The sequence below is a fragment of the Thermomicrobium sp. CFH 73360 genome (genome assembly GCF_023806465.1).
Taxonomy (GTDB): domain Bacteria; phylum Chloroflexota; class Chloroflexia; order Thermomicrobiales; family Thermomicrobiaceae; genus Thermomicrobium.
On the sequence record NZ_JAMSLS010000002.1, the window covers coordinates 346,030 to 403,700 of the forward strand.

Annotated in this window: 45 protein-coding genes (1 of these 45 running past the window's edge); 17 read left to right on the plus strand and 28 right to left on the minus strand. The window is 62.1% G+C overall.

Features of this window, described 5'->3' with window-relative positions:
- Window positions 1-50: 50 nt before the first annotated feature.
- From NET03_RS04905 to NET03_RS04950, 10 genes are all read right to left on the minus strand, one after another.
- Window positions 51-1,883 carry a DUF4815 domain-containing protein gene (locus tag NET03_RS04905; RefSeq protein ID WP_252127779.1) on the minus strand — a complete coding sequence of 611 codons (1,833 nt, stop codon included), beginning with the start codon at window positions 1,881-1,883 and terminating at the stop codon, window positions 51-53.
- Window positions 1,884-2,943: 1,060 nt separating this feature from the next.
- Window positions 2,944-3,537: a methylmalonyl-CoA mutase family protein gene (locus NET03_RS04910; RefSeq protein ID WP_252127780.1), complete on the minus strand. Its 594-nt coding sequence runs from the start codon at window positions 3,535-3,537 to the stop codon at window positions 2,944-2,946.
- Window positions 3,538-3,837: 300 nt separating this feature from the next.
- On the minus strand, window positions 3,838-4,227 hold the full coding sequence (locus tag NET03_RS04915; protein WP_252127781.1) for a hypothetical protein: 390 nt from the start codon (window positions 4,225-4,227) through the stop codon (window positions 3,838-3,840).
- Between the two features lie 200 nt (window positions 4,228-4,427).
- On the minus strand, window positions 4,428-4,844 hold the full coding sequence (locus tag NET03_RS04920; RefSeq protein ID WP_252127782.1) for a VOC family protein: 417 nt from the start codon (window positions 4,842-4,844) through the stop codon (window positions 4,428-4,430).
- A gap of 94 nt (window positions 4,845-4,938) precedes the next feature.
- Entirely contained in the window at window positions 4,939-5,217 is a 279-nt protein-coding gene (locus NET03_RS04925) for a cell division topological specificity factor MinE (protein ID WP_252127783.1), read from the minus strand.
- A 20-nt stretch (window positions 5,218-5,237) separates the two neighbouring features.
- Window positions 5,238-6,062 (minus strand): septum site-determining protein MinD, encoded by an 825-nt coding sequence (minD, locus tag NET03_RS04930; RefSeq protein ID WP_252127784.1) that lies wholly within the window; start codon window positions 6,060-6,062, stop codon window positions 5,238-5,240.
- A 27-nt stretch (window positions 6,063-6,089) separates the two neighbouring features.
- A complete protein-coding gene (gene minC, locus NET03_RS04935; protein ID WP_252127785.1) occupies window positions 6,090-6,797 on the minus strand; it encodes a septum site-determining protein MinC in 708 nt (235 codons plus the stop codon).
- A 24-nt stretch (window positions 6,798-6,821) separates the two neighbouring features.
- Window positions 6,822-9,074: a penicillin-binding protein 2 gene (mrdA, locus tag NET03_RS04940; protein ID WP_252127786.1), complete on the minus strand. Its 2,253-nt coding sequence runs from the start codon at window positions 9,072-9,074 to the stop codon at window positions 6,822-6,824.
- Window positions 9,064-9,552: a rod shape-determining protein MreD gene (mreD, locus tag NET03_RS04945; protein ID WP_252127787.1), complete on the minus strand. Its 489-nt coding sequence runs from the start codon at window positions 9,550-9,552 to the stop codon at window positions 9,064-9,066. The genes mrdA and mreD overlap by 11 nt, the downstream gene beginning before the upstream one ends.
- A gap of 55 nt (window positions 9,553-9,607) precedes the next feature.
- Window positions 9,608-10,363, minus strand: a complete 756-nt coding sequence (locus NET03_RS04950) for a metallophosphoesterase family protein (RefSeq protein WP_252127788.1) — start codon at window positions 10,361-10,363, stop codon at window positions 9,608-9,610.
- 158 nt (window positions 10,364-10,521) lie between these two features.
- Between NET03_RS04950 and NET03_RS04955 the strand changes: the two genes are divergently transcribed.
- Genes NET03_RS04955 through NET03_RS04975 form a run of 5 tightly spaced genes read left to right on the plus strand, consistent with a single transcriptional unit; the run spans window position 10,522 to window position 22,337 of the window.
- Entirely contained in the window at window positions 10,522-12,501 is a 1,980-nt protein-coding gene (locus NET03_RS04955) for an alpha-1,4-glucan--maltose-1-phosphate maltosyltransferase (RefSeq protein WP_286207210.1), read from the plus strand.
- Between the two features lie 9 nt (window positions 12,502-12,510).
- Entirely contained in the window at window positions 12,511-15,879 is a 3,369-nt protein-coding gene (gene treS / locus NET03_RS04960; RefSeq protein ID WP_252127790.1) for a maltose alpha-D-glucosyltransferase, read from the plus strand.
- Window positions 15,876-17,948, plus strand: a complete 2,073-nt coding sequence (locus NET03_RS04965; RefSeq protein ID WP_252127791.1) for a 4-alpha-glucanotransferase — start codon at window positions 15,876-15,878, stop codon at window positions 17,946-17,948. The genes treS and NET03_RS04965 overlap by 4 nt, the downstream gene beginning before the upstream one ends.
- A 4-nt stretch (window positions 17,949-17,952) precedes the next feature.
- A complete protein-coding gene (gene glgB, locus NET03_RS04970; RefSeq protein ID WP_252127792.1) occupies window positions 17,953-19,896 on the plus strand; it encodes a 1,4-alpha-glucan branching protein GlgB in 1,944 nt (647 codons plus the stop codon).
- Window positions 19,893-22,337, plus strand: coding sequence for a DUF3536 domain-containing protein (locus tag NET03_RS04975; protein ID WP_252127793.1), 2,445 nt, complete (start codon window positions 19,893-19,895; stop codon window positions 22,335-22,337). The genes glgB and NET03_RS04975 overlap by 4 nt, the downstream gene beginning before the upstream one ends.
- On the opposite strand, the gene NET03_RS04980 is transcribed toward NET03_RS04975, so the two are convergent.
- From NET03_RS04980 to NET03_RS05000, 5 genes are read right to left on the minus strand one after another with little or no spacing between them, the layout of a single operon-like run.
- Window positions 22,324-23,088 carry a type 1 glutamine amidotransferase gene (locus tag NET03_RS04980; RefSeq protein WP_252127794.1) on the minus strand — a complete coding sequence of 255 codons (765 nt, stop codon included), beginning with the start codon at window positions 23,086-23,088 and terminating at the stop codon, window positions 22,324-22,326. The two genes, NET03_RS04975 and NET03_RS04980, sit on opposite strands and share 14 nt — an antisense overlap.
- A 12-nt stretch (window positions 23,089-23,100) precedes the next feature.
- Complete coding sequence (locus NET03_RS04985; protein ID WP_252127795.1) at window positions 23,101-24,474, minus strand: Mur ligase family protein; 1,374 nt, start codon at window positions 24,472-24,474, stop codon at window positions 23,101-23,103.
- 10 nt (window positions 24,475-24,484) lie between these two features.
- On the minus strand, window positions 24,485-25,300 hold the full coding sequence (gene mreC / locus NET03_RS04990; RefSeq protein ID WP_252127796.1) for a rod shape-determining protein MreC: 816 nt from the start codon (window positions 25,298-25,300) through the stop codon (window positions 24,485-24,487).
- 18 nt (window positions 25,301-25,318) lie between these two features.
- Window positions 25,319-26,395: a rod shape-determining protein gene (locus tag NET03_RS04995; RefSeq protein ID WP_252127797.1), complete on the minus strand. Its 1,077-nt coding sequence runs from the start codon at window positions 26,393-26,395 to the stop codon at window positions 25,319-25,321.
- Window positions 26,396-26,421: 26 nt separating this feature from the next.
- The gene (locus tag NET03_RS05000) at window positions 26,422-28,152 is read right to left on the minus strand and encodes a LysM peptidoglycan-binding domain-containing protein (RefSeq protein ID WP_252127798.1); all 1,731 of its coding nucleotides are present in this window, start codon (window positions 28,150-28,152) and stop codon (window positions 26,422-26,424) included.
- Window positions 28,153-28,481: 329 nt separating this feature from the next.
- Between NET03_RS05000 and NET03_RS05005 the strand changes: the two genes are divergently transcribed.
- The gene (locus NET03_RS05005) at window positions 28,482-29,480 is read left to right on the plus strand and encodes a diacylglycerol/lipid kinase family protein (RefSeq protein WP_252127799.1); all 999 of its coding nucleotides are present in this window, start codon (window positions 28,482-28,484) and stop codon (window positions 29,478-29,480) included.
- 88 nt (window positions 29,481-29,568) lie between these two features.
- Window positions 29,569-30,735 (plus strand): class II aldolase/adducin family protein, encoded by a 1,167-nt coding sequence (locus NET03_RS05010; protein ID WP_252127800.1) that lies wholly within the window; start codon window positions 29,569-29,571, stop codon window positions 30,733-30,735.
- A gap of 48 nt (window positions 30,736-30,783) precedes the next feature.
- Here NET03_RS05010 and NET03_RS05015 read toward each other — a convergent pair whose 3' ends face one another.
- From NET03_RS05015 to NET03_RS05030, 4 genes are all read right to left on the minus strand, one after another.
- Entirely contained in the window at window positions 30,784-32,034 is a 1,251-nt protein-coding gene (locus tag NET03_RS05015; RefSeq protein ID WP_252127801.1) for a zinc-dependent alcohol dehydrogenase, read from the minus strand.
- A gap of 11 nt (window positions 32,035-32,045) precedes the next feature.
- Window positions 32,046-33,701, minus strand: coding sequence for an N-acyl-D-amino-acid deacylase family protein (locus NET03_RS05020; protein ID WP_252127802.1), 1,656 nt, complete (start codon window positions 33,699-33,701; stop codon window positions 32,046-32,048).
- A gap of 412 nt (window positions 33,702-34,113) precedes the next feature.
- Window positions 34,114-34,866 (minus strand): ribonuclease activity regulator RraA, encoded by a 753-nt coding sequence (locus NET03_RS05025; RefSeq protein WP_252127803.1) that lies wholly within the window; start codon window positions 34,864-34,866, stop codon window positions 34,114-34,116.
- A gap of 25 nt (window positions 34,867-34,891) precedes the next feature.
- The gene (locus NET03_RS05030; protein ID WP_252127804.1) at window positions 34,892-36,088 is read right to left on the minus strand and encodes a mandelate racemase/muconate lactonizing enzyme family protein; all 1,197 of its coding nucleotides are present in this window, start codon (window positions 36,086-36,088) and stop codon (window positions 34,892-34,894) included.
- A 1,183-nt stretch (window positions 36,089-37,271) separates the two neighbouring features.
- On the opposite strand from NET03_RS05030, the gene NET03_RS05035 reads away from it, so the two are divergent.
- The 3 genes from NET03_RS05035 (at window position 37,272) to NET03_RS05045 (ending at window position 39,045) form a co-directional block, all read left to right on the plus strand.
- Complete coding sequence (locus tag NET03_RS05035) at window positions 37,272-38,183, plus strand: cation diffusion facilitator family transporter (RefSeq protein ID WP_252127805.1); 912 nt, start codon at window positions 37,272-37,274, stop codon at window positions 38,181-38,183.
- 447 nt (window positions 38,184-38,630) lie between these two features.
- Window positions 38,631-38,804: a hypothetical protein gene (locus tag NET03_RS05040; RefSeq protein ID WP_252127806.1), complete on the plus strand. Its 174-nt coding sequence runs from the start codon at window positions 38,631-38,633 to the stop codon at window positions 38,802-38,804.
- A gap of 22 nt (window positions 38,805-38,826) precedes the next feature.
- Complete coding sequence (locus NET03_RS05045; RefSeq protein WP_252127807.1) at window positions 38,827-39,045, plus strand: hypothetical protein; 219 nt, start codon at window positions 38,827-38,829, stop codon at window positions 39,043-39,045.
- 10 nt (window positions 39,046-39,055) lie between these two features.
- On the opposite strand, the gene NET03_RS05050 is transcribed toward NET03_RS05045, so the two are convergent.
- A complete protein-coding gene (locus tag NET03_RS05050) occupies window positions 39,056-40,507 on the minus strand; it encodes an NCS2 family permease (protein ID WP_252127808.1) in 1,452 nt (483 codons plus the stop codon).
- Between the two features lie 1,165 nt (window positions 40,508-41,672).
- On the opposite strand from NET03_RS05050, the gene NET03_RS05055 reads away from it, so the two are divergent.
- From NET03_RS05055 to NET03_RS05065, 3 genes are read left to right on the plus strand one after another with little or no spacing between them, the layout of a single operon-like run.
- A complete protein-coding gene (locus tag NET03_RS05055) occupies window positions 41,673-42,467 on the plus strand; it encodes an ABC transporter ATP-binding protein (protein WP_252127809.1) in 795 nt (264 codons plus the stop codon).
- Window positions 42,464-43,534, plus strand: a complete 1,071-nt coding sequence (locus NET03_RS05060; protein WP_252127810.1) for an ABC transporter permease — start codon at window positions 42,464-42,466, stop codon at window positions 43,532-43,534. The genes NET03_RS05055 and NET03_RS05060 overlap by 4 nt, the downstream gene beginning before the upstream one ends.
- Before the next feature lie 3 nt (window positions 43,535-43,537).
- The gene (locus tag NET03_RS05065; protein WP_252127811.1) at window positions 43,538-44,116 is read left to right on the plus strand and encodes a DUF84 family protein; all 579 of its coding nucleotides are present in this window, start codon (window positions 43,538-43,540) and stop codon (window positions 44,114-44,116) included.
- Here NET03_RS05065 and NET03_RS05070 read toward each other — a convergent pair.
- From NET03_RS05070 to NET03_RS05105, 8 genes are all read right to left on the minus strand, one after another.
- Window positions 44,077-45,711 carry a DUF5671 domain-containing protein gene (locus NET03_RS05070; RefSeq protein ID WP_252127812.1) on the minus strand — a complete coding sequence of 545 codons (1,635 nt, stop codon included), beginning with the start codon at window positions 45,709-45,711 and terminating at the stop codon, window positions 44,077-44,079. The two genes, NET03_RS05065 and NET03_RS05070, sit on opposite strands and share 40 nt — an antisense overlap.
- A 30-nt stretch (window positions 45,712-45,741) precedes the next feature.
- Window positions 45,742-46,236, minus strand: a complete 495-nt coding sequence (locus NET03_RS05075; protein ID WP_252127813.1) for an Rv0361 family membrane protein — start codon at window positions 46,234-46,236, stop codon at window positions 45,742-45,744.
- 90 nt (window positions 46,237-46,326) lie between these two features.
- Complete coding sequence (locus NET03_RS05080; protein WP_252127814.1) at window positions 46,327-47,661, minus strand: hemolysin family protein; 1,335 nt, start codon at window positions 47,659-47,661, stop codon at window positions 46,327-46,329.
- 55 nt (window positions 47,662-47,716) lie between these two features.
- Window positions 47,717-48,349, minus strand: coding sequence for an HD domain-containing protein (locus NET03_RS05085; RefSeq protein WP_252127815.1), 633 nt, complete (start codon window positions 48,347-48,349; stop codon window positions 47,717-47,719).
- 11 nt (window positions 48,350-48,360) lie between these two features.
- Window positions 48,361-49,140, minus strand: a complete 780-nt coding sequence (locus NET03_RS05090) for a fumarylacetoacetate hydrolase family protein (protein WP_252127816.1) — start codon at window positions 49,138-49,140, stop codon at window positions 48,361-48,363.
- A gap of 59 nt (window positions 49,141-49,199) precedes the next feature.
- Window positions 49,200-49,850 (minus strand): potassium channel family protein, encoded by a 651-nt coding sequence (locus NET03_RS05095; protein WP_252127817.1) that lies wholly within the window; start codon window positions 49,848-49,850, stop codon window positions 49,200-49,202.
- A 10-nt stretch (window positions 49,851-49,860) separates the two neighbouring features.
- Window positions 49,861-51,315, minus strand: a complete 1,455-nt coding sequence (locus NET03_RS05100; RefSeq protein ID WP_252127818.1) for a potassium transporter TrkG — start codon at window positions 51,313-51,315, stop codon at window positions 49,861-49,863.
- Window positions 51,316-51,461: 146 nt separating this feature from the next.
- A complete protein-coding gene (locus NET03_RS05105; RefSeq protein ID WP_252127819.1) occupies window positions 51,462-52,907 on the minus strand; it encodes a TrkH family potassium uptake protein in 1,446 nt (481 codons plus the stop codon).
- A 170-nt stretch (window positions 52,908-53,077) separates the two neighbouring features.
- On the opposite strand from NET03_RS05105, the gene NET03_RS05110 reads away from it, so the two are divergent.
- The 4 genes from NET03_RS05110 to NET03_RS05125 all read left to right on the plus strand — a co-directional run.
- Window positions 53,078-54,103 carry an NAD(P)/FAD-dependent oxidoreductase gene (locus tag NET03_RS05110; RefSeq protein WP_252127820.1) on the plus strand — a complete coding sequence of 342 codons (1,026 nt, stop codon included), beginning with the start codon at window positions 53,078-53,080 and terminating at the stop codon, window positions 54,101-54,103.
- A gap of 324 nt (window positions 54,104-54,427) precedes the next feature.
- The gene (locus NET03_RS05115; RefSeq protein ID WP_252127821.1) at window positions 54,428-55,360 is read left to right on the plus strand and encodes an ABC transporter permease; all 933 of its coding nucleotides are present in this window, start codon (window positions 54,428-54,430) and stop codon (window positions 55,358-55,360) included.
- 32 nt (window positions 55,361-55,392) lie between these two features.
- A complete protein-coding gene (locus NET03_RS05120; protein WP_252127822.1) occupies window positions 55,393-56,319 on the plus strand; it encodes an ABC transporter permease in 927 nt (308 codons plus the stop codon).
- Between the two features lie 92 nt (window positions 56,320-56,411).
- A protein-coding gene (locus NET03_RS05125; RefSeq protein ID WP_252127823.1) for a peptide ABC transporter substrate-binding protein crosses the window boundary here: on the plus strand, window positions 56,412-57,671 show its 5' portion. The gene runs 585 nt beyond the window's last position; 1,260 of the gene's 1,845 nt are visible here — the first part of the coding sequence; the start codon lies at window positions 56,412-56,414; the stop codon falls past the right edge of the window.

The window sequence follows — 57,671 nt, forward strand, 5'->3', positions numbered from 1 at the left end:
AGTGGACCCGGGCGAGAGCCCGGGCCCACTACCATCACGAAAGATCGACGTCAGTCAAGAACCGCCAAATTGAACGCAGCGGCACCATCATAGGACGGGCCCGCAGCCGCATTTGGCGCGTCACGGTAGGCCACATTATTCGAAACAGCCACTACGGTGTCGTAGGCGTCAATAACAATGTTTCCAGTAAAGCCGCCCGGCAACTCCGGTAGGTCGATGGTCGGATAAAGGATGGCAGCACCACGTGGGCTGATCGAGAACTGGATGTCCGCGTACAGGTTACCCACGCGGTTATACACTTCCACTGTCACGTCCGTGATCGTCTCCTCCGGATTGAAGATGGCCACGCCGCTCAGGTCGTTGGAGCTACCGGCGTTCTGGAACAGCGGTAGCGCCAGGTCAGTTCCGCCATCCTGAGCGTTGTAGCTGAGCGCATGCCCAGTATCCTGGTCATCACCAACATACTTCACCGAATCGACTGCGACTGCAATGGGCTCGTCGGCTGTAATGATCGCCTGCGCATGGGCACGCAGCCCCAGGTTGGACAAGCTCGGCCGGTAGACCCACTCGACCGCTCGCGGGCGGAGACGCATCGTCGCGCTACCAGCCGGGGCACCGGCCAGATTGAAGAACTGAATCGTGACATTCGCATCGTATTCAGCGCTCAGGTTGACCACCGCGAACCCAGTATTCCACCCGTTATAGCGGTCAAACACCAATGGCGCGTAGACTTCTTCGGCGGCTTCCTCGAACGGCTGCCCCACATTGGAGATGGCCATGTTGACGGGGTCACCCCACGGCTGCTCCGCCTTGATGCGATCACTGCTCACGCCGATCTGGCAGTCCGCATCGATGAAGGCTGAGCCTGCCCAATTCTGCCGCCACCCGGTCAGATCGAGGATCCACGTCTCTCCACGATTCAGCGTCTCCGAGAAGATTCCCGGGGCCGGATCCCCAAGCCCAAAGGGCGACTGATACAGCGTGACATCAACGGCGCAGTTGTTCACATCGTCAAAATTGGTGATATAGATGACCGAGTTCCAACCGCTCCACCCTGACTGCACAATCGGCAAAGCCCACTGAACGCCCTCATCGAGAGCGGCTAGGGCATCAATCGCTTCGAATGGAAGGGCGCTGTAACCGGTCACCATCTCGGTGCGGCCACTGGTCCGCGCATCGGAGCTCAACGCCACCGGAGCCGCGGACTTCATCAGGCCAGCAATGAGGGCATCTTCGTCTAAGGGTCTCTGCTGTTGGTCCACGTCACCACACGCGTTGTTATTGTTGCCATCGACGCAGGCCCGGACCCATACTCCACCGCCGGCACCACAACCAGGCCCAGAGGCGGTCACTTGATAGGTCGATCCTGCGGCCGGTTCATTGCCACCGGGTGCCCAGTTGATCGTCAGAACTCCACCGGAGAAGCTCCAGGTGTAGTCTGCCGGTGAGCTAAATGCGGTGTTACCCTGCCGAACTGAGATCGACACAGGGCTGCAGGCTCCGGTCCGAATAGTGTCCGCGGTATCAGCCGGTGCCCCTCGAACAGGGGAGAACGTCGTTGCCCCGGCCGTCCCGAAAATATCGCGGGCAGTGAATGTCCGGGAACCGTTCTCGTTCACCCGAGCCCAGGCCGTGCGCGTGTTGCTGCCTGCCGGAAATACCTCGATGATCACCTGGCCATTTTCCAAGTTTTGCACGGTGATCGTCCCGAACCAGGGACCGGTTCCGGCAAGCTCCTCGCCATTCGGCACAAACGGGAAGAAGATACTCGTATCTGGCCACTCCGGACCCGTCTGTGCCCCAGCCGGCGCGACGGTCAACCCGGCAAAGGCGCTGACCGCCAGCGCAAGTGCTAAGAGCAAACTCACCAATCGCTTACCCATACGTCTCCAAACCTCCTTGCGTCATCGGCGTAGGACACGTCGACGACACTCGACCGCGGGCAAGACGTCCTCGCCCGCTGCCGCATCTTCGCCTGTCCGGGCGCGGGGGCGGCACCCCGCTCAACCGCTTGCCGCTCCTGCGGCTCACCTCCCCTTCCCTCGGCGCCTTCCCTCCTTTCCCCAGTCCGTTCCCATCCCTTGACGCGCAGTCTTCTCCGTTCCCCCAACCGGAACCGGCGGGTGCGCCCGCCCGCTCGGCCCCAGGCGCAGTCTACCAGCGTTCTCGCCGGGTGTCTAGTCCCAACGCGCGGAAGCGACCACTCGGGCAGCCCCCGCTCGACTGCACCCACTATCTCTAACGTACGAAGCGGACTCATGGTTGCGCAGCTGTGACCGTCCCGCCCTCTCCCGTCTGCTCCCCTCACCCCCAACTCCGCTCCCCGCGGCTCCTCTCACCCTAACCCCTCTCCCGCCTTTGTTTCCCTCACCCCCCAACCCCCCTCTCCCGCACGTTACGGGAGAGGGGGTTGGGGGGTGAGGGTGGCAACCCCCCTCTCCTGCGTGTTGCGGGAGAGGGGGTGAAGGGGCGGTGGGGGTGGTGCCTGCGGGAGAGAGAGCAACGGGGTGAGGGTGGTCACCGCAGCAGAGGGCGCCAGGGGGTGAGGGTGGCACCCCCTCTCCCACACGTGGTGAGAGAGGGGGCACGGGGGTGAGGGCGGTCACTGCGAGAGGGGCAAGGGACACAGCCGCATCGCCCCTCCAGGAGTCAGACCCCTCGCGCACCGGGCCGCACTCACCCTGCCCCCGGTGACTCGAGTGACGAGCTCCTCCCCTGCGATCGTCTCATCGGCCGAGCGATGTTCGTGCCGCCAGATCACGACGAGCGGCGCTCCTCGCCCTTCGAGGCCGGTGACACACCCAGGCGTCGTCGCCATGCGCTAGTCACCGATGCCCCGTCAGGCCGTGCCGCCAGACGCGACGGGCCATTGCCACGTCGCGCTGACGACGATGGATCCGCCGCGGGCTCGTGTTCTGGACTGACGGCGTGTCTGGTGCACGCTTAGAACCGCGGCCGGTACTCCCCCCACACCTGCCGCAGCCGCCCACAAATCTGCCCCAGCGTCGCTCCCGCCAACAGCGCTTCCCGCAGCACCGGCAGCAGGTTCTCTCTCCCCCGCGCCGCCTCCTCCACCCAGGCAAGCGCTCGGGCCACGTGCTCACCATCTTGCCGCGCTCGATACTCCTCGACCCGCCGAATCTGTCGCTCCACCGCCGCCTCATCCAGCCGATGCACCGGCACCTGCACCGGTGTCGTGTCCTGGTAGCGGTTCACCCCAACCACGATCCGCTCACCACGCGCCACCGCTTGCTCCCACGCATAGGCGCTCTCCGCAATCTGCGCCTGAATCCAGCCCCGCTCAATCGCCGTCACCGCACCACCAAGCGCCTCAATCGCCTCAATGAGCTCCCAGGCCCGCCGCTCCACCTCGTCCGTCAGCGCCTCAACGAAGAAGGAGCCACCCAGCGGATCGGCGGTGTCCGCGACGCCTGTTTCTTCCGCGAGGGTTTGCTGTGTCCGCGACGCCTGTTTCTTCCGCGAGGGTTTGCTGTGTCCGCAACGCGAGTGTTTCTGATTCTTCGGTCGGAAGCCCAATGAATCGGCCCCCTCCATCGCAACCGTGACGATGCCCCTTCACTGATGGGGCGCCAATCACGGCGCCCGCAGTCCCAAGGGGCTGTATCACCTTGCAAGCTCCAGAGACTGACAGGCGTGATGAATCACTGCCCTGCGTGGAGCTGTGCGCAGTCCGCGGCGGCCACCGAGGCCAGGACACCGTTCCTGGTGGCCGCACACCTGGGAGCGCGATCTGCCAGTGGCCACTCCAGGGAGGCGGCCACCGGGGCGGCAGGAAGCAGAAGGCGCAGCGGGCGACGTCCCCACGCACCTGCCCGCCTACCGTGTCTCTGCCCGCCGAACAGCCAGCGCGAGGCCAGCCAGCCTTGTGAGGAAAGACGCCGTACACCGCTGACCAGGGCACCCCTCCGCGACGACTGCGGCCAGAAGCCAGCCATCGTACGTCACACCCGGAAGCCCCGCCGACGCATAGTCAAAACGCTCGGCGGCCATCGTCAGCTGGACCGAGTGGCGGTCGCTGTGCAGCGTAACCAATTGGAGCGCTCCGAGACGAGCAAGGGAAGGGGTCTGAATCGACCAGAGAATCACCGTTCGGACATGGACCTCACCCCCGGTTTGTGCCCAGGAGCTTCCCCTGCCGTTCACGGCCCGCACGCTGCAAGCCTTGACGAGCACAAGAGGGAGATCGGACGAGGCTTGCCCGCCCATTTGTGAGCCGCCCGGACGACGCGCCAAAGCACGCTGGCCCGGGACACGTCAGGGTAGCGCCCCGGGAGCAGCTGCGGGAACAGAGCGGTTCCCGTACATCGAGGAGGCAGCCCGAGGGCATGCGTGCAGGAGGCGACACCGCAAACCACAGGCGCCGGTCGGCACGAAACCACCCGGAGCGCCACACCCGGCAGAGCCGCTCAGTGGCTGCTGCCTTCCGGCACTTCCACGAGCTCGGTCAGCACCCCATGGCAGGACTCGTGATGGATAAAGGCCACTGGGAGTCCATGCAACCCGATCACCGGCTCTCGGTGAATAAGCTGGAATCCCTGCGCCTCCAGCTGTGCTAGTGCCGTACGGATATCCCGGACGGCGTAGGCGACATGGTGAATTCCGCCACGCTTGGCCAGGAACCGCCCCAAGTCTGACTCCGGGTCCGTCGGCTCAAAGAGCTCGACGTGGCTCTCCCCGCCGTGGAAGAGTGCCACCCGCGTGTGTGGGAACTCCTTGACCCCATCGAATGCGAGGCCAAGTTTCTTGTAGTCCTCTATCGCCTCGTCCAGGTTCCCCACCACGATCCCGATATGATGGATTCCGATCACCGGCACCGGTACCATGCGTCAGTTCTCCCCTCGACCGTCCAACCTGTGCGACACCGCCAGGATAGCACGGCTCGCCAGCAATTGGTATAGGGCTCAACCAAAAGGGCGCCTATCGTCGCCCTGTGCCCGCGCGCCGCACGGGGACGTTGGCGATCAGGCGCTCGCCGCCTTCACCGCGGACGATGCTGATCTCGATCCGATCCGCGTCAATGTCGAGGTGACGCGAGAGGATCTGGCACATCTCGGAGCGGATCGCCTCCAGGACGTCTGGTGTCACCTTGACGTGGTCATACACCAACACTTCTACCAGACGTTGTTTCGCGACCTGCGCGCTGCCCCGCGGTGCTCGGCCCGACCCGCGACCGAAGAGCGTGTCCAACCAACCCATCCGCTATCCCTCCTCGCTCCTCAGGCTCGACCACCGAAGCCGAGCGCGCGCAGCATCCGTCGCCACACCCCGTTGGGAATTTCGAGCGGCTGGAACGGGACATCCTCCCCCAGGAGTCGCGCCGCGATGTCGCGGAACGCCTGTCCCGCTCGCGACTGCGGATCAAGCGCCACCGGCTCGCCGCGGTTGGTGGAGGTCACGATCGCCTCGTCGGCCGGGACGACTCCGATGAGTGGGATGGCCAGGATCTCGAGCACGTCCTCCACCGAGAGCATGTCCCCCCGCCGGACGAGCTCCGGGTCAATCCGGTTGACAATCAGTCGCGGTGGTGGGAGCTCCGCTGCCTCCACCAGCCCGACGATCCGGTCGGCATCGCGCACCGCCGAGACTTCCGGATTCGTCACCACCAACACTTCATCGGCTCCGGCGATCGCGTTCCGGAAGCCGCGCTCGATACCGGCTGGAGAGTCAATCAGGACGAAGTCGAACTGTTGACGAAGCTCGGCGCAGAGCTCCCGCATCTGTTCCGGTGAGACCGCTTCCTTGTCCCGCGTCTGGGCTGCTGGGATCAAGGCCAGGTTGGAAAGTCGCTTGTCCCGGATCAGTGCTTGGCGCAGCCGACAGCGCCCCTCCACAACGTCCACAATGTCGTAGACGATCCGGTTCTCCAACCCCAGCACAATGTCCAGGTTCCGGAGGCCGATATCGGCATCGACAAGGACAACCGACTTGCCTTGGGCGGCCAGGGCTGCGCCGACATTGGCGGTCGTCGTCGTCTTGCCCACACCGCCTTTCCCCGACGTGATAGTAATCACCCGACCGTTGCGATCCTGCTGCTCCTCCACCGCACCCCTCCTGCTGGCGCGTCTGTCTCAGCGTCGCTCAATCCGCCACGGTTCGATGACGATCTGCCCATCGGCCACGCGCGCGAGTGCTGGGGCATCGAGGTGCTGCGCACCCCGATCAGGCGCTCGCGCCACCAGGTTGGCGATGCGCAGCTGCATCGGCGCCAGCCGCAGCGCCGCGATGACTGCTTCGGTGTCTCCGTTGCGCCCGGCATGGACCGTGCCACGCACCACGCCCCAGACCAGGACGTCACCGCCAGCAACAACCAGCGCTCCCGGATTGACGTCACCGAGAAGCACAAGGTGTCCCGCTGCCTCCACGGCCATTCCCGAACGAAGTGTCCGCCGCACGTAAGTGGCTTTTCCGTCCGTCTCCTCGTCACTCCCCGGCGCGATCAGCCGCAACCGCCGCACAGGTTCGGCCCCCTCCGTCCGGTATCCCCAGCGAGCCAAGCGCTCACGGTACTCGGCCGTCCCCGCGCTGATCGCCTGCACCCGCACCCCGCGCGCATCGAGCACCTGCTGGAGCGTCACGATCTCGTTGAGTTGCGGTTCCCGCTCGGTAAAGTCCAACGTCAGCGCGGAGCCGTGGAAGAAGGTCGGGCGCGTCTCGAGGAGGTCCTGGACCTGGGCCAGGACCGTTGCGAACGGTACCGTCGGCGGCAGCAGGAGCCGCACGCCGTCTTGCGTTCCGCGCACCCGGACCGCTGCCTCAGCTCGTTGACCGTCCAACATCGCTGCCCCTTTCACCTCCTGCACTCACGCCACGCGTCCGAAGTAGGTGGCGAAGATCTGGTCTGCCACCGGCACCGCGAACGTTGACCCCTCCCCACCATCGCGAATGAGCACCAGGACGAGGATTTCCGGGTCGTCGTACGGGGCAAAGGCGGTGAACCACGCGTGCGCTTTCTTGTACCGCCCCTCCTCTGCTTCGCCATACTCAGCGGTACCGGTCTTCCCTGCGATCGGAATGTCGTCTCCCGTCCGCACGAACTTCCCTTTTGCCGTACCATCCGTGACCGTTCGACGCATCCCGCGTCGGACCGTCTCGATGTGCTCCGGGGCGATCGCCAGTTGCCGAACCGCTTCCGGCTCGAACCGGCGTACGACCTGACCGGCCGCGTCGCGCAGTTCCTTGACGATCCGTGGTCGATAGTACGTCCCTCCATTGGCGATCGCGGCCAACGCGCAGGCCAACTGCAACGGCGTACAGGCCAGGTGCCCCTGGCCGATGGAGACGTTTATAGTATCCCCGACCGACCAGTATTCCCGCAACGTCTGGAAGAGCCACCGCGGATTCGGTACCAGCCCATCCGCCTCACCAGCAAGTTCAATGCCGGTCACTTGGCCAAAACCGAATACCTCGCGCAGGTACTTCTCGATCCGCTCAATCCCGAGCCCCTCAAAATACTGCTTTTCTGGATCGCCAGGGATGTAGTAGTGGAGCGGTTCGGTCCCGCCTTCCGGCGTCTGCCCCGGTGCCCCAACGTTGTAGAAGAAGATGTTGCAGGACTGCGCGATCCCATCGAGCACGTCGACCTCGCCGTGCCCTGTTGCGAGCCAACACACGTAGGTATTGCCACCCTGCTCGTCCCAGACCGTCGGCACACGGATCGACCCACGGCAGGTATAAGTCGTTTGCGTGGTGATCACTCCCTCCTGGAGCGCAGCACACGCCAGGAGCGGCTTGACAGTCGAGCCTGGGGGGAATTCTCCACTGATCGCAAAATTGACGAGCGGGTGGAACGGATCATCCAACAGCGCCTGGTATTCGGCCTGGGTCAGGCCGCGCACGAACCGCGCATTCGCGTAGGTTGGCAGTGACACCAGCGCCAGGAGCTCTCCCGAGCGTGGATCGAGCACAATGGCCACGCCCGAGCCAACCGGATCACGCCCTTTCTCGCGTGCTGCACGGTCAGCCTCGCGGATTCCCTCGGCGAGTGCCTGGGTGACGGCCCGTTGCAATTCCGCATCGATCGTTAGAACTACCGTCAGCCCAGGTACCGGGTCACGTCGGCGCCCTGGCACCTCGCCCACAACAACGTTGCGCGCATCGACTTGGACCCAGCGCCCGCCGTGCTGCCCCCGTAGCACTTCCTCCATCGCCTGCTCGACGCCACCACGCCCCACGCGGTCGTCCGGTCGGTAGGGGTTGGCCGGACTGTCGCCACCCGCCGCTTCGTACTCTTCTTTGGTGATCGGGCCCACATAGCCGAGGATATGTGAAAAGTCTGGTCCACCCGGATATTCACGCACCAACGTGTCGTCCGTCACGCGGATACCTGGGAGCGCCGTCGGATTGGCCGCCAGCGTCAAGGCGAGCTCGCGCGGAACATCCTCCGCCAGTGCTACCGGCACGGCACTCCCAGCCGCCACTGCCAGATAATCGAAGCGGTTCAGCACGTGGACGCCCGGCAGCCGCTTCGCAGCCTCACGCAGCGAAGCTGCTTCCTCGGGTCGCAGCTTCTCCCGGACGACGACATACCGCTGGTCTTTCGGCGCAGAGAAGACTTTGCCCGCTACTTCGGCTCCCGGTACGTTGAGCACTTCGGCTAGCTCGTCCAGTACTGCCCGTTCGTTCCCTGGCGGAAGCGCCGGACGGTGCACTACCAGGAGCTCGTCGAGCCCCAGCGCAGTGATCAGCTGCTCGCGAATCCGTTCGCGCTCCACCTCATCATCCGGCAGTTCAGTTGGAACCAGCCAGACGGTCCAACTCCGCCGGTTCCGCGCCAGGACTTCGCCGTTGCGGTCCAAGATCAGCCCGCGTGGCGCACGTAATGGCTCAAACCGCACCATGCTCCCTTGTGCCGCTGCTTGGTACCGCGGCCGCTCGCGCAGCTGCATCAGACCGAGCTTGGCCAGCACGGCACCAAAGCCAAGCACCATCGCACCGCGCAGCAGGAACACACGCCGCGTCAAGCGCTGGTCATGCCCCGACTCCGGCGTCTCTGGTGGCACGATCGACTTGGGAGCGGGCAGATTCAGCCCACGCCGGGACACTTTAGTGCGCACGTCGCACCCCCGCTCGCCCCAGCAGGGCAACGACCCCGTACACAACCGGCACCGCGATGACGTTGAGCAGACCAACCAACACCGCTGTCAGCATCGCGTCCAACCACGCCTCGATCGAGCCTGGCCATCGCACCAGAAGAAGGAGGAAACGATAGGCAAGCGTCAGCCCACCCACAAGCCCCATCAGCGGGAGCAGCGCACTCCGGTAGATGCTGCGCCGGGCAGCTGAGCCGGCAAACACCGCCGGCAGCAAGGCAAGGACGTGCGCACCAAGCGGGCTCGCTGTGAGCAGGTCAAAGAGTACGCCCCCTGCAATCGCCCAGGCAACGCCAGCGCCGAGCCCCTCGAATGCGCTGGCCACGAGGACGATCCCCAGCACAAAATCCGGGAACAGGCCAAAGGGTGTCACGCGCGGGAGCACCGTGACCTCGAGCACAGCCGCTCCAAGGAAGAGCGTCGCGATCACCAGCTGCCGCACCAGACCGCACTCCGACCACTCGTTTGCAGTCCCGGCAATCGTACCACGCTGTCACTCACGTTCCAGGCGGTCGGGCCGTCTCCAGCACCCGCACCTGCAGCTCTGCTCCCGGCATCCCGCTCCTCCGGAGCGCTTCAATCGTCTGCTCGACCGGATAGGCAACCCGTCGGAAGGTGACGCCCCATCGCTCGCCGTTCCACTCCAGCACCGTGTAGGCCGCCTGCTGGTCACCGTCAAACGGGAGTCCCACACTCCCGACCGCGATCACCAGTCGGCCGTCAAGCTCCCAGCGCACCTGCAGGTGGATGTGCCCATAGGCAAGCGCCGCCCCGCCGGAGCGCTCGAGCAGTTCCTCAAGCTGCTCACGCGGCGCGTTTGGCGGCACCACTGGGTGTGCGCTCCAAGGCGTCGCATGGACCACCACAAGGACCGCCCCGGTCGGCGCTGGTACTGCATAGCGCAGGGGCAGCGATGCGAGGTACTCCACGTGCTCGCGGGTCAGCCGCTCGGCACACCACCGGTAGCGGTCCGCCATGGCAGGGTTCTCAAGGTGCCGCAGCCGCGGGTCATCAACCTGCGCCGGCCAAGCCCCACCGGTCGCGACCTCCACGAGGAACTCATCAGTGTTCCCGCGGACTGCCGGAATCCCACGGCTGCGGACGAGATCGATGCACTCGCTCGGCCACGGCCCGCCAAAGGCAAAGTCGCCCGCCATCACCACCAGATCCGGTCCCAGCCGCTCAATGTCCTGGAACACTGCCTCGAGTGCCGGGAGGTTCCCGTGTGTGTCAGAAATCACTGCTACCTGCATCGGTCGGTCTACTCCTTGCTTGACTCTGACCCTATCGGTGCCACGCGCCAGCAGCAAGCGTACCGCGTTTAGTAGAGTGAACGGGCGAAGGGCATCGGAGGAGTCGGAGGGAACGAGTGACCACACCGGGTACTCAAACGAGCGAAGTGATCGCACGAATGCCGAGCGAGGGACGCCGACGCGTCATCATCGCGCGGGTCAGCCCCGAACTTGATTGTGGACGATTCCCGGTCAAACGGATTGTCGGCGACGAACTCGTCGTCGAGGCAGACATTTTCGCCGACGGACACGACGAACTCGCCGCGATACTCCGCTACCGTGGCCCGGGGACGGCAGACTGGCACGAGGTTCCGATGACCTTCCTCAGCAACGACCGCTGGCGGGCAACTTTCACCGTGACGGAGCTGGGTGTCTGGGAATACACAGTTGTTGCCTGGATTGACCGTTTTGCTACCTGGCAGCGCGACCTGCAAAAGCGGCTCGATGCGGGGCAGGACGTCACGGTTGACCTTCTGATCGGCGCCGAACTCGTTGAAGCGACCGCAGCGCAGGCAAGCGATGCTGATGCGGCCTGGTTGCAGCACGCGGCTACCTCGCTGCGGCAGGGACCAGACGCGATCGCTGTTGCGCGCTCAGCAGAACTCGCTGCGCGCATGCGACGAGCCGATCCCCGTCCCTTCATGGCCGAGTATCCGCGCGTTCTGCGCGTGGTTGTCGACCGTGAACGCGCGCGCTTCAGTACGTGGTATGAACTGTTCCCGCGCTCCTGTTCCCCAGATCCGGGTCGGCATGGAACGTTCCGAGACTGCGAGGCGTGGCTCCCACACATCGCCGAACTCGGCTTCGACGTCCTGTACCTCCCGCCTATCCATCCGATCGGTCGCACCCACCGAAAGGGGAAGAACAATAGCCTCGTCGCCGGGCCGAATGATCCTGGCAGTCCGTGGGCCATCGGTAGTGCGGAAGGTGGGCACGATGCCGTTCATCCCCAGCTTGGCACACTCGAGGATTTCCGACGGTTCGTGGCCCGCGCCCGCGACTACGGCATCGAAATCGCGCTCGACCTCGCCTTCCAATGCTCGCCCGACCACCCGTACGTGCGCGAGCATCCTGAGTGGTTCCGCCGTCGCCCCGATGGCACCATCCAGTATGCGGAGAACCCGCCAAAGAAGTATCAGGACATCTATCCCTTCGATTTCGAGTCACCCGCTTGGCAGGAACTCTGGCTGGAACTCCTCCGCATCGTGACTTTTTGGATCGAGCAAGGAATCCGGATCTTCCGGGTCGACAACCCACACACCAAGCCGTTCGCCTTCTGGGAATGGCTGATCGACACGGTCAAGCGGGACTACCCGGAAGTGATCTTTCTCTCGGAGGCGTTCACCCGCCCCAAGGTGATGTATCACCTGGCCAAACTCGGCTTCACCCAGTCATACACCTATTTTGCCTGGCGGAACACGAAGAGCGAACTCGAGGCCTACTTCACCGAACTCACCCAGACCGAGGTGCGTGAGTTCTTCCGCCCCAATCTCTGGCCCAATACGCCCGATATCTTGACCGAATTCCTGCAGACTGGCGGCCGACCAGCCTTCCTCATCCGCCTGATCTTGGCTGCCACGCTCGGGGCAAGCTACGGTCTCTACGGGCCGCCGTACGAGCTCTGCGAGGCGACGCCGCTTGCTCCAGGGAGTGAAGAGTACCTGGATTCGGAAAAATATGAGATCCGACACTGGAAACTCGACTCACCGCACTCGATCGCACCGGTCATTGCCCGCGTCAACCGCATCCGACGGGAAAACCCAGCACTCCAACAGGACTGGACACTACGGTTCCATTCGGTCGACAACGATGCGTTGATCGCCTACTCCAAGATCAGTCACGATGGGCAGAACGCGATCGTCACCGTGGTCAATCTCGACCCACACCATCGACATGCCGGCTGGGTCACACTCGATCTGGCTGTCCTCGGGATCACGCCGGAGACGCCCTACCAGATGCACGATCTTTTAAGTGGTGAGCGGTACATCTGGCATGGGCCACGAAACTACGTGGAACTTGACCCACACATCATGCCGGCGCATATCTTTGCCGTCCGTCCACGCATCCGGTCGGAGCACGATTTTGAATACTACGAGTGAGGGGCTTCTATGGCGGTCAAGGTCGCCGAACGTCGTCGAGCTACACCGGTACCACAGCTTCCCGACGATCCACTCTGGTACAAGGACGCCATTCTTTACGAGCTCCACGTCCGCGCCTTCTACGATAGCAACGGGGACGGAATTGGTGACTTCCCAGGGCTCACACAAAAACTTGACTACCTCGAAGACCTCGGGATCACTGCTGTCTGGCTCTTGCCGTTCTACCCGTCACCGCTCCGTGACGATGGATATGACATCGCCGACTATACGGACGTTCACCCCGCCTATGGCACCCTCCGCGATGTCAAAGAGTTCATCCGCGAGGCCCACCGGCGCGGCATCCGGGTGATCACCGAACTCGTCCTCAACCACACGTCGGACCAACATCCGTGGTTCCAACGGGCACGGCGCGCAGCACCCGGTAGTGTCTGGCGCAACTTCTACGTCTGGAGCGACACGCCGGAAAAGTATAAAGAGGCCCGCATTATCTTCAAGGACTTCGAGACCTCCAATTGGGCATGGGATCCGGTTGCCAAAGCCTACTACTGGCATCGCTTCTACTCGCATCAACCTGACCTCAATTACGAGAACCCAGCGGTACGCCGTGCCATCCTCCGCGTCCTCGATTTCTGGATGCGCCTTGGTGTCGACGGAATGCGGCTGGATGCTGTGCCGTATCTCTATGAGCGTGAAGGGACGAACTGCGAGAACCTGCCCGAGACCCACGCGTTCTTGAAGGAACTCCGCCGTTCCGTTGATAGTCGTTACCGCAATCGCATGCTGTTGGCCGAGGCAAACCAGTGGCCGGAAGACGCGGTCGCCTATTTTGGGCAGGGCGACGAGTGTCATATGGCCTTTCACTTTCCCCTGATGCCACGCCTCTTTATGGCAATCCGTATGGAAGACCGCTTCCCGATCGTCGATATCCTGTCCCAGACTCCAGCCATTCCGGACACTGCTCAATGGGCCCTCTTCCTGCGCAATCACGATGAGCTGACGCTCGAGATGGTTACCGACGAAGAGCGCGACTACATGTATCGCGTCTATGCGCGTGATCCGGTTGCCCGCATCAACCTTGGCATTCGCCGGCGGCTGGCGCCGCTCCTTGGGAACAACCGGCGCCGCATCGAGCTGATGAATGGCCTTCTCTTCTCGCTCCCTGGCACCCCGGTCATTTACTACGGTGACGAGATCGGGATGGGGGACAATGTCTATCTTGGAGACCGGAACGGCGTGCGCACGCCGATGCAGTGGAGCGCCGACCGCAACGCTGGCTTCTCGACCGCACCGCGCCAGCGCCTCTATTTGCCAGTGATCGTCGATGCTGAGTACCACTACGAGGCAGTCAACGTCGAAGCGCAGCAGGCAAATCCCCATTCACTGCTCTGGTGGATGAAGCGACTGATCGCACTCCGCAAACAATTCAAGGCGTTCGGGCGCGGATCGTTCGAGTTCATCCCGGTCGACAACCGGAAAGTCTTGGCGTATGTCCGCCGCTACGAGCAGGAAACGATCCTCGTCGTTGCAAACCTCTCCCGCTTTGTCCAGTGGGCTGAACTAGATCTTTCCGCCTATCGTGGCATGGTTCCGATAGAACTCTTCGGTCGTATCGAGTTCCCCCCGATCGGTGAAGAGCCGTATCGGGTTATGCTTGGCCCGCACAGCTTCTACTGGTTCAGCCTTGAGCGCCCGCGCGCCGGTGAAGAGCTGCTCGTGGTGACACCGAGTGAACTCCCGGTCATTCCGGTGCGGGAGCGCGAGGGGACACTGGACCTCAGCACGGCGCAACGCACGCTCTTGGACGAACTTCCACGCTATCTCCGGGCGCGGCGCTGGTTTGCGGGCAAGGCCCGGCGGATCAAGCAGGTACAGATCGCCGATCAGATACCGCTTCCCGTCGACGGACTCGCGGTAACCCTCCTCCTTCTCTCCGTCGAGTACACCGAGGGCGATCCGGAACTGTATGTCCTCCCGCTGGCCATCGCCCGTGGCGATCTTGCACGCGACCTTATCGAACGCACACCACACGCCGTCATCGCTCGTACAGTGCCGGACGAAACGGCTCTCCTCGTCGACGCGCTGGCAGTTCCCTCGTTCAGTCGCAACCTCATCGAGCAGATCGGTCGTCGGCGACGTTTCCGGGGAGAGCACGGCACGGTGGTCGGACAGCCGACGACCGCGTTCCGTCGCCTCGTCGGGCAAGGGACACCGCTCCCCGAACCAGTGCTCGGCCGTGCTGAACAAAGTAACACCTCAGTGATCTTCCCCGAACGGGTTCTCCTGAAGCTCTACCGGAAGATCGAACCTGGCCCAAACCCAGAGCTTGAGCTCGAACGAGCGCTCAGTGAGCGACTTGGTTTTCGCTCTGTCCCGCCGCTGGCCGGCAGCCTCGACTACCGACCGGCGAGCGGCGAGGCGATGACGCTTGCCGTGTTGCTCGGCTATGTACCGAATGAGGGTGACGCTTGGCAGTACACGCTGGACATGCTTGCCGGATTCCTTGAACGCGCCCTCGCGTACAGCGAAGAGCCACCGTCTATCGGTTTGGATGCTGAAGCCCTCTTGACCCGCGCGGCAAGCTCCCCACCGCCGATCGTCTATGAGTTAATTGACACGTATGTCGAGTCCGCGCATCTCCTCGGCCAGCGCACTGCTGAACTTCACCGAGCACTCGCTCGCCTGACAGACGATCCCGCGTTTGCACCGGAACCGTTCTCCATGCTCTACCAGCGCTCGCTCTACCAGGCAATGCGCAGTCAGCTGCTGCAGACCTTCACCCTCTTGCGGGACCGGCTTGCCCAGCTTCCCGAGCATGTCCGCAACGAGGCCGAAACTGTCCTCCAACGCGAACGCGAGATCGTCCAAGTCTACCAGCGATTGCTGCAGCAGTTGCTACCAGCCCAGCGCATCCGTTGCCATGGGGACTACCACCTGGGGCAGGTGCTCTATACTGGCCGCGACTTCGTCATTATCGACTTTGAGGGGGAACCAGCTCGCCCGCTCAGCGAGCGGCGGCTCAAGCGCTCGCCGCTGACCGATGTCGCCGGCATGCTTCGCTCGTTCCACTATGCTGCTTCGGCAACGCTCTTTGACCAACTCCAGCGTGGGCTCCTGAGCGACATGGCACGGGCAGAGGCGTGGCTTCGCTTCTGGTACGGGTGGGTCGCCGCAGCTTTTCTCCAGGGCTATCTCGAGGGCTTGCAATCGACCACGCTGATCCCCACGGACCCGAAACAGCTGGCGGTACTGCTCGAAGCCAATCTACTGGACAAGGCGATCTACGAGCTCCGCTATGAGCTGGGACACCGGCCGGGCTGGCTGGCAATCCCTCTCCGCGGCATCCTTGAGCTGCTTCGCGCCCGGGAGGGTGGCGCATGAACCGGTTCGCTGCCCTCCGCGCCCTGGCGCACGACGCCGGCCTCCAGCTCGCCTACCGTGACATCGCTGGGGCGCGGCAGGTCGCCCGCGCGGAACAGCTCCTTGCGACGCTCCGTGCCCTCGGCATTCCGATCCGTACACCTGAAGAAGCAGCAACGTTGCTCCGGGAGCGCTGGCACGTACGCATGGAGCGACGCTGTGAACCGGTGCACGTCTGGACACACGGTCGGGGAACACCGCGTCTCCGTCTACTGCTCCCAGCACAACCTCATGGCCGCTTTGAACTTTTTGTCCGCAGTGAGAACAACGACGTGCAACACCTCGTTGTCTCTTCTGAGGACCTCAGCGATATAAAGCCGGTAGCAGGACCCCCGGTGCCCGATCCTGCTGTCAGCGGCGTACAGGTCGAGCTCCCGCTTCGCTTTCAGCCGCCGGTCGGCTACCACGAAGTGGAGATTGCATGTCCCGATGGTCGCATCACTCGCACGCTCTTGATGGTCCGCCCGGCGACTGTACGACCTCCGGAAGATGTCGGACTTGACTCTGTTTGGGGCGTCTTCCTCCCGCTGTACGCCGCCTGGCGTGAGGAGCCGCGCGACGGCGCGACCTACCGACGACTCCAGGACCTCGTGACCTGGACGCGCCAGTGCGGTGGTGCGCTCGTTGGAACCCTCCCGCTCCTGCCAACCTACCTCGGCAATGACCCGTATGACCCCAGTCCGTATGCGCCAGTCAGTCGCCTTGCCTGGAGCGAGTTTTTTGTCGATCTCCGCGCACTTCCGCTTCCAGTTGACGCAGTCGAGTGCCAGCTCACGACGGGACCGGGGGCTCGTGGCACGCGCCTGGTGGACTACCAGACGAGCTGGCAGCAACGGTTCGCTGCGCTCCAAGCCGCCAGTCACCACCTGGCGCAGCAGCCTACCGTGCGGCAAGAGATCGAGACTTGGCTGGAGACCCATCCGATCCTCGCGGAGTATGCGCGTTTCCGCGCTGCGGTCGACCGCTTTGGTCGTCCCAGCCGTTGGTCATCCGGCCTCCGTGCAGAACTCCTGAGAAGCGAGGTGGGACCTGGTGAGCCTGCTTGGCCCTATGCAGTGGCACAATGGCTGGCGGCACAGCAGATCGCCACAGTTGGACACGACGCGCTTTATCTCGATCTGCCACTCGGCGTCCATCCCGAGGGGTTCGATGTCTGGCGCTGGCCGCATCTCTTCGCAACGGACGTCAGTGCCGGTGCGCCGCCCGACCCGTTCTTCGCCGAGGGGCAGGTATGGGGCTTTCCGCCGCTTCATCCCGAACGCGTCCGCGAGGACGGGTATCGCTACGTACGAGCGGTCTTTACTCACCATCTTGGCGCAGCACGCCTTCTCCGTCTCGACCACGTTATGGGGTTCCACCGCTTGTACTGGGTTCCAGCGCAGGCGAGCGGACGGGAAGGGGTTTACGTCCGCTATCCGGCTGAGGAGTACTACGCCGTCCTGGCGATCGAGAGTTCCCGGACCGGATGTGCCGTCGCGGGTGAAGACCTTGGTACTGTCCCGCGAGCGGTACGGCAGGCTATGACAAGGGAGGGCTTACTCCGGCTGTGGGTTCTGCCGTTTGAACGGCGCAACGGCACCTTCACCACACCACCGAGACTTTGCGTGGCCAGTCTGGACACGCATGACCTCCCACCGTTCGCCGCGCTTTGGGACGAGTGGAGCCACGATATTCAGCACGCCGTCGTCGCCTGGCTCGCAAGCGCAGGTTTTCTCGACCAAAAGACTGCACCAGGGTTGCACGATGTCATCGGCGCACTCCTCCGCTTCCTTGGTTCCAGCGACGCTGCGGTCGTCCTCGTCAACCTCGAGGATCTCTGGGGCGAGCGCCATCCGCAGAACCAACCAGGGACTGGACTCGAACAGCCGAACTGGCGCCGTCTGGCACAGTACGGCATCGCTGACTTTGCCACCAACGCAGTCGTCTTGGAGCTCCTTGAGACGCTCAACCGTGCCCGAAAGGAGCGTCGGCATCGCGCCACGAATTCACCCACTCCCCCGTCACACAACCGGTTGGGGAAGGAGGTGTGAGGCGATGGCAGAACAGCCAGTCGGCCCGGTACGCCACGATCGGTCGCTCCTGACGGACCACGATGTCCACCTCTTTAACGAGGGTACGTGGCTCCGGGCCTACGAGAAAATGGGTGCGCATCCATGCGTGCTCGACGGCGAGGATGGGGTCTTTTTTGCGGTCTGGGCTCCCAATGCCGAGCGCGTCTCCGTTGTTGGTGACTTCAACGGCTGGACACCGGGGAAGCACCCTCTTGCACCGCGCGGGAGCTCCGGCATTTGGGAAGGCTTCATCCCAGGACTCAGGGTCGGTGCGCGCTATAAGTACCACATTGTCTCTCGCTACCACGGGTATCAGGTGTTCAAGGCCGATCCGTATGGCTTTTGGCACGAGTGTCCACCGGGAACCGCGTCATTCGTCTGGGAACTCAATTACGAGTGGCACGATGCCGATTGGATGCACCGACGCAGGCAGGCAAATGCGCTCGACGCTCCGATGCAGATCTACGAGGTGCATCTCGGGTCATGGATGCGCGCCCCCGAAGAGGGGAACCGCTGGCTCACCTACCGGGACATCGCTCCGCGCCTGGCGGAGCATGTGCGCCGCATGGGCTTCACGCACGTGGAGTTTTTGCCGGTGATGGAGCATCCCTTCTACGGCTCCTGGGGATATCAGATCACCGGCTACTTTGCGCCGACAGCACGCTACGGCACGCCCCAGGACTTCATGGCGTTGATCGACGAACTCCATCAGCAGGATATCGGCGTGATCCTCGACTGGGTCCCCTCCCATTTCCCAACCGACGAGCACGGTCTTGTCTTCTTCGATGGGACGCACCTCTACGAACATGCGGACCCCCGGAAGGGGTTCCACCCCGACTGGCACACTGCGATCTTCAACTATGGGCGCAACGAAGTACGGACATTCTTGCTCTCCAGCGCCATGTTCTGGCTCGATCGTTATCATGCCGACGGACTCCGCGTCGACGCCGTCGCCTCCATGCTCTATCTCGATTACTCCCGCGCACCGGGCGAGTGGATCCCCAACGAATACGGCGGACGCGAGAACTTGGAGGCGATCGCCTTCCTACGACGGTTGAATGAGGAGGTTTACCGGCACTTTCCCGACGTCCAGACCATCGCCGAAGAATCGACCGCCTGGCCAATGGTCTCGCGACCGACCTACGTCGGAGGTCTCGGCTTCGGTCTCAAATGGGACATGGGGTGGATGCACGATACGTTGCGCTACTTCAGCCACGATCCGATCTACCGGAAATATCATCACCACGAGTTGACGTTTCGTATGCTCTACGCCTTCAACGAGAACTTTGTCCTGCCACTCTCGCACGATGAAGTTGTGCACGGGAAAGGATCCCTGCTCGCCAAGATGCCTGGTGACGATTGGCAAAAATTTGCCAACCTGCGGCTGCTCTACGGCTACCAGTACACGCAGCCCGGTAAGAAGCTCCTCTTCATGGGAGCTGAACTCGCACCGTGGCGGGAGTGGAACCACGAGTCAAGCCTAGACTGGGATCTCCTCCAGTACGCACCGCACGAGGGCATTCGGCGCTGGCTTGCTGACTTGAATCACCTCGCGCGGACGAAGCCAGCACTGTACGAACTCGACTGCTCGCCCGAAGGTTTTGAATGGATCGACTGCAATGACGCCGAAAACAGCGTGCTCGTCTACCTCCGCAAGAGTCGACGGCCCGGTGAGGAACTCCTCATCGTGTGCAACTTTACCCCGGTGCCGCGGCAAAATTACCGTGTGGGAGTTCCCCTACCGGGCTTTTGGCGCGAACTGCTCAACAGCGACGCGCGCGAGTATGGCGGCAGCGGTTGGGGCAACCTGGGTGGGGTGGAGACGGTTCCGGTGCCCTGGCATGGACGACGCTACTCGCTGGTCCTCACGCTGCCACCACTCGCCATCGTCATCTTCGAGCGTGTGAGCGATCGGAGCCTGCCGTGAGGTCTGTCTGCATCCATGGGCATTTCTATCAGCCGCCACGGGAAAATCCGTGGCTCGAAATCGTCGAACTCGAGGATTCTGCCTACCCATATCACGACTGGAACGAGCGAATCACCGCCGAGTGCTATGGCCCCAATGCCTGGTCCCGCATCCTCGACCCGCGCGGTCGTATCGTCCGGATTGTGAACAACTATGCCTGGATCAGCTTCGACTTCGGCCCAACACTGCTCTGGTGGCTCGAACGCGAAGCCCCCGACGTCTACCACGCGATTCTCGATGCTGACCGAGAGGGATGCGAACGCTTCAACGGGCACGGCCCCGCCATCGCTCATCCCTATCACCACATCATTTTGCCGCTCGCGAACGAGCACGACCGACGCACCGAGCTTCTCTGGGGGATCCGCGACTTCGAACATCGTTTTGGCCGTCGCCCGGAAGGGATCTGGCTGCCGGAAACAGCAGTCGATCTACCAACGCTGGAACTCGTTGCTGAATTCGGTATTCGCTTCGTCATCCTTGCGCCCCACCAAGCAGCGGCCGTTCGTCCGCCGGGCTTCAGCGGGTGGCAGGACGTCTCCGGCGGACGCGTCGAAACGACACGTCCTTATCGAGTTGTCCTCCCATCGGGGCGAGAACTCGTCGCGCTTTTCTACGACGGAGCGATCGCGCGGGACGTCGCCTTCGGTGATCTGTTAAACGACGGGCGCCAGCTCGCTGCCCGCCTGCTCGCAGCCGCGAGCGATACCACCGATCGTCTCGCCCACATTGCAACCGACGGCGAGACCTACGGGCATCACCATCGCTTCGGGGACATGGCGCTTGCCGCAGCCATCGCCACGATCCAAGCGTCAAAGGACGCACGTGTCATCACGTACGGAGCGTACTTGGCCGAGCACCCGCCGACGTGGGAAGCGCAGATCGTCGAGCAAACGTCCTGGAGCTGCATCCATGGCATCGAGCGCTGGCGGAGCAACTGCGGGTGCAATACGGGCGCCCACCCAGAGTGGACGCAGGAGTGGCGTGGCCCACTTCGTGAGGCACTTGATTGGCTCCGTGATGCTGTCGCCCAGCGTTACGAGGAGCAGCTCAGCCAGTTCCTCACTGACCCGTGGGCAGCCCGCGACGACTATATCGAGGTGATTCTCGACCGGTCCCCGGAGAACGTGCAGCGGTTCCTCGACCGCTGGCAACGACGCGCACTTCAGTCAGCCGAGCAGGTCGCTGTGCTCGAAGCGCTCGAGATGCAGCGACACGCCTTGCGGATGTACTCGAGTGATGCTTGGTTCTTCGACGAACTGTCCGGTCTGGAAACGGTCCAGGCTCTCCAGTCCGCTGCCCGTGTCATCCAGATTGCTGAGGAGCTCTTCCACACCGCGCTTGAGCAAGAGTTCGTCGAGCGACTGGCGCGTGCGCCAAGTAACCTCCCACAGTATCACGACGGCCGCGGTGTCTGGGATCGCCTGGTTCGGCCAGCACGGGTCGAATTTGCCAATGTCGCCGCGCACTATGCCCTCAGCGCGCTGTTCGAGGACTATCCAGAGCGCGCCTCTATCGGTTGCTTTGAAATCGAGCGCCTCGAGGGGATCGCCCAACGTGCCGGACGGGCACAACTGTTCATTGCCCGTGTCCGCGTAACTTCAACTCTCACTGGACGACAGCAAGGGTTTCTCACCGCTGCCTTGCACCTCGGCGAGCACAACCTCGTTGGTGGCGTCGAATCGGATGGCACACCAGACCGCTACGCGGAAGTCCGTCAACTCCTCAGCGAACCGTTCGGGCGGGCAGATCTGCCAGAAACAGTGCGGGCACTTGACCGCGCATTCGGTCGGGCCGACTACTCGCTGCGCTCCCTCTTCAAGGACGAGCAACGCAAGCTTCTCGACATCATTCTCACCTCCACGCTTGCGGAAGCAGAGGAGCTGTATCGCCACTTGTACGAGGACAGTCAGCCTTTGATGCGCTTCCTCGCCGATTTGGGTGTCCCAATCCCCCGTGCCTTCCTGATCGCCGCTGAGATGACGGTCAACGCGGAGCTCCGCCATACCCTGGCCGAACCGCGTCCCTCCGTCGAGCAGCTGGAGCAACTGTTCCAAGAGGCAGACGTCTGGCGACTCACGCTCGACCAACCTGGACTCGCTTACGCGCTCCAGGAGGCACTCGAAGCACTCGCCCAGGAGTGGCGTCACCAGCCGGACGATCTGGAGCTCTTGGACACCCTGACGGGCTTGGCCAAGGTGACGAGCCACCTGAGTGAACCAGTCAATACGTGGCGTCTCCAGAACATCGTTTACGAACTGCTGCAGCGCGCGCTCCCAGAACGACGCTGGCGCGCCGAGCGCGGCGAGCAAACGGCACGGGAATGGATCGAGCGTTTCCGCGCACTCTGCGACGTTCTCTGGATTGCATTCGAGACAGCGGAAGCCGATCTCACCGTCTCGTGAGCAGCCAGAAGCGGCGAAGCGCCTGCCGTTCGACGCGCGCACGTTCCACTGCTTCCTCATGCGCCACCCGCGCGAGTGCGTCGTCGAGCGGCTCCAGGCTGCCAACCCATCCGTGCAGAGTGAGCGCACAAGCGATCAGGTGATCGGTCAGTTGCGGGTTCTTCGGTAGTACCGGCCCGTGAAGGTACGTGCCAATGGCGTTGTGGTACCGGCAGCCCTCCGTTCGGTCCTTGCCGTTGTTGCCGTACCCGATCCGTACCGTGCCGAGCGGACGCGCACGAGGACCAAGAAAGGTACGTCCACTGTGGTTCTCAAAGCCAACCACCTCGCCGAAGTCGGGGGAATCCACGACCACGTTCCCAATCATTCGCTGTGATCCCGCAACGGTCCAGGCATCAAACACGCCAAGCCCGGGGAGCTCCGGTCCCTCATGAGGGCGGTAGAACCGACCGAGCAGCTGGTATCCGCCACAGACCGCAAGGAGCGGAACTCCTCGCTCGATCTCGGCTCGCAAGACCTCCCCCTTGGGACCTTGAAGGTCCTCAGCCGCGGCAATCTGCTCTCGGTCTTGTCCCCCGCCCCAGAAGAAGAGGTCGCAGCGGCCCGGTTCGAGCAGCTCCCCGACGCCGATTTCGACCACCTCCGTCTCAATTCCCCGGCGACGACATCGCTCGACCAGGGCCAGGACGTTGCCACGGTCACCGTAGATGTTCATCGTGCGCGCATACAGCCAGCAGATCGTCAAGCGCACAGCATCCCTCCGTCACTGCGCCCAGAATTCGACCGCCGCCCCCCGCCGGGCCAGCTCACGACGGAGTTCCAGCATCGCCGTGTAGGTTGCGAGTACCCAGCCACAGCCCTCCGGTGGGAGAGTCGCCAGCCAACGATCGAGTGCTTCCACGACTCCAGGATAGCGTCCACATGGCTCGATCCCTGCATAGGCGAGTCGGAGGGCAATCTCCCCGCTCCGGATCCCACCGGTGCTGACCGGTACCGAGAGTACTCGCAGCGCCTCCAGATCGACATCCCAAAGCCAGGAGACGTCACGTCCGTCCGCATCGAGGTCATTGATCACAATGAGCACTGGGCAGTGTCTCTTTGTTGACACGAGGAGCCGGATCGCCTCATTGAACCCCGTCGGGTTCTTGATGAGGAGCAACGTGAGCTCGCGTCCCGCCACTCGAACACGCTCTTGCCGCCCGAAGGCTGCCGGGACCTCGGCCAGCGCCGGAAGCAGCGTTTCTGGCGCGAGCCCGAGCGCAACTCCCGCACTCGTCGCTGCAAGGAGGTTGTACGCGTTGTAGACACCGGAAAGCCGACTACGCACCGCGAATGTCCGATTACCCCAGTCCACATCGAGGCCAAGTCCAGTCGACTCCTGCCGTACCGTCCGCGCCACAACCGTCGGCGCCGGACGGCCAAAGGCACAGGCACGACAGCGATAGCGCCCGAGGTGCCCGAGGTACACTCGTTCGTACTCGAGCGAAGCCCCACAGCGCGGGCAGAGTCGCCAATCAGCCGCATGTGGGAGCGTCGGCAGCACCACTGCGGGATCCTCCAGCCCGAACGTGCACCGACGCTCTTGGAAGCCTGCAGTCAACTCAGCCAAGATTGGATCGTCAGCATTCACGACCACGGTGGCATCCGGGGAGAGTTTGTCCAGCGCCTTCCGCCAGGTTCGTGCAATCGTCTCCAGCTCTCCATACCGGTCAAGCTGATCGCGGAACAGGTTGAGAAGAACGAGCATGCGCGGCTTCACCGCCCTGACCACAGCTGGGAGGGCAAATTCGTCGACCTCGAGTACCGCGATATCACCATCCAGCCGCCCCAACCAGTCAGTGGCCTCAAGGAACGTCGCTGCAATACCCCGCGGCAGATTGCTGCCAGAACGGTTGTGCACGACGTGAAGGCCACTGGCCCGGAGCGACTCGGCGAGGAGACGCGCGGTCGTCGTCTTCCCATTCGTCCCAGCGATGACAACGACACCAGACGGGAGCTTGCTTGCCAGCGTCGTCAGGAGGTCAGGTGCGAGCCGCAGCGCGATGAGTCCAGGCAAGGCCGTTCCCCCACCAAGCCCCGAACGCCGCGTTGCCCACGCGACGATTCGCCCCGTGACGATCGCCAAGCGCGTGGTCATCCGTACCCACCTACTGGCTTGCTTGGCCGAGCAGGACGCTCACTGACTCAAGCGAACGAAACTCGACGAGTGGCCGCACCGTCAGCCGGAGCTCGTCCTCGGCGACCTGCCGCGTGCCCCCAGTCACGACCCCGATGACGAGTCCAGGGGGAATCCCAGCTGTCCGTCCTGATGTCACAACGAGCTCCCCCTGGCGCACCGGCGTGTCAGGCGGTAAGTGCCGGAACTCGAGCGAGCCGTTCTCCCGCCAGCCACGCCCGTACACGATTCCTTCCGCCCCGGAATCGAGGAGGCGAGCACCGAGCTGTATGGATGGGTCGGTGAGCACTGTGACTTGCGCCCGATCGCTCTCGACGCGCGTGACGATCCCCACCATCACGCTCGGGTTCAGCACAGCCATGCCGACCCGGATTCCAGCGTCCGCACCCTGGTCGATGATAAACACGCGTTGCGGTTGTTCAGGATCATACCCGATGACGTGTGCCGGTACGAGCTGGAGCCCGGGATGCTCCTGCTGGAAACGGAGTTGGGCACGCAACTGGTCGAGTTCCTGTTGCGCCTGCCGGAGCTTTGCAACTTCGGCCAGAAGCGCGTCACGCTCACTGCGCAGTCGTTCCACTTCTTGCCGGAGTTCGTCGTCGTTCGCCCAGGTCGGAAACGAGACCTTCCCGAGCACTGGGGCGAACAGCCGCTGCGCCTCAGTGACGAAGGCGACGAGAGGAGCTTTGACGGTCGTCAGCCGTTGCTGTCGGTCAAGGACGACGGCAGCGAGCACCATCACAACTGTCAAGATAAGTAGCGAAGCACGCCGGAGCGTGACGGGCATTCCTCACCGGTCTCGTCTTCATGTCGTCGACGTCGAGGTCGCTGGTGTCCGCCGTTGCTGCGTACCCTGCAATGCACGCTGGTACAAGTGGAGCGCTTCCGCAACGCGTCCGGTACCGCGTGCCACACAGGTGAGCGGATCGTCGGCAAGATACACCGGGATGCGGAGCTCGGCTTGCAGCCGCTTATCGAGCCCCATGAGGAGTGCCCCACCGCCAGCAAGGACAATCCCGCGCTCCATGATATCGGCCAGGAGCTCTGGCGGTGTCTCCTCGACGCAGGAGCGAACTGCCTCGATGATCTGGTTCACCGGGCCGGCGATCGCTTCCCGGATCTCAACTGAACTGACCTCCACTGCCTTCGGCAAGCCGGTCAGGACGTCACGCCCGCGGAGGACAACGCGTCGCTCTTCCTCAAGCGGGTACGCCGACCCGGCAGCGATCTTCGCATTTTCTGCCGTCCGCTCGCCGATGATCAGGTTATGGTCACGCCTGGCCCACTGCACGATAGCCTCGTCGATCTCATCTCCTGCCACACGGATCGATCGGTTGACCACGATTCCACCCAGCGAGATGACGGCCACTTCAGTCGTGCCACCGCCGATGTCCACGATCATACTGCCAACCGGCTCATTGATTGGTAATCCGGCGCCGATTGCTGCCGCCATCGGCTCCTCGATCGTATACGCTTCGCGCGCCCCCGCGCTCAAGGCCGCATCCTTCGCCGCCCGCTTTTCGACTTCGGTCACCCCGGAAGGGATCCCAATCACAACGCGTGGGTGTGGGGTCAGGAGCTGCTGAGAGTGCACCTTGCGAATGAAGTAGTGGAGCATCACCTCGACGGTATCGAAGTCGGCGATCACCCCGTCCTTGAGCGGACGGACAGCGACAATCGACTCCGGCGTCTTCCCAACCATCGCCTTCGCTTCGACACCGACTGCGAGCACGCGCTTCGTTTTCTTGTCGACAGCTACGACGGACGGCTCGGAGATCACAATTCCCTTCCCGCGCACGTAGACCAAGGTGTTCGCCGTGCCCAGATCGATCCCGAGATCACGGCTGAACAACCCGAACAGTGCGCTGAGCGGTCGAATCATCCTTTTGCCCTTCCTCCCACCGGCTTCTACCGAAGGTAGAGTGCCGGGTCTTGATAAACGCCGTTGTACATGATGATGAAGTGGACGTGTGGTCCAGTCGAATAGCCGGTGCTCCCCATCGGCCCGATATATTGTCCCTGATTGACCCACTGCCCCACCTGCACCGGCGGGGGCTCAGCCATATGCCCATACCACGTCACGAAACCGTTCCCATGGTCAATCGCCACGGCATAACCGAGCCCATAGTTGTTCCAGCCACTAAAGATCACCGTGCCACTGTCGGCTGCCACAATCGGCGTGTACATGTTGTTGGCGATATCCCAACCGTTGTGGCGGGCGTGGAAGTATTGCGTGATCACCCCAGTCGTTGGCCAGATAAACGAGCCACGTGGTGCCTGCCGCTGCGCTGGCGGACTGCTGGGTGCCGACGCTGGCGGCGCACTCGGGGCAGGTGGCGGGGGTGGTGGAGGTGGTGGCGGTGGTGGTTCACCACCGGGAATCATCACCAGCTGCCCCACTCGGAGCACCCCGTTTGGGCCAATCCCGTTCATCGGGTAATCGCGGATCGCTTCCGGTTTCACACCCCAGTACTCAGCCAGCGATTCGATTGTGTCACCCTCTTTGACCTTGACCATCACCCCATCGGTCGGCAAGATGGCCAGCTGCTGACCCGGATAGATGAGCTCCGGATCAGGCAACGAGTTTGCCCACGTGATTGTCTGCACCTTAAGTCCAAAGCGCTGCGCTATCTTCCAGAGGGTATCTCCCTCTTGCACCGTGTACATAATCACTCGGTCTCGGCTCGGCATCTTCCCGCCGGGAACCATGATGAGCCGGTTGGGCACGAGGTCCGTATCGCGTTGCACACCGTTCGGCTCATACCCGGTGATCGCCTCCGGCGTGACGCCATATCGGGCTGCCACCGACTCCAGCGTGTCACCCTCACGCACCACGTGCAACATCCCGTCGACCGGCGGCACACGCAGCTGCAGCCCGGCTGGTAGCGGAGCACCCGGGTCAAGCAAGTTGTTTGCCCAGAGGAGCGTCTCCACGCTCCGCCCCGTTGCACGGGAGACGTCATAGATCGTCTCACCGGCACTCGTCACGTACGTGTCGAGCACCAAGACGTCTGGCTTGACCGCTAACCCACCGGTCGCAAGGTATCCGAGTCGAGGATCGCTGACGCTGAGGCTTGCAATCTGCGCGACTGGTTGTCCTTGCACCCCAGTCACACCATTCCACACCGCGGCAATCTGATCCGTACCGGCAGCCACCCGCACCGGCAGCGGTCGTCGCCAGAACCCACCGCCGAGTGTGACAACAACAACACAGGTTAGGACCGCAACGTGGAGCACCCACCACGCACGCAACCGGGGGTGCCAAACAGACGCTGATACTGCGCGCGAGACGACCGCTCGTGCTACCGCACCAGCGGTCGGCCGCTGGACCGGGGCGAGCACAGGAGCCGCACCCACTCTCCTATTCCCTAACGCGCGCTGGGGCAACCAAGGCTCCCGAGCGCCGTTGATCCCATCCCCGACCGTGTGGCTGGCACCAACCGTCTCGCCTTGTGGTGCACGCCGATCCATCCCAGGAACGCTGGCACCATTCGTCTCAGCGGGGGAACCGTTGCTGACCGGCCCCCTCCCGTTTGGGACGACCTCCTCACGTTTCGGCTCCGGGGACCATCCGAAACGAACAACGGTCGGGGTACCGGTCGATTCCTGATTGCTTTCCGATGGCGGGTACTGCGGCATCGGCCTCGCCCGGCTTCCCTTCCCTTGGCCCTGCGCCGAATCTGTGCGCCCTGATGCCGAACTCGCGAAGTCCGCCATTTTCACGCGCAGCATAACACGCACTCGCGATTGCGTCAAATCGCGAGTGGCAAGTTCGGCAGTTTTTGCATCACCAGATAGTCCGTTTTTCCCGCCTTGCAGTGGCGACAACAATTCGCAGAACGCAAACCTTGCCCCTCCGAAGCATCACATGGCATCCCCAAGGCACAGAGGCACCCCATGCGTTTCACAAGAACGCTACTTTGCGCTACTATGGGGTCGGTCGTGGGAGAATGAGGGCGTCGACTCCGATGCAGCACGAGCAACGAACAACGATCACACCGAGTACTGTCCGCTACCTCCCGTCAACGGTTCACGCCATCGTGAATCCGGTTGCTGGGAGCGGTCGACCAGCACGCGCCTGGCCTTCCATCCGCCAACAACTGGAACGGCTTGGGCTTCGTGTCGACGAGCTTTACACCGCTGAGCCCGGCGCTGCCACCCACCTCGCGCGCCACCTGGTCCAGAACGGAGTACGGGAACTCCTCGTCGTTGGCGGTGACGGAACGCTGAACGAGGTGGTGAACGGGATCCTCGATGAAGACGGGCATCCACTCGGGCCAGTCACATTGACCATTGTCCCTTGTGGCACCGGCCGCGACTTCCCCCGCTTGTTCGGGATCGCTCGACCTGAACAGGCTGTCGATCTCTTGCGCTGGGGAGAGACCTGCCGGGTTGACGTGGGCTCTCTGCACTTCCGCGACTCCGCCGGTCTGCCGCGCAGGCGATTCTTTGTCAACATGGCTGATATCGGCCTTGGCGCAGAGACGGCCGCCTGGGTCAGCCACTCGACGAAACAGCTCGGCGGCTTTCTGGCCTACCTCGTCGGAGCGACGCGCACGATCTTGCGCCACCGGGCCGCTCCGCTCTCCATTACCGTCGATGACCGCCATGTTTTTGAAGGCCCGGCGCTGATGGTTGCGATCGCCAACGGTCGCTTCCACGCCGGAGGCATGCGGCTTGCACCGATGGCTTCAGTCACCGACGGGCGGTTGGAGGTGTTCGTTCTGCGCAGTGTCTCGCGGCTGGAGCTCCTAAGTTCCCTGCTCCCCGCCGTCTACCGTGGCGCGCATGTCCGACATCCCGCCGTCGAGCATTGGTCAAGCCAAACGGTTCGCGTCGAGGCAGCCGAGCCGCTCCGCGTCGAGATCGATGGCGAGCCAGTAGGGACAACGGACATCGAAGCACGTGTCGTGTCCCGCACCCTGACGCTCCGTGTCCCTCAGGGCACCTGCCCACCGAGCGGTTGACCGTCGCTCCTCGCCTCTGCCACAATCGAACGGCGTGGGCGCATTGTCCCGCGACTTTCGCTGGATCACAAGGAGAACGAGTAGCACGATGACGACCGAACAGCGGATCTTCAACCAAACTGAGGCACTGGCCGAAGCGTTACGTATCCTCGCCGAGGAGCCAGAAACTGGCACCTTTACAATCCATGGTGAACCCCCAAGCGACCAGCTCCGCTGGTTCATTGACGGACTTCGACGTGAGCTCGAGCGACGAGGACATGAGTACCATCCGAAGCCGATCCCCGATATCCGACTCGTGCTGAGCGTCTTCCCGCACGACCGGCCTGTTCGCTATCGCCGCAAAGCACAGGCCACCTTTGTCGTCGGCATTACGGAATTCCCAGAGCGCCCGGAGGACATTCTCACAGCCTGTTACCCCTACTTGCTCTATGCACTGGCCAACCTCGTACTCATCCTGATTCCAGGCGAGCAGGGGCCGGAGGCGCACTTCGTCACGCTGGAACGGGGACATTACGGCATCCTGTATCGTCCTGGTGAAGATGACCTCTTCTTCGCGACGATCTACGAGCGTCTTCATCCACTCGCTGCATCACGGCTTGTCATTAATAACGTGTTTCGCACCGATCTCGAGCCGGAACTCTGGAACGGCGATGAGATTACGCAGCAGATCTCACGGGCTGGGAAGCGCCTGGAGGCGATGAATCTGTTGCCCGCCCCCTTCCCGGTGCACGAACTCCTGAGCGAAGAGGATCTTCGCCACGTCAAGCGGCTCTACGGCCTTGGCGGCCTGAGCTACGGCAACCTTAGCGCTCGCAAGGACCGTCACCGCTTCTGGATGAGTGCAAGTGGCGTCAACAAGGCGCAGTTGGAAGTGATTGGTCGCGACATCCTGATGGTCAGTGGCTTTGATCCGACCATCCCCGCCATCATCTTGAGCGTGCCACCCAACGTCGAGCCACGCCGCGTTTCGGTGGATGCGATCGAACACTGGATGATCTACCAGCAGCATCCCGAAATCGGCGCGATCGTCCATGTTCACGCCTGGATGGAAGGAATCCGCTCGACCGAGATTAACTATCCCTGCGGGACATTGGAATTGGCACTCGCCGTCTCGAACACACTCGCACAAGAACCGGATCCGACCCGTGCGGTCATCGGCCTGAAGAACCACGGCGTGACGATTACCGGCCGCAGCATGGACGAGATCCTGGAGCGGATCGAGGGGAAGCTTATTCCGCAAGTTCCTATGTCCTGAGACAGAGGACAAGCCGCGGCCTGATTTCCTCCAGGTCGCGGCTTGTCTTTAGGACACTGAGACGCCCGTCTCGCCGGGAAACTCAAACACCGCTTTGATCACCCTGCTCTCACCCTTCGCCGTCACGGCGGCTAACGCCGCACGGTAGTCCGAGAGCGCGAACCGGTGCGTCACGAGCCAGCCCAGTTCCACACGCCGCTCCGCCATGAGCCGTACCGCATGTGCAACGCAGGAGGCGCGAATCCCATCGAGTTCCGCCTCTCCGTAGGCCATTGAGCCACGGATCTCCACTTCCCGTAGCCAGACCGGAGTCCAGTCCACCGCCCGCGGGTCGCTTGCCAACCCAACCAGCACAACTCGGCCACCAGCCTTCGTGACCGCGAGCGCGTCACGGACCGATCGCCCTGATCCAACACAATCGAACACCTCGTCCACCCCACCCTGCATCAACCAGCGGCCAAACCGGGCCCGCAGTACCCGTGCTCCGGTCAGGCGGGACAACTCGCGATACAGCGCAGGGCCCGAGCGACCAAGCAGGACGACGTCCGCACCCAGCCGTTCTGCTGCCTGTGCCTGGAAAGGGTACCGTGCCGTGACCAGTACCCGCGCCCGCGAACCGATCGCCCGCAACGCAGCGATCGTCAGCAGCCCGATAATCCCCGCGCCGAGCACCAACACCGTCGAGTCGTCAGCTGGGCGATTCTGTAGTACTGCGTGTAAGGCCACTGCGAACGGCTCGGCCAGCACTCCTTCCTCATCGCTCACGTTGTCAGGGATGGGAACAACCTGTGACCGGTGCGCAACGAAGCTCTCGCTCCATCCCCCACCAGTATCTCGGCAGAAGCCGATCATGATACCCGGAGAAACAGTCCCCTCGCGAAAGCGTAAGCAGCGGTTCGGCATGCCACGCGCACACTCTGGGCACGGCTCACGAAACCCGCGAGCTACACAGGCGAGCAACGGATTCACCGTGACGCGCTGGCCAATGTGCAGTCCTTCGACTCCAGTCCCTCGTTCCACAATGCGACCGACCGTCTCATGCCCCAAGGTGAAAGGGAAGGAAACCAGCGGCGACGTCGTCGGACTGGCATGGAGCGTGATGAGCCCCACATCACTGCCGCAAATACCGCTGTAGCGGGTCGCAATGCGCACCCATTCGGCGGTTGGTAGTCTCGGCACGGGGACATCTCGGAATTGCAGGAGGCCAAGCCCATTCCAGAAGACTTCAGGACGCCACCGCCCAATGGCCTTGGCAAGGACATAGCGAGGGACGCTCTCAACGACCTGCAAGGCGAGCATGCATTCCTCCTCTACGCGCAGGCACGCCCAGAGACAATCCGGCCCGGTAGTGCTCCAGTGTGAACACCGTCTCGCAGCACCTGGACGCCATTCACCCAGACGTGTCGGATCCCCGTGGGCAGCTGGTGGGGATCCGCGAAAGTTGCTCGATCACTAATTGTGACTGGATCGAAGACAACGAGGTCTGCAAAGAAGCCCGGACGTACCTGACCGCGGTCACGCAGGCCCAGCCGATCCGCGACGGCCGAGGTCATTTTGCGAATCGCCTCCTCCAGGGTGAGGTCACGGCTTTCCCGTACGTAGCGCGCAATCACCCGTGGGTATGTCCCGTAGGCACGCGGGTGTACCGGTCCATCTCCCCGTGCCCAGGCGGGATCAAGGCCACCAGCATCCGTCGCCACTTTTACCCAGGGCTGTCGGAGTGCCAACCGCACGTTCGCTTCATCCATGACAAAGTAAATGGTAAAGATGTTGCGCTGCTCAGTGAGCAAAAGGTCGATCGCAGTCTCGATCCAGTCTTGCCTCCGCTCAGCTGCAATTTCTGAGAGGCGCTTCCCAACATATCTTTGGAGTTCCGGATGGCGCATCCCGACCGGCAGAATCCCCTCCGGCCCAGCCTCTAGCCCCAGCGCTTCCCAGTCACCCGAGGGCTGTTCAACCTCACGCCGGATACGGGCTCGCATCACCGGGTCACGGAGATTGTCGTAGAAGCGACCCTCCGCCGCTACCCAGGGTGGCAAGACCGACGCGAGTCCGGTACCCGCCGCCGTGTAGGGGTAGACATCTGCAGTGATGTCGAGCCCTTCGCGCCGAGCCTGCTCGATTCGGGCAATGACGCTCGGGAACTTCCACCAATTTCGCCTGCCTGAGGCCTTTAAGTGATAGATTTCAACAGGGATCTCAGCCTGCCGGCCGATTGTAATCGCCTCCTCGAGCGCCTCAAACAGCCGTTCCGCCTCGGAGCGGATATGCGTGATGTAGAGGCCTCCCCAGCGTCGTACCTCGCGGCAAATCTCCACGAGTTCCTCCGTTGAGGTATAGGCATCCGGCGGATAGATGAGCGCGTAGGCCACGCCAAACGCACCATCTTCCATCGCCGCGGCAGCGAGGCGACGCATCGCCGCAAGTTCGTCAGGGGTGGCAGGCGTCATGTCGTAGCCCTTCACGAACTCACGGAGGGTCCCACCGGCTAGAAACGCTCCAATGTTTGGCGAAACACCGCGTTCGACCATCGCCTCTAGCCAGTCGCGGAAACGACGCCACCGGCGCGCTCGCTCTTCCCATTCCGGGAGCCGCCGCGCGAAATAGGCGCTCGGGATCGGTTCCTTGATCCTCCCGCCGAACGGCGCTGGAGTCCACCCCTCCCCCATAATCTCGGTGGTGACCCCCTGCGCGATCTTAGAGACAGATCGCCCATCGACCATGAGAGGATAGATCGAATGACTTTGAATATCGATGAATCCTGGGGAAACAATGCAGCTGGTCGCATCGATGACTTCCCGGGCATTTCCCGGCGCTATGCAGCCCGGTGGTGTCACGGCAATGACCCGATCACCCCGCACTGCGACATCACCACGGAACCATGGGTTCCCCGTTCCATCGACGATCTGCCCGTTACGAATGAGGAGATCGACTTCCACGTCTCGCCGTCCTTCCTCAGCCGCCATGCCTCAGCGCTATCCTAGCGCAGCACTCCGTGACACAGGCCAGTGAGCAAGTGACGGGCCGGAGTCTGTTGCCTGACCACCAGGCGTGAGAATGAGTATCCAACTGGTATTCTTCTTTTTCTTCGCAACGACGGGCAACGTTTCCGCCATGTGGAGTGGCCATCTCTGTTGGTGCCCGCTCATCGTCATGTGGGAGTGTGCTGAAAGGGAGACGGAACCACAACGACCAACTTCTGCGGTACTGCGCCACAACCTGACACTGCTCCAGAGTCCGGGCGTGAGAGGAGCTCCCGCTCAGGGGCGTGCCCTGTTCCGCGCCCTCTCAGCTTTGCGCTGGCGCCAGGGGCTCTGCAAACAGCGGATGGCTCAGGCGAGCGGGGAATCAAAAACCCGTCTCGCTCAGTCGTTCGCGTCAGCGTTGTTGGCGTGCTTGTCGCCAGGCCTCATACTCGACCCGGGCCGCCTCTGTCAGGGGATAGTAGATCCGCAAGTCGCCACCAGCCGCAAGGCGTTCTCGGGCGAACGTCTCCCACTCCGCATGCTCACGCGCGTCAGCAAGCACCGCCGCGGCGAGCTGACGCGGCACGACAATCGCACCATCGTCGTCGGCGATGATGATATCGCCCGGCAAAACCAGGCGTTCCCCGCAGGCGATCGGCACGTTCACCGCGAAGGGGAAGAGATCGGTTTGGGTGTGGAAATTCGGCGTGACGCCTCGGAGCCAGAGGCCAAGGCCGAGCTCCTTGACGCGTGGAAAGTCGCGGATACAACCATCAATGACCACTCCGATCCCCCCTTTGGCCTTAAAGTATGTCAGCATCATTTCGCCGAAAACACCACTCCCAAGATGTCCCCGTGAATCCACGACGACAACGTCGCCCGGCTGTGCCTTGTAAAGCACATGACGGTGCAGCTGCCGTTCCACGTCGTCATACTCCGTCTGGCCGTACACGTCCTCTCGCTTCGGCATGAACTGGAGCGTGAGCGCTGGCCCAACGACTTTCACCCCGGGGCTGAAGCTCACCAGGCCCCGCAGATGCGAGTCACGGATGCCGAGACGATAGAGCGCACTGGTTGCTGCCGCACTACTTACTTCTGCTTCGAGCGCTGCGAGAAGATCGCGAGGTGGCCGCTCGATATCGGGGATATCGAAGTTCAGGATCATCGCTTCTTCCCCCTAACACTCACGGTCACTCATCGAAAAATCCCCGATCTTCCTCGGCCAGATACTGCCGCGCACGTTCGACGTCGAAGCGAACACCAAGGCCCGGACGATCCCAGACTGCAATATGCCCATCAACAACGATCGGGTTCGGGAGACCAACGACGATGTCATACCACCATTCCGGTCGGGCCACCGGGTACTCAAAGGCGATGAAGTTGTCAGGCAGCGTTGCACAGACATGCACGAGCGCGGCAAGACCAATAAGACCATCATAGATCCCATGCGGAGCAATCAGGAGACCGTGAAGATCCGCGTACTCAGCAACCCACTTCAGCTCGGCAAGACCACCGACATCGGCCGGGTCAGGACCGATGATCCGGACTGCGTGCCGCTCGATCAACTCCACAAAGTTTTCACGGAGGTAGATCTGTTCTCCGGTATGGATCGGTACGGTGGTTTGCTGCGTCACCTCGCGGTAGACGTCGGCCAGGACGTACGGCGTGTAGTCACCGGTGATCAGATCCTCAAGCCAGAGCAGGTTCAGATGCTCAACGGCACGAGCGAAGCGAATCGCGTCCGGGACAGTCCAGCCTGGCCCACAATCCAGCGCGAGCCCGATCTCCTCGCCGAGTTCTGCCTTCATTGCCTCCACGCAAGTGACAAGGTGCCGGAGCCCACGTTCGGTGAGTGGTCCACGACTCAGGTACGGCGTCGCACCACGCACTGGATCACCGTAACGTGCACCAGAAAGCGCGTCGAACATCGGTCCGTGATAGCCGACCGAGACCTTCACAATAGAAAATCCCTCTGGTGCTTGCTTCATAAAACGAACGTGCTCAACAAAGTCCTCCGGCTGGTACCCGCGGAGCGGCTGTCGCACACCGCCGTTGTAGACCCGCACTCGATCGCGAAGTTTCCCACCGAGCAGCTTGTACACCGGCACGCCATATGCCTTGCCCGTGATGTCCCACAGCGCCATCTCGATCGCACTGACCGCGCTGCCCCACGGCTTGAATGCACCCAGACGACGGATCTTACGCATCACCCGCGCGACATCGGTCGGATCCTCACCGAGAAGGTGCTCACGGTAAAAAAGCACGTGCCACCTGACAGAGGACTTGGTCGACTCGATCTGCCCGTACCCATCGATCCCTTCATCGGTCATGATGCGCACGATCGGGTACCCGCCGAGTACTGCGCAGCGGAGATCTGTGATCCGCATTGCTGCCCTCCCATTTCCCACGAAACTCGCGGCGAATCATACGACGGATTCTCCGAGGGTGATACGCCGCGCAGACAGCGAACACAGCCTCCTGCGCTTTCCAAGAGTTGCGACATCTGGATCGTTCTGCTTGGCAGAAACAAGAACGATGCGACAAGATGATGCGAAGTCTCTGGACCATCCCGGTATTCCTCACAGCATCGTACCTTTCCCCCTGGCATCGCTCCCGCACTCACCGATGTCGAGCGCAGCAGCAATCCCACGCCGCTGACAGCGCAGGAAAACTGCGCTGCCCAGAGATCAGAGCGCACATGCGGTCAACACGGGTGGCTAAGCGCGTTGCATGATTCCCGCGGAGGCGTAGAGAGTACAGCGTGGCGCACCGAACCGGATTTTTGCCGCAGTACCACTCGTGGGGCCCGCACCTGTTCGACAAGCGTGGCGCAGCACGCTCCTCGCATACCCACGGGCGTCCACCAGAGTCCGTGCATCCTGCCAGCACGCGAGGACCAGGGCAACAGAGCTCTCACCCCCGACGCGGCTCATGGCGCGGAGAATAGCAGGGATATGCTGCCGTGCGACCGCCTGCTCACACTGTTCAACACCGCGTTGCTCCAACGGAGACAACGAACTCGCGCAACCAGCCTTGGGGAACAAGCCAAAGTTTTCCGGCGCACGGACTAGCCCGAGAGGTTCCAAGCCTGTTGTCGTAGTCCCACCCAATCCCTCTCCGGTTGAGCTCTTTCCATCAACGGAAACAAGCGACATTTGCGCGACGGGCATGCTCAGTACCGGTAGCTTGCCACCCAGGCTCTATCTTCACCACACCACGGCGGGCTTCCCAGATCGCGCATGACCACGAACGATCAAGCGGCATGCAGCGGAGGAGCTCGATGACTCCTCGCCATTGCTCGCCGAGATTACCGCTGCTCAGTGACTTGGCAGACCACGCTCAGCAACCCCAGTGGGCTCCTCTGCTTTCCGTTTCAGAACATTCCTTGGCTGGGAGCGGGTGCACAGACGACTTCCTCGCACCTTTCGATCATGTAGACACTCGCAAAATCGTCAATGATCGATTGTCCATGTCATGTTTGCTGGTATGAATTCAGGGTTTACTCTTCTCCGCATGAGAACCGGCCAAGTAGAGTTACGCTGAGGCACGGCAGTCCGTCGGAGGAAGTCGGTGAACACCCGATCTCGGGCCCGCGCTATCAGACGAACACTTGCGTCCGTTCTCGTGCTCAACCTCGTCGTCGCAGTAGCCAAGCTGGGTATTGGAGTTCTCACTGGCAGTCTCTCGATTCTCGCGGACGGATTGAACTCGCTGCTCGACGCCTCCGCGAATGTCGTCGGACTGATCGGGATGGCCGTCGCCTCTCGACCGCCTGACCCAGAACATCCCTATGGCCATCGACGCTTTGAGGCACTTACTGCACTTGTCATCGCCGGCGCAATGGGCCTGCTCGTTGTCCAGATCCTGCAAGAGGCCTGGCGCCGCCTCCAGATTGGTGCAATGCCGGAGGTGACTGGCCTTTCTTTTGCGGTCATGATTGTCACCCTGGGCATCAACAGTGGCGTGAGTTTGTGGGAGCGTCAACGTGGGCGCGAACTGCGCAGCCCAATCCTGAGTGCTGACGCCAAACATACCGCTGCCGACGCGTTCGTCTCGATCGCCGTAATCGGTGGGCTGATCGCTGTTCGCCTCGGGTATCCGATCGTCGATCCGCTCCTCGCGGTTGGTATCGCCGGCGTCATCGGCTGGGGCGCGTGGACGATCATTCGCGATGCTGCCCTGACACTGTCCGACACTGCCGTTGTGCCGGTCGAAGTAATTGAGGAAGCCGTACGCAACGTTCCCGGCGTCCAAGGGGTCCACAATATCCGCACCCGTGGCGGCGACGGACTCGTCTGGGTTGATTTACACATTCAGGTCGATCCGGAGCTCAGCGTGCGGACTGCCCATGACATCGCCAGTGCGGTTGCCCGCGCTGTCGAGGCAGCAGTGGGACAATCGGCAGACGTCACGGTGCACGTTGAACCTGCGCTCCCGGAGCACTTGCGCCTCACACGTGGCTACCGTATCTGGACGGAATGACACGCTACCGCTGTTCCTGTTGCTGGAGAGACAAACCGCCATCACAGCCGGTTTGGGACGCGAACCACCTCTCAAGGTCGCGGCAGGCGGTGCCCTCGGGACCTCAGCAGTCGCAAGAGCGGCTACTTTCACCTCCTGCTCAGGATACGTGGGTGGGCAACCCCACCCACTCATGGCCAACGTCTTTCGATTCGGTCCCTGCTCTGCATCGGTTGAGTTGAGAAGCCCAAGGCCCCTATCGATGACGGCCCACACGTCGCATCGGAAGCGGCAGCACAAGCTCCGACGATCAACAACCTGACGAGAGAATGTACGACGCTCGAACCACACGCGGAAATATCTCGCTCCGACCGCCCTCTTCCCATGGTATCCTGTAGTTACAGGGGCCAAATGCGGCTGTGGAACTCGCGTCGTGCAAGCGAGTTTTCCAGCGAAAGGAGCGTTGCCATGCCGCGTTTGCAGGTCTTGATCTGGTTCCTGCTACCGCTCTTCGGCCTGCTCGCCTTACTCACCTTCGCTGGTTGGGTCAGTGGAGCAGTCGGTGCCGTGCTCTTTCTTGCACTCGGAGCACTCGTCTTGATCTTGGCGGTCATCGCTGTCCGCCAGCGCGCGACAAGTTGAGAGACGGGCCAGGAGCCTTCTCATGCTCGACGTCATCACAGCGCTCCTGGCCCTACTTGTCTTTCTCATCGGACCACATTGGTTGCTCGACTGCATCCGCCAGGCAGAACTCAGTGACGCGACCGGCGAGCCTCTCAGCGGGCTCACATGGACGCTTGCGGCCGTCCTTGGTGCCTATCTCATTGGTCTCGCCTTCCTTGTGTTGGTGATCACAGCAGTTCGACAGACAGCCACAACCTGACCTTTGTAGACTACACCACGAGCCCAAGCGCGTGACGCAAGAAGTAGATGATGAATGCCAGGCTCACGACGTAGAGCACAGGATGCACCTCATGGTACTTCCCGCGAAAGACTTTGATGAGTGTGTAAGTGATGAACCCTGCACCGATCCCGTCAGTGATACTGTAGGCGAAAGGCATCATCAGCATCGTCGCCGTGACCGGCAAGCCGATCTCAAGGTTTGCAAAGTCGATGCCGCCAATCCGGACACGCGATTCCTTTGCCTCCGCCTCAGCCTCAGCCTCGCTCAGCACACCCATCATCATCCAGCCTACAATGATCAGTGCTGGTGCCGTCGCCTGTGCCGGAACAATCCCAACTACCGGCCAGAACGGCATCGACAGGAGAAAGAGGATTCCGGTCACGACCGAGACCAGACCGCTCCGGCCGCCAACGCTAATGCCCGCTGCCGATTCAATGTAGGTCGTGGCTGAAGAGGCACTGCAAGCACCGCCCATCACTGCTCCCAGAGAATCGACAAGAAGGGCTCGCTGAGCCTGCGGAAACTCGCCCCGCTCGTTCAGGTAACCAGCTCGCCGCCCTACTCCAATTAAGGTCCCCATCGTGTCGAAAAAGTCGGCCAGCATGATCGAAAAGACGACAAGAATCGCCGTCAGGACGCCGAGCTTGGTGAAGAATCCGAAGCTGAAATCACCAATCCGGCTGAAGTCCGGCACGGCAATCCACTGGCTGGGGAGCTGGGCAACACCGGGCGGGAAGGCTTCAGTGCCGGTCACTGCCCGCACCACAATGGCGACGACAGTGGTGAGCAGGATTCCCCAAAGCAGTGCGCCGCGGATCCCGCGCGCCAGCAAAAACAGCGTGATGATCAGGCCGACACCAGTCACGAAGACGGGAACGCCGCGAAGATCGCCGAGCCGGACAAGTGTTGCCGGGTCTGCAACCACAATTCCTCCATTGACCAAGCCGATGAGCAGGATGAAGAGACCAATCCCGACAGAGATTGCCTGCTTGAGCTCCAGTGGGATCGCCTCCATCACGTAGCGCCGGATACCAAGCAACACAAGAATCGTGATCACGATCCCTTCCGCAACGATCACCCCCATCGCCTCTGCTGCGGTCAGCCCCATCGCGCCCATCAGCTGGAAGGCGACGACAGCATTCAGCCCCATGCCTGGTGCCATTGCAAAGGCTCGGTTCGTCGCCAACCCCATAGCGATTGTCATGATCCCAGCCACGAGCGCCGTGGCTGTCGTGACCGCCGAGATCGGGAGTTTATCGGGGACATCAGGCGTATGAAGGATCTGCGGGTTCACGAAGATGATATAGGCCATCACGATGAACGTCGTTACGCCCGCAAGAATCTCCGTTCGCACATTCGTGCCAAGTTCGCGGAGATGGAAAAAGCGTTCGAGCCAGCTCTCGCTCCCTGTGACACCCGTCGCCATGGCACGCTCGCCCACGCGTCACCTCCTCATACTATTTGTCCGTACACTGCGTACTGTACCCGCGTAGTGAAAAGCCGACAAGGCACAAGCACATTGCTGCCCCTCAATACGAGAGCGGCGTCTCTCCCGGGATGATTTAGATCCCCTTTGCACTTTGGGCCACGTGATCTTGCCCGGCCCCACGCAAACACTGATCCGTGGGTTCCCGCACGATCTCGAGCGGTATCGCGCACTCTGATCTGGCACGTGGTTGGCAACAGAGATCAGCCACTTCTGTTGACGGTAAAGCCCTGCGCTAGCCCAAATAGCCACACGCTTCTGCAAACCCACCACTGGCAGTCACGCAGGGAAGGTTTGAGGCAACGTCCATCCTTCATTGACCACCGAGAGCGCGGCGAGCGTTGTGGCACTCATGGACGAGGTACCATCTGTCTGCACTTGCTTCACCATCGTGCGGCATCACAACGAACGAGGCAACAAAACAAGAAGTCCTGCCAACATCGAGGGAATAGTTACCCTCTTGCAGAGAGATTCCCCCAGACCATGAATAGGAATGTACCCGGCGTTCCAATCTATGCGACCAGCGTGTGACCAGATTTCTCTCCCTTGGTGACTGGATAGCCAAGGGAAGTCCCGCCTGAAAAGCAATGTTGTCAGCATGATTCGCAGCGAGCGGCCAACACATGTTTTGCTCCGACCGCAGCTGCGCGTACCTCGGTCATGTCTCTCGACACCGAGCATTCGGGCTCGCCCTACGGAGGATTGGAACGCGAGCTTCCGAGAGCGCTGCCCGTTCGGTCGCACCCCTCTGGCCCGGAGCTAATCGATCACTCGATCCATTTCATCCACAAACACCAAAGTGCGTCACCGCTTGTGTCGGAAGGTAAGAGAGCACGCTAACCGGGTTCTCGGTCGGACGTAGGGAAGTCCACGGGAGCGTACCGTGATTTCTGTGACAGAAGCGGTTGCAACCAGCTACTGTTGTTGGGACAAGGAACACAGACCATCACCGCTGCGGGCGCCCCATACCGTAGCACTCCAGAAGCCTGTGCATCGATATTGGCGGCGAATACCCGCTGCAGTGCCTGAACACGTTGGTTATCCTTGCCCCAAGCTGCATGGTGTCCGACGCTGTAGAAAGACGAGCACGACACGCGGTAGTGCGGGAAGGGTTGCTGCGATGGGCGACGCAGCGCATGAGGCTGATGGAGAGGGACGGCCAATTGAGCGAGCGCACGCCGCCATTGTCGCAGAGGACGTCTCGCGCATCTTCGGTCCACTGCGTGCTGTGGATCGAATCTCTCTCGTCATTCCGCGCGGCGTCGTCTATGGGGTGCTTGGTCCAAGCGGCTCGGGGAAGACAACGTTTCTCCGCATGGTCGTCGGCGCACTACGGCCGAGCGAAGGACGCCTTTTTGTCTTTGGCCGGGAGATGCCAGATCGACGTGTGGCTGCACGAATCGGGTACATGCCGCAGGCGCCGGCACTCTATCCCGACCTGACCCTGCGTGAGAATCTCCGCTTCTTCGGTGCAGTCTATGCGGTCGGTCGCCGCGAACTCGAGCAACGCATCGAAGATCTGGCGACGCAGCTCGACTTGCTCGCCTGGCTGGACCACCAGCTCTACCGGTTTTCTACCGGTATGCTCCAGCGTGCTTCGTTGGCTGTTGCCCTCCTTCATCAACCGGAACTCCTCGTGCTCGATGAGCCGACCGTCGGCCTTGATCCGCTTTTGCGACGAGCACTTTGGCAGCATTTTCGTGCCCTCGCTGCACGAGGGACGACGCTCCTCATTTCGACACACATCATGGACGAAGCTGACCGTTGTGATCTGCTTGGTATCCTGCGCGATGGCCGTCTCTTGGCGAGCGACACACCAGCTGCGCTGCGTGTACTGACCGGTCAGAGAACGCTCGAAGACGCTTTCCTTACCCTGGCTGGTCAACCTCTGCTTCCTGTGGAGCCGGCCCGATGAGTTGGCGTCGTGTGCTCGCTATCACCATCCGGATTGTGCGTCAGATCCGGCGTGACCGACGCACCCTGGCACTTATCTTCCTCGCTCCCATCGTGATCCTCTCCCTCCTTGGGTATGTCTACCGCGGCAGCTCTCGCACTATCACCCTCGCCCTCAGTGCCCCCGATAACCCGTTCGTCACTGCATTCGCTCAGGAACTCACCGCTCTCTCTATCCGGATTGAGCGTGTCTCACCCGAACAGGCCATTGAGCGCGTCCGTGCCGGGCAGGCAGCTGGCGCCGTACTCATTGAACCGGCTACTTCCTCGCCAATGCGACTGGTACTGGACGGCTCGCAGCCCGGTCGAGCACGCCAGGTCAGTACGATCGTCAGCCAAGCCGCGATGCGCACCGTGCTGCAACAGCTCCTTCCTCAAGGCACCGAGCCGTCACTGACGCTCGAGTACGTGACCGGTAGCCCACAGTTCGATGAGCTTGATACCTTTGCGCCGGTCTTCATCGGCTTCTTTGCGTTTTTCTTCGTGTTCCTCCTCACGTCGGTCTCCTTCCTGCGCGAGCGTCTGCAAGGAAGCATTGAACGCCTCATTGTCTCCCCACTGGACCGGGCCGAGATCGTCCTCGGGTACATGCTCGGTTTCGCCTTCTATGCCCTCATTCAATCTCTGCTTATGGTACTCTTCACCGTCTCTGTGTTACGCATCAATACCGTCGGCTCACTCTGGTTAGTTATCCTTTTTACTGTTATCTTGACAGTTGGTGCGGTGAACCTTGGCATTTTCCTTTCCACCTTCGCCAGAACAGAGCTTCAGGTCGTTCAGTTTATCCCCCTCGTCATTTCGCTCCAAGGACTGCTGTCAGGCATCATCTGGCCAGTGGAGAGCTTGCCCCGGCCACTCCGGTGGGTCGCACAGTTTCTCCCGTTGACCTGGGCAAACGAGGCACTGCGCGCCATCATGTTGCGTGGGCAAGGGCTCGAGGAGCTCGTCCCGCACCTTGTTGTGCTCGTCAGCTTTGCTGCGCTCATGCTTGTCCTTGCCATGACGACGCTCCGCCGGGAGGTTGCTTGACTTATGGGAGACCTTGGGCCACCCGTCCGCATAGCGCTCGGCTCCCAGCACCCAACCAAACGTGCCGCAGTCGAGCGTGTGGCCCCACACTTCTGGCCAAGTTGGGAACTGGTCTGTCTCGCTGTCCCCAGCGGTGTGCGGGCGCAACCGTTAAGCGACGAAGAGACAGTCGCGGGTGCGCTTGCCCGAGCTCGGGCCGCGCGAAGTAAGACCGATGCGGATTTCGGAATCGGCTTAGAATCAGGGGTCACACCTGGCCCCCTTGGACGCTGGTACGTGGTGAGCTGGGCCGTCGTGATTGACCGAGAAGAGCGTCTCGGCATCGGCGGTGCCGAACGGTTTCCGCTCCCAGATCAGCTTGCCAAGCGCGTACTCGCGGGACTCGATCTGGCCACAGCGCTCACCGTCACCTTCGGAACAGCAAGCCGGAAGAATGGCGCCGTGGCAGTGCTCACTCGTGGTCGGCGAGACCGGGTCGAACTCTTCGCGATCGCTCTGCTGCATGCACTCTGCGATCTGGAGCGACAGCGCAGCGACTCGCTTCACGTCGCCCGCTCGAGCGCTGCACCCGGTGGCAAGTGATCGGCGAGTTCTCGCACCACAGCATCCACGTCACTCTCCGGGGGCAGCCGCAGGACGAGCCGGACCGTTTGCGTGACCGGCCGGGCAGCAATCGCCCGCGCGTCGTGCATCAGCACTATGAGGTGTGAGATCAAGACGCCGAGCGCGACGAGCGTGAAGCCAAACGCCGGGGCAGCATCGCTGAGTGCGCTGGTCAAGGAGAGGAGACCGAAAAGCCAGGAGACAAGTTGATACACGACATAGCCAGCTGTGCCGAGCAACGCCAGAACACTCAGTCCCAGCGTCCCATAGAGGTACACCCGCCGGCTGAGGCTCGTTCGTTCCGCTTCGGGTTGGCGCAGGGTGCGCAACGCGACTTCCCGCCAGAGCGCCAACCACGCAGCACCGCCAACCACACTCAGCGACACTGTGAAAGCCAGATCCTCACGCCAGTTACCGAGCGTCGTGCCTGTCGCTGCCGCGACCAGCGCTCTCAGCAAGAGTCCAACGAGCCCACCCGTCCCCAAGACAGCGAGCAGCAACCCTGCGAACGTCGAGAGATAGACAAGTAGGCGTGTCACCCCCAGGGCCCAGTCGGGGCCGACGCGTGGGTGCCTGGCAAGCACCGCTGCTTCGCGCTGCATGGTTACCCGGTGGTACCACCACACCAGTACGAGTGGGATCGCCCAGGCCCACGGGCTCAAGAGCTGGCGGAGACGCTGAAGCGTCTCTCCATCGGGGACACCAAGCATCCAACGCAGGATGGCATTGAGAGAGGCCGCCAGTGCAACCAACAGACCCGCCAGGCCCGCAAAGACGGCCAAGCCAAGATAGGTCCAGCGGACGAGCGAGTGTCGCTCGCGCTCCGCCGCGGGGAACGCACCAGTTACCAAGCGCAGTGCTTCGCCCCAGTGCAGTCCCCAGGCCACCAGACCGCCGATCGCAAATGCCGTGAAGGCCGCTAGCGGAAAGCGGATTGTCCCAGTCACGACCACTGGCGTGAGGAGTACATCAAGCATTGTCTGCAAGAGGTTCGCGATCCCGACAACGAGCAGTGTCAGTCCAGTCGCTGCTGCACCATACCCGTAGAGTCGCAAAAGCCAATCAGCCGCCCCTTCCAGCGACACAATTCGGCGCTCCGCGCGCGCCAGCCTGGCGTGCCCGAGCCAGAGGGCTCCAGTCACCAGAAGCAGCGCAAGCTCTTCGAGGGCACGAGGAACGCTGACCTCCATCGAATCTGCCACACCGAGCAGGCCGAGGAGCGTCAGTCGCAGGAGCTCCACTCCGCTGCTCAACCAAAAACCGAAGGTCACCAGGAGCACCAGCGTGAGGAACAGTGAACGAAGAGCCGAGCGACGCTCGGTCGGGTCAGCAGCGATCTCACGCAGGAGCAGCCACCAGTGCACGGCCCAAATTGGGAAAGCAACAACGAGCAACGCAACACTCACGCTCAATTGACGACGAAACGCCTCTGGATCACCAGCCGTGGCCGGCTGCGCAAGAAACTCCCAAAGAGCGAAAAACAGCGCCCGCAGGAGACGCACCGTACCAGTCGCCCAGACGGCGAGCGCGATTCCTACAACGAGGTAGAGGTAAAGACGCCTCGCGATCGCCACGATATCGCTCCTCTCGCGGACCACGACCAGCTAGAGATAGAACGCAAGTTCATCAACTTTCCAGGCTCCGTCCTCGCGGACCAGGGTCAAGGTGCGCTGGTACGTGAACGTCCCACCGCCAAGGATCGGCAATGGGAAACCAGGCTGGATGTCAGTCGCGGTGCGCTCGATCGTGAGGATGATGGTCGCCCGGCCATCGCGAGCCTCAACTCGGTCAATCCGCACCCGCGCATTCCGCAATGATTCGCTTGCCCCCCGAAGCTCAGCCTCAAAATTGTAGTAGATCTCCAACTGCTCCCGCCGTTCGAGCTCCTGCTGTGCACGCTTCGAGAGAGCCTCCCGGACACGCTCAGGATCTCCGGCCCGCAGCGCCTCGATGTAGCTGACGACCGCGGCTTCGGGCGAGCCCGGAGGATACTGCGGCGGCCCACGCCGCTCCACGAGCAAAACGACGACTGCCGTTACAACGACAAGCGCAGCGAGAACGGCACCGACCAAAATGATGAACCGTGTCGGCTGTTGCACCCCGTGCCTCGATTCTGAATGCGCTTGCGCATCTGATCGAACCGCTGATCGATTAGACCAGTGTACCGGGCAGAGTTCGTCAGAGCAAGATCACACGTTACGCGATTCCTGTTCGTCACGGGCCTCGTAGACAACGCGGACGAGCCGCACTCGGTGCCCCTCCATCGAACGCACCTCGAGCTGGAGCGGGCCAAGTTGAACCGTATCTCCAACCTCAGGGAAGCGCCCTAAGCACTCGGTGATGACCCCTCCCACCGACTCGGCCTCGAACTCCGCACCGAGCTCCTCTTCGTCCAGTTCCAACCGATCCAGAAGCTCATCCAACGACACTCTCCCGTCTACTTCGAGCACGCCCGGCGCAATCTCACGGAGCGGCTCGTAGTCCGGGTCGAACTCGTCAGCGATCTCGCCGACGATCCGCTCAAGCAGATCCTCCAGCGTCACCAGCCCTGCCACACCCCCGAACTCGTCGACGACGATCGCGATCTTGGTTCGTCGCAGCCGCAACAGCCGTAACGCCTGACGCGCCGGCGTGTGTTCAGGGACGAAGACTGCGGGGCGCGCGAAGCGATGGCACGGAAGCGTCCTCGCTTCTGGTTGCTGCCAGACTAACCGGAAGACGTCCTTGACGTACAGAATGCCGCGGATATCGTCCGGTGAATCCCCCACAACAGGAAGGCGCGAGAGTCCCGTACGAAAGAACTGCTCGACTGCTTCTTGGAGCGACATCTCTGCCGACACAGTCACCATATCGACCCGAGGAACCATCACGGTGCGGACGGTAATCTCGCCGAACTCGAAAGCATCCTCAACGAGGCGGGCTTCGTCTTGGCTCACTGCGCCCTCACGCGCCGCGACATCAAGCAGCGTGAGGAGTTCCTCACGTGTCACACTCGGTACCCGCCCAGGATGCGCCACGCCAAGCCCGCGCAACACAATGGTCGTCACACTCGAGAGGAGCCAGACAACAGGCGCGGTAATTCGCGCCAAGAACACGAGCGGGCCCGCACTCGCCAGCGCCATTCGTTCGGCATGTTGGACAGCGAGTGTTTTGGGCACGAGTTCCCCGAGCACGATGCTCACGAATGAAAGGCCAGCCGTGACGATGATGAGCGCCAGTGCAGCAGCCTGTTGCTCGGTGAGTGGCAGTCGAGCGAGGACTTGTGCGAGTGGCATAGCCAGCGAGACGGCACCAACAGCCGACGTAAAGAAGGTGGCCAGCGTGACACCGACTTGTATCGTCGACAAGAGACGGGACGGCTCCTCGAGCAGACGCAACACCGAGCGCGCCGCAGCATTACCTTCTTCCGCGAGCGCCTGGAGATATGCTCGTCGGACCGAGACGACCGCGATCTCGGCTGCCGCAAAGTACGCATTCACCGCCAGCAGGGTCACGATGACGAGGAGCTGACCGAGTAACGGCATCCGCCCCCTCCTCTCCTGCTCGTGCCGCACGAGCCACGGCGCTCCGGGCCTGTTGTCAGCCCGCTCCGACTGAAGGCCACCCCGCCTCAGCGAGCGCCTGCTCCAGGAGCTCCCGCAACGATCGGTCAGTTACCTCGTCGAGCGCTCCCAGGATAAAGGAGTCGATGATCAAGTCTGGTTGGCGCTCGCGATACTCTAGGGCCTGGAGCACCGTCTCAAGCTTATCCAGCTGGCGAACGAAACGCGCTTCCGCTGTCAGAGCCGCTTCATATTCCTCCCATGTTTCGAGCAGACGCTCGCCAACCAGCCCTGGGAGCAATGCCGCGAGCTCGCGGAGGGCGGCCCGCTCGGCAGCTGTCTTCCGCGCTTCGGCCTCGGGATCATACACCGGTCGCTGACGGAAGAGGACTGCCGGCTCCGCCCCGGACTGAAGTGCCGCATCAAACGGAGTCCGGTCACCCGCAATCGCCTCAGCCGCGTCGTGCACGAGTGCGAGGAGCATTGCCCGGGTCGCATCCAGATCCGGACGCCTCTGTGCCAGCACCCACGCCATCAGCGCGAGCCGGAAACTGTGATCAGCCACTGACTCCGGCTCGCGCACTCCGCGGTCGATCCAGCCCTGGCGACGCAGTGTCTTCAGGCGGCCGATCGCGCGAGCGAAACGCAGCAATTCCGACGCCTCGGCCACCCCAAGCCTCCTCAAACTCGATCGTCACGCGCACCAACGAGATTGCGGAGGACACCAATCCCCTCAATCTCCACCTCGATGACATCTCCAGGCTTCATCGGCCCCACTCCATAGGGAGTCCCTGTCATGATGATGTCACCCGGCTCCAGCGTCATGACGTGTGAAATGAAGGAAACAAGGAAAGCGGGGGAGAAAAGCATCTGGCTCGTGCGGCTGTTCTGGCGTAGCTCCCCGTTCAAGCGCGACCGAACCGCAAGGTCGCTTGGGTCAAGTTCTGTCTCAATCCACGGTCCTAACGGGCAAAACGTGTCGAACCCCTTCCCGCGGACCCATTGGCCGTCCTTGTACTGAAAGTCGCGATGACTTACGTCGTTCCCACAGGTGTATCCGAGGAGATACCCTAGCGCTTGCGACTCGGGCACGCGCCGTGCCCGTCGACCAACGACAAGGCAGAGCTCCGCCTCGTAGTCAATCCGATTCCCGGGTGGCAAGAGAATCGTCCCCCCGTGACCAAGGAGCGCACTGGGTGGCTTGAGAAACAAAACCGGCTCGTCAGGGATCTTCCGCGTCGGATCGTTCTCTGTGACGTGCGCAGCGTAGTTCAACCCGACCGCCACGATCTTGCTTGGTCGCTCCACTGGTGGCAACACACTGAACGACTCAAATGGACCAAGCGGACGCCCACGGCGTGGACGCTCGACGAACCAGTCCCCTTGCGCTTCGTAAGCGATCCCATCTTCGACGACAACCGCTTTCGGTACCCCGTCGACCAGAATCCGGGCAAGTTCCACACTGTCCTCCTTCTCTTTGCACCCGCCGTACCGAAAACCTTTTCGAGCATCGTCTACCCTCACAGCAGCAACACCTGCTGGAGCTGCTCGTCACGCCCTGCGATCGTCAACTCGTCACCGAGGCGCAAGCGCTCACCACGATGAGGGTTCATGATGACCTGGTCACCGCGACGCAAGAACAGTGGTGTCACCCCAAAGCGCTCGCGGAGATCGAGTTCTTCGAGCGTCTTTCCTGCCATGCGCTGATCGACGACGACTTTGGCAAGACCATAACCCGGGCCAACATCAAAGTAGTCCTTTGCCAACGGCATCGTGAGGCTGTGCGCGACGCGAATACCGGTCTCCCGTTCCGGATAGACCACGCGGTCGGCACCAACCATCGTCAAAATGTCACCGTGCAGCTGGTTCTGCGCCTTGGCGAGGACGAAGCGCACACCGAGTTTTTTGAGCAATACCGTCGCCATGATACTCGAACGCTCGTCGGTGCCGATCGCAACCACCGCCGCGTCGAAGTCCTGAGCACCCAGCGTCCGCAAAACCTCCAGATCGGTCACATCGGCAGTCACCGCGTGGGTGACATAGTCGGCCACCGCCTCAATCGCTCGCTCAGAACGATCGATCGCCAGCACTTCGTGCCCTAGCCGCTCCAGCTCGATCGCAATCGCGCTCCCGAACCGCCCGACCCCCAACACCATAAACTGCTTGCGCATCTCCTTCCTCCTAGCCGAGCCGAATCGATTCTTGAGCGTAATGCATTACTTCCCGCGGAATTTCCGTTGCAAAGACCAACGCGATAGCGAGCGGCCCGAAGCGTCCGAGTACAAGCAGGATCGCCAACACTGCCTGCCCAGCCAGACCTAAACTGGCAACGAGCTCGGTCTCCGCTCCAGCCAGCCCGAATGCTTGCACGACCAAGAGCCACACGACGGGCAATTCATACGGCGCCCAGACCGCCAGCACCACAGTACCGCCAAAGGTGACGACCAACGCGAAGATTGCAATCGTGAGGGCACGAAAAACCTGCGTATCCGCAACTTCTCGGCTAAAGGCCACAACATGTCGGCTCCCTCGCACTGTGGCGATAATCGCCAGGAGTAGCAGACTAAACGTCTGCAATTTGATCCCACCCGCGACTGAGCCGCTCGCACCGCCGATGAAGGTCAGCGCTCCCAGGAGGAACGACGTTTCCTCACCGAGCATGCGTGTGTCGATCACCCGAGGACCACCGGTACGGCTAGCGGTGATCGTAAAGGAATCAAGGAGCTGCAGATGCCAAGGCAAGCCAGCAAGCGTCGCCGCATTCGCCCGCTCCATGAGCCAGATACTTCCGGTGCCAATCGCCAAGAGGATCACGCTCGAGACTAGCACCAAGCGCGTATCGGGATAGAGGCGCCGCCACGAGCGCCGCGCAACAACATTGGAAAGCGCCGGGAAACCAGTCGCGCCAAGCAGCACCAGCACGCTGATCGGCAGTATCGCACTCGCATCACGCTGGTAGGCCGCAAGTCCGCCGAAGCCGGGCTCGAAGTCAAAGCCAGCGTTGTGGAATGCCGTCACTGCGGTGACAAACGCCCACCAGAGTGCTTCTGGCACGTCGCGATGGACACGGACACTCGCCGGTAACAAGAGCAGGAGGCCAACAAGCTGAATTGCGAGCGTCGCCATGAGGAGACGGCGCAGTAACGGCTGGAGCTCCCCAAGCTGCTCTTCTCCGAGCCGCACACCAAGCACGTGATGCGCTTCGAAGACCGTGCCCCGCCGCATGATACCGGCCAAAAGCAAGGTCACTGTGGCGACGTATGCGAGCCCACCGATCTCTACCAACAGGACAATCACAGCCTGTCCCCAGTGGTTCCAAACCGTCCCAATATCCACCGGTGCGAACCCCGCGGTGCAGACTGCAGAAAGTGCAACAAACATCGCCTGCCACCAGGACACCGCTTGACCCGGCTCCCATGTTGCAGGCCAACGGAGAAGCAGCGCACCAGCGATCGTCAACAGCGCTGCACCACCCCAGAGTGCAACGAGGAGCGGCACCGTCAGGCGCCGACGGTGCCGCACGCGGAGCCGCACGACCTCGCTGGGCAAAGCCTCACGCCGGATCGTCCGGTCACCCGGACGACGCACGAGTGACGGAGGGCGACTGGGATGTCTCGGATGTGGTGAGCGTTCCACTGTGGTCGCCTGCTCTTAGGGACGCAGTTGCGCGCCCCGATCGAACGCGCCCTGAAGCCTACGCCGACGCCGTTTCACCGTCAACTGAGGTCGCCGCCCTGCCGGCGCGAACTACTCGGACACCGCTCGCAAGAACGCCGATCGCATTAACCAAGAGCAACTGCGGTCCGCGCATAACGCACCGGCTCCGGTCGTGTCCGTTCTGCCAACGCCAGCGCCAGCGTGAGCGGCCCAAGCCGCCCTACGAACATCGTCCCGACGAGGATGAGCTTGCTGAGCGGATGGAGCGCCGGCGTGATCCCCATACTCAGCCCGACCGTTCCAAAGGCTGAGGTCGCCTCAAACCAGATCTCCAGCAACCCGAAAGGTTCGAGAAGCGAGAGGAAAAAACTCGCCAGGAAAACAAGTGCGACCGCCAAGAGTGCAATCGTCATTGCGCGGAACACGAAAATGGCGGGAACTTCCCGCCCAAACGCAGCGACCTGCCGCTGCCCCCGCAGGACGGTCCACACGGCGAGGAGCAGGAGAGCAAAGCTTTGCACTTTGATTCCACCGGCAAACGAACCGCTCGCACCACCAACAAACATGAGCCCAATCGTCACGAACAATGCCTCGTCATTCATGCGCGCTACATCAAGCGAATTGAAGCCGGCAGTTCTCGGCACCACCGCCTGAAAGAAGGCGTTGAGGAGGCGATCACGCAGTGGCAAGACACCGAGCGTCCGTGGGTTATCCCATTCGAACGCCAAGATGAGTAGCGTACCTGTTACAAGGAGCACAGCAGTCGTCGACAAGACAACTTTGCTATCCAGCGTCAGCCGCCCCCAGCGACGCTCGCGCACGACGTCCGAGAGTACGGCAAAGCTGAGCCCTCCCAAGACGATCAGGATGGCGATGGGAAGCAAGACCTCTGGCGCATGCTGGTAGGGTGTCATCGAGCGGAATCCACCTACGATATCGAATCCGGCGTTATTGAACGCCGACACACTATGGAAGAGCGACCACCAGATCCCTCGCCAGAACGAGCCCGTTGCCGCAATCCCACTTGGCAACAACACGAGCGTCCCAGCTAGCTCGATAGTCAGTGTCAGAACAGCAAGCCGTTGAAGCAGCCGAACCACTCCACCGGGTCCTGGTTCGCCAAGACTCATCCCGCAGGCCAGGCGATCCCGCAACGTGGGCCGTATTCCCAGAAGCGCCAGCAGGAGCGTGGCGCTGGTCGCAAACCCAAAGCCACCGAGCTGGATGAGAATCAGAATGACCGCCTGCCCAAAGCCACTCCACGCGGTCGCGGTATCACGGACCACGAGTCCTGTCACACAGACTGCTGAGGTTGCTGTGAAGAGAGCATCGACAACCGACGCACGATGACCATCGGCCGAGGCGAACGGTAAGCTCAAGAGCGCAGTACCCACCAGGATCAGCAACGCAAACCCGATGGTGAGTCGGAGTGCAATGGGGCGCGGGCGACGCGGTGCACGCGGCCGCGGCAGTTGCACAGCCTCGCGCGGGGCGACAGCGCGACGCACAATCCGATCGCCAGGGCGACGCACCTGTTCTCGAGGACGGCTCGGATGCCTGAGGCGATCCATGAGCTGACTCGCTTCCACTCCCCCACTCTCGGGCAAGCCTAGGGGATAGCCGTGACGCTCGTCAACGCGCTATACTCTGCCAGTGACGTGCGTTCCCGGAAGGGACCCGCTTCCGACCGACGTTGTTCGGGGGACGGGTGCACCATGAGTGGTGCGGAGGTGAGAAGGCAATGACGCAGCACGATGTCTTTGATACCACGATCATCGGTGGGGGACCGGTTGGGCTGTTTGCCGCCTTCTACGCTGGCATGCGTGGGCTCAAGACCAAGATTATCGATAGCTTACCCGAACTCGGCGGACAGCTCATCGCCGTCTACCCCGAAAAGTACATCTACGATATCGCCGGCTTCCCCAAAGTGTTGGCCAAGGACTACGTGAAGGGCGCGGTGGAGCAAGGACTCTCCACCGGCGCCGTCCCTTGCCTGGGTGAGTCCGCCCAGACCCTCACCTGGCTCCCTGAGGCCGGCCACTACCGCCTCACAACCGACAAGGCCGACCACTACACCCGCACCGTCATCATCTGCGCCGGCGTCGGCTCCTTCGAACCCAAGCGCCTGGAGGCCCCCGGCGTCCGGGAGTTCGAAGGCCGCGGCGTCACCTACCTCGTCCGCTCCCTCGAGGAGTTCCGCGACAAGGATGTCGTCATCGTCGGTGGCGGTGACTCCGCCGTCGACTGGGCTTTGGCTGTCTACCCCCTCGCCCGCTCCACAACGCTCGTCCACCGCTCGAAGTTCCGCGCCCACGAGCGTTCCGTCCAGCAACTGCACGACTCCCCGGTCGCTCTCTACTACCCCTTCTATGAGGTCAAGGAGGTTCGCGGCAATGCCTGGCTCGAGGAAGTCGTCGTCCACCAGACCCGGACCGGTGAGGAGCGTGTCTTCCCCGCTCAGGCCCTGATCGTCGCCATCGGCTTTGCCGCCGACCTCGGTCCGTTGAAGACCTGGGGCCTGACGATCGAACGCAACAACATCGTCGTCGATCCGCGGACGATGGCAACTGGACTGCCCGGCGTCTTTGCCGCTGGTGATGTGGTGACGTACCCCGGTAAGTTCAAACTGATCGCCACCGGGGTTGCCGAGGCGATCACCGCCGTCAATCATGCCGTCGTCCATCTCGACCCCTCTGCCCGCCTTGACGCTGGCCACTCCACCAACGTCATGGAAAAACGCGAGCGCACCGCAGTCTCGGCTGACTGAGCCCGCTCGCAAGTCACCCTTCTCTCCGCTAGTCCGTGCAGAGCGCACGGTCTGGCGACCTCTTTTTTGGATCTAGTGCCCGCACACATCCCTTGTCTTATGCCGGATACTTGCCGCTGGAATGCAGCGGTGGTTCCGCGCAGTCGCGTGACCAGCCGAGTACATCGGCAAAACCTGCGACGAATGCCGGTTCATACCGCTCTCCCAGGGGCATTGACAGCGATTCCGTCAATGTGGTAGTGTGCAGGCACAAGGGTCGCACTGAGCGGTTGCGGCAAGACGGGGCACTCCGAACGAGGCGACGACAAGAGTGAGGAGTGGACGATGGCGCAGTATATCGCGCGCCGGCTTCTCATGGTCATTCCAACATTAATCGCGATTTCGCTGATCACCTTTATCATTATGCATGCAACGCCGGGTAGCCCGCTCCAACCACGCGCCCCACAAGCCAATCCGCTGCCACCCGCTGCCCAAGAGGCGCTCGCGCGCAAATACGGGCTCGATAAGCCCCTCTGGCAACAATACCTGACGTATCTCCGCCATATCTTCACCCTGGACTTTGGCTATTCCTACCAGTACCAGACACGCGAAGTCCGCGACATTATGGCAAGCACTCTCCCCATCTCGCTCCATTTGGGCATTATGGCGATGGCCTTAGCAATCCTGGTGGGCATCCCGCTCGGAGTCATCGCGGCGATCAATCAGAACGGTCCGGTCGACTACCTCTGTAGCTTTATCGCGACGCTTGGCGTTGCTGTTCCCAACTTTATCCTCGCGCTGTTCTTGATCGTGCTCCTGGTCCTGCTCATCCCCGTCATTCCACGTACGGGTGGCTGGGACTCTCCGATCGACTGGGTGCTGCCGACGATCGCGCTCGCGCTGGGCCCCATCGGCATCATCGCTCGCTACACCCGCGCCAGTATGGTCGAGGTATTACGGCAGGACTTCATTCGCACCGCCTATGCCAAGGGATTAAGTGACCGTCAGGTCATTCTGCGGCACGTGCTCAAGAATGGACTCATCCCCCCGATTACCATCCTCGGTCCGATGTTTGCTGCGATTGGGACAGGCTCTCCCTTCGTTGAGAAGATCTTCCGTGTCCCTGGCATGGGGCGGTTCTTTGTTGATAGTCTGATCGCACGCGATTATCCGATGATCATGGCGGTCATCTTGATTTATGGAGCCTTCCTGGCCATCATGAACATCATCGTGGATATCTTGTACGGCATCGTCGATCCGCGGATTCGCTTGGCCTGACGCGTGAGGAAGTACTGGGAGGAAGTGACCTCATGGCGACTGCTGGTGCTGGGATGACCGGACAGGCACAGCGGCTTGACGCCCTGGTCTGGGCAGCCCGACCGCACCGCACACTCTGGCGCGATGCGCTGAGCCGGCTCCTTGCGAACCGCTTAGCGATGTTTGGCCTGATCATCGTCCTCATCTTTACTGCTCTGGCACTGTTCGCACCGATACTCGCACCCTACCCGTACGATAAGGCCGATTTCACCGCAGTTTCCCAGTTCCCGACCTGGACCGGTAAATACCCGCTCGGCACGGATCTCGTCGGGCGGGACATGCTGAGTCGGCTGATCTGGGGAGCCCAAGTCTCGATGGCTGTTGGACTGGGCGCTCAGGTGCTCGTCTTCCTGATTGGCGTGCCGATCGGCGCACTGGCCGGGTACGTGGGTGGCCGCGTCGACTCGCTCCTTATGCGCTTTGTCGACGTCATGTACGCCTTCCCGCAACTCCTGTTCGTCATCCTGATCATGGCCGCCCTGGGACGCGGCATGCAAAACATCTTCATCGCTATCGGTATCACTGGCTGGGTGACACTGGCACGCCTCACCCGTGCCGAGTTCCTGGCACTCCGCGAGCGCGATTTCGTCATCGCTGCACGAGCGGCAGGAGCTTCTCCGTGGCGCATTATCACCCGTCACATGCTCCCCAACGCGCTCTCACCAATCATCGTCGCTCTCACTTTCGGCATCCCACAGGCGATCTTCACCGAGGCCGCGCTCAGCTTTATCGGCATTGGAATCCCCGAGCCGCGACCGAGCTGGGGCAAAATGGCCGGTGAAACGCAACAGTACATCACTTCCTACTGGTACATGCCGCTTTTCCCGACTATCCTGATCGCGCTTCTCATGCTGAGCTTCACGTTCCTTGGCGACGGACTGCGCGATGCCCTCGATCCGCGAACGCGGAAGCGCGAGTGAGAGGGGGTGACACAAGGGAGCGGCCTTCCGACACTTGTTGACTTACCGTGCACGTTCGAGGTGAGCAGCTCATCTTGAGAGGAGGAGGTACGATGAGCGACAAACTCCGCTGGTGGGAAGATCCCGAACAGGTGGCGCTTCTCTGGAAACGTTTCCAGGCAGTCAACCTCGATCGCCGCGAGTTCGTGCGGTTTGTCGGTGCAGTTGGGGGTACGACTGGTGCCGCGTTGGCCATGGCTGCATGCCAACGCGGTCCAGAGGCGACACCCACACCAGCCGCTGCTGTCACTCCGCCTCCCGTCCCCACACCAACCCCGCCACGTGCTGTCGGTCCAACGCCGACCGCCGCTCCAACGCCGACGGCAGCAGAAGGTGAACTCGCCCCCGAGCAAGTCTTCCGCACCAACATGGAACGTGACCCGCAGAGCTTTGACTTTAACCGCGACCTCTACTGCGAGGGAGATTCCTCGTGCTTCGCCATGCTGGGTATGTTCACACCGGATCTCGAGGTTGTTCCCGACATCGCGGAACGCTGGGAGCCGAACGAGGACGCATCCGTCTGGACGTTCTATCTCCGGAAGGATACCTACTGGAGTAACGGTGACCCAGTGACCGCCCACGACTACGAGTGGTCCTGGAAGCGGCAGCTTGACCCCGCCACCGCGGCACCTTACGCTGGTTTCCTCTACGACATCAAGAATGCTGAGGCGTTCAACACGCAGAAACCCGGTGTCACCCGCGATGACGTCGGGGTCAAGGCCCTCGACGATTACACACTCCAAGTGACACTTGAGGGACCACGCGGCTATTTCCCCATTCTCGCCGCCTACATCGCCGCTGCCCCGGCGCACCGCCCCTCAGTCGAGAAGTACGGCGACAAGTGGACCGAGGCAGAGAACATCGTCTGCAACGGCCCCTTCAAGCTCGTCCGTTGGGAGCACGATAAGATCGTGGTGCTGGAGAAGAACGAGAAGTACTGGAATGCCAAGAACATCACGCTTCAGCGTGTCGAACGCCCAATTATTCCGAGCGAGGCGGTACTCCAAGCTTACGAAAACAACGAAATCGACTGGATGTGGCGCGGCCCGCTTGGCCAACTCGACCGTGTCCGCTCCGATCCAAAGCTCAGCAAGGAATATCAGCAGTTCAACCTCTACGGCACGTGGTACCTTGTGCCTGACCCGAACTTCGAACCATACAACCTGAAGGAAGTCCGCCGCGCGATGGCCCACGCCATCGACCGCGAGACGATCGTCAAGCAGGTCCTCAAGGGGCTGGCCACGGTCGCCTACACCTTTAACCCGCCCGGTATGCCCTACTACATCGAGCTGGACGACAAGATTCGTGAACTC

Bases quoted from the DNA above. Each gene is read 5' to 3' on its own strand.
- NET03_RS04905 (WP_252127779.1), bottom strand. From the start codon at position 1,883: ATGGGTAAGCGATTGGTGAGTTTGCTCTTAGCACTTGCGCTGGCGGTC.
- NET03_RS04915 (WP_252127781.1), bottom strand. From the start codon at position 4,227: ATGGGCGGGCAAGCCTCGTCCGATCTCCCTCTTGTGCTCGTCAAGGCT.
- NET03_RS04920 (WP_252127782.1), bottom strand. From the start codon at position 4,844: ATGGTACCGGTGCCGGTGATCGGAATCCATCATATCGGGATCGTGGTG.
- NET03_RS04925 (WP_252127783.1), bottom strand. From the start codon at position 5,217: ATGGGTTGGTTGGACACGCTCTTCGGTCGCGGGTCGGGCCGAGCACCG.
- minC (WP_252127785.1), bottom strand. From the start codon at position 6,797: ATGTTGGACGGTCAACGAGCTGAGGCAGCGGTCCGGGTGCGCGGAACG.
- NET03_RS04950 (WP_252127788.1), bottom strand. From the start codon at position 10,363: ATGCAGGTAGCAGTGATTTCTGACACACACGGGAACCTCCCGGCACTC.
- NET03_RS04955 (WP_286207210.1), top strand. From the start codon at position 10,522: ATGCCGAGCGAGGGACGCCGACGCGTCATCATCGCGCGGGTCAGCCCC.
- treS (WP_252127790.1), top strand. From the start codon at position 12,511: ATGGCGGTCAAGGTCGCCGAACGTCGTCGAGCTACACCGGTACCACAG.
- NET03_RS04965 (WP_252127791.1), top strand. From the start codon at position 15,876: ATGAACCGGTTCGCTGCCCTCCGCGCCCTGGCGCACGACGCCGGCCTC.
- glgB (WP_252127792.1), top strand. From the start codon at position 17,953: ATGGCAGAACAGCCAGTCGGCCCGGTACGCCACGATCGGTCGCTCCTG.
- NET03_RS04985 (WP_252127795.1), bottom strand. From the start codon at position 24,474: ATGACCACGCGCTTGGCGATCGTCACGGGGCGAATCGTCGCGTGGGCA.
- mreC (WP_252127796.1), bottom strand. From the start codon at position 25,300: ATGCCCGTCACGCTCCGGCGTGCTTCGCTACTTATCTTGACAGTTGTG.
- NET03_RS04995 (WP_252127797.1), bottom strand. From the start codon at position 26,395: ATGATTCGACCGCTCAGCGCACTGTTCGGGTTGTTCAGCCGTGATCTC.
- NET03_RS05000 (WP_252127798.1), bottom strand. From the start codon at position 28,152: ATGCCGCAGTACCCGCCATCGGAAAGCAATCAGGAATCGACCGGTACC.
- NET03_RS05005 (WP_252127799.1), top strand. From the start codon at position 28,482: ATGCAGCACGAGCAACGAACAACGATCACACCGAGTACTGTCCGCTAC.
- NET03_RS05010 (WP_252127800.1), top strand. From the start codon at position 29,569: ATGACGACCGAACAGCGGATCTTCAACCAAACTGAGGCACTGGCCGAA.
- NET03_RS05015 (WP_252127801.1), bottom strand. From the start codon at position 32,034: ATGCTCGCCTTGCAGGTCGTTGAGAGCGTCCCTCGCTATGTCCTTGCC.
- NET03_RS05020 (WP_252127802.1), bottom strand. From the start codon at position 33,701: ATGGCGGCTGAGGAAGGACGGCGAGACGTGGAAGTCGATCTCCTCATT.
- NET03_RS05025 (WP_252127803.1), bottom strand. From the start codon at position 34,866: ATGATCCTGAACTTCGATATCCCCGATATCGAGCGGCCACCTCGCGAT.
- NET03_RS05030 (WP_252127804.1), bottom strand. From the start codon at position 36,088: ATGCGGATCACAGATCTCCGCTGCGCAGTACTCGGCGGGTACCCGATC.
- NET03_RS05040 (WP_252127806.1), top strand. From the start codon at position 38,631: ATGCCGCGTTTGCAGGTCTTGATCTGGTTCCTGCTACCGCTCTTCGGC.
- NET03_RS05045 (WP_252127807.1), top strand. From the start codon at position 38,827: ATGCTCGACGTCATCACAGCGCTCCTGGCCCTACTTGTCTTTCTCATC.
- NET03_RS05055 (WP_252127809.1), top strand. From the start codon at position 41,673: ATGGGCGACGCAGCGCATGAGGCTGATGGAGAGGGACGGCCAATTGAG.
- NET03_RS05060 (WP_252127810.1), top strand. From the start codon at position 42,464: ATGAGTTGGCGTCGTGTGCTCGCTATCACCATCCGGATTGTGCGTCAG.
- NET03_RS05065 (WP_252127811.1), top strand. From the start codon at position 43,538: ATGGGAGACCTTGGGCCACCCGTCCGCATAGCGCTCGGCTCCCAGCAC.
- NET03_RS05080 (WP_252127814.1), bottom strand. From the start codon at position 47,661: ATGCCGTTACTCGGTCAGCTCCTCGTCATCGTGACCCTGCTGGCGGTG.
- NET03_RS05095 (WP_252127817.1), bottom strand. From the start codon at position 49,850: ATGCGCAAGCAGTTTATGGTGTTGGGGGTCGGGCGGTTCGGGAGCGCG.
- NET03_RS05105 (WP_252127819.1), bottom strand. From the start codon at position 52,907: ATGGATCGCCTCAGGCATCCGAGCCGTCCTCGAGAACAGGTGCGTCGC.
- NET03_RS05110 (WP_252127820.1), top strand. From the start codon at position 53,078: ATGACGCAGCACGATGTCTTTGATACCACGATCATCGGTGGGGGACCG.
- NET03_RS05115 (WP_252127821.1), top strand. From the start codon at position 54,428: ATGGCGCAGTATATCGCGCGCCGGCTTCTCATGGTCATTCCAACATTA.
- NET03_RS05120 (WP_252127822.1), top strand. From the start codon at position 55,393: ATGGCGACTGCTGGTGCTGGGATGACCGGACAGGCACAGCGGCTTGAC.